The sequence below is a fragment of the uncultured Campylobacter sp. genome, assembly GCF_937997535.1.
Taxonomy (GTDB): domain Bacteria; phylum Campylobacterota; class Campylobacteria; order Campylobacterales; family Campylobacteraceae; genus Campylobacter_B.
In genome coordinates this window covers 1-57,671 of record NZ_CALKTT010000003.1, presented here as the reverse complement: position 1 = coordinate 57,671, position 57,671 = coordinate 1, and the positions used below count along the sequence as shown (strand labels likewise).

The 57,671-nt window shown below is 48.3% G+C and carries 49 protein-coding genes and 1 pseudogene (1 of these 50 running past the window's edge); 39 read left to right on the top strand and 11 right to left on the bottom strand.

The window, feature by feature from the left end; all coding sequences use genetic code 11:
- From Q0117_RS00430 to Q0117_RS00420, 3 genes are all read left to right on the top strand, one after another.
- Positions 1 to 4,796: the 3' portion of an LPD23 domain-containing protein gene (locus Q0117_RS00430; protein WP_297921030.1), read on the top strand. It extends 2,998 nt beyond the left edge of the window; the window shows 4,796 of its 7,794 coding nt (coding positions 2,999–7,794); its start codon lies beyond the left edge, outside the window; the stop codon is at positions 4,794 to 4,796.
- Between the two features lie 239 nt (positions 4,797 to 5,035).
- Entirely contained in the window at positions 5,036 to 6,076 is a 1,041-nt protein-coding gene (locus Q0117_RS00425) for a DNA cytosine methyltransferase (RefSeq protein WP_297921027.1), read from the top strand.
- The gene (locus tag Q0117_RS00420) at positions 6,069 to 8,102 is read left to right on the top strand and encodes an ATP-binding protein (protein ID WP_297921023.1); all 2,034 of its coding nucleotides are present in this window, start codon (positions 6,069 to 6,071) and stop codon (positions 8,100 to 8,102) included. The genes Q0117_RS00425 and Q0117_RS00420 overlap by 8 nt, the downstream gene beginning before the upstream one ends.
- A gap of 1,251 nt (positions 8,103 to 9,353) precedes the next feature.
- On the opposite strand, the gene Q0117_RS00415 is transcribed toward Q0117_RS00420, so the two are convergent.
- From Q0117_RS00415 to bioB, 3 genes are all read right to left on the bottom strand, one after another.
- Positions 9,354 to 10,910: a hypothetical protein gene (locus tag Q0117_RS00415; RefSeq protein WP_297921020.1), complete on the bottom strand. Its 1,557-nt coding sequence runs from the start codon at positions 10,908 to 10,910 to the stop codon at positions 9,354 to 9,356.
- Positions 10,911 to 11,283: 373 nt separating this feature from the next.
- Positions 11,284 to 11,691 (bottom strand): hypothetical protein, encoded by a 408-nt coding sequence (locus tag Q0117_RS00410; RefSeq protein WP_297921017.1) that lies wholly within the window; start codon positions 11,689 to 11,691, stop codon positions 11,284 to 11,286.
- A 39-nt stretch (positions 11,692 to 11,730) separates the two neighbouring features.
- A complete protein-coding gene (gene bioB, locus Q0117_RS00405; protein ID WP_297921015.1) occupies positions 11,731 to 12,723 on the bottom strand; it encodes a biotin synthase BioB in 993 nt (330 codons plus the stop codon).
- Positions 12,724 to 12,960: 237 nt separating this feature from the next.
- Here bioB and mnmG point away from each other — a divergent pair, with 237 nt between their 5' ends.
- The 16 genes from mnmG to Q0117_RS00325 all read left to right on the top strand — a co-directional run bounded on the left by mnmG (position 12,961) and on the right by Q0117_RS00325 (position 31,264).
- Positions 12,961 to 14,835 carry a tRNA uridine-5-carboxymethylaminomethyl(34) synthesis enzyme MnmG gene (gene mnmG, locus Q0117_RS00400; RefSeq protein WP_297921012.1) on the top strand — a complete coding sequence of 625 codons (1,875 nt, stop codon included), beginning with the start codon at positions 12,961 to 12,963 and terminating at the stop codon, positions 14,833 to 14,835.
- A 375-nt stretch (positions 14,836 to 15,210) separates the two neighbouring features.
- The gene (locus Q0117_RS00395) at positions 15,211 to 16,764 is read left to right on the top strand and encodes a cyclic peptide export ABC transporter (RefSeq protein WP_297921007.1); all 1,554 of its coding nucleotides are present in this window, start codon (positions 15,211 to 15,213) and stop codon (positions 16,762 to 16,764) included.
- A gap of 240 nt (positions 16,765 to 17,004) precedes the next feature.
- Positions 17,005 to 17,325 carry a c-type cytochrome gene (locus tag Q0117_RS00390; RefSeq protein ID WP_297921004.1) on the top strand — a complete coding sequence of 107 codons (321 nt, stop codon included), beginning with the start codon at positions 17,005 to 17,007 and terminating at the stop codon, positions 17,323 to 17,325.
- 102 nt (positions 17,326 to 17,427) lie between these two features.
- Positions 17,428 to 18,246 carry a riboflavin synthase gene (locus Q0117_RS00385; RefSeq protein WP_297921001.1) on the top strand — a complete coding sequence of 273 codons (819 nt, stop codon included), beginning with the start codon at positions 17,428 to 17,430 and terminating at the stop codon, positions 18,244 to 18,246.
- A gap of 10 nt (positions 18,247 to 18,256) precedes the next feature.
- On the top strand, positions 18,257 to 18,991 hold the full coding sequence (gene pgeF / locus Q0117_RS00380) for a peptidoglycan editing factor PgeF (protein ID WP_297920998.1): 735 nt from the start codon (positions 18,257 to 18,259) through the stop codon (positions 18,989 to 18,991).
- Positions 18,992 to 19,287: 296 nt separating this feature from the next.
- Complete coding sequence (iadA, locus tag Q0117_RS00375; RefSeq protein ID WP_297920995.1) at positions 19,288 to 20,427, top strand: beta-aspartyl-peptidase; 1,140 nt, start codon at positions 19,288 to 19,290, stop codon at positions 20,425 to 20,427.
- A 284-nt stretch (positions 20,428 to 20,711) separates the two neighbouring features.
- On the top strand, positions 20,712 to 21,509 hold the full coding sequence (rpsB, locus tag Q0117_RS00370; protein ID WP_297896475.1) for a 30S ribosomal protein S2: 798 nt from the start codon (positions 20,712 to 20,714) through the stop codon (positions 21,507 to 21,509).
- Positions 21,509 to 22,573, top strand: a complete 1,065-nt coding sequence (tsf, locus tag Q0117_RS00365; protein ID WP_297920991.1) for a translation elongation factor Ts — start codon at positions 21,509 to 21,511, stop codon at positions 22,571 to 22,573. Before rpsB ends, tsf begins: the two co-directional genes overlap by 1 nt.
- A gap of 2 nt (positions 22,574 to 22,575) precedes the next feature.
- Positions 22,576 to 23,217 (top strand): ABC transporter ATP-binding protein, encoded by a 642-nt coding sequence (locus Q0117_RS00360; RefSeq protein ID WP_297920988.1) that lies wholly within the window; start codon positions 22,576 to 22,578, stop codon positions 23,215 to 23,217.
- Positions 23,218 to 23,274: 57 nt separating this feature from the next.
- Complete coding sequence (locus Q0117_RS00355; protein ID WP_297920985.1) at positions 23,275 to 25,347, top strand: hypothetical protein; 2,073 nt, start codon at positions 23,275 to 23,277, stop codon at positions 25,345 to 25,347.
- Entirely contained in the window at positions 25,347 to 25,961 is a 615-nt protein-coding gene (gmk, locus tag Q0117_RS00350; protein ID WP_297920982.1) for a guanylate kinase, read from the top strand. Before Q0117_RS00355 ends, gmk begins: the two co-directional genes overlap by 1 nt.
- A gap of 10 nt (positions 25,962 to 25,971) precedes the next feature.
- A complete protein-coding gene (locus Q0117_RS00345) occupies positions 25,972 to 26,184 on the top strand; it encodes a twin-arginine translocase TatA/TatE family subunit (protein ID WP_295151567.1) in 213 nt (70 codons plus the stop codon).
- Between the two features lie 5 nt (positions 26,185 to 26,189).
- The gene (argS, locus tag Q0117_RS00340; RefSeq protein WP_297920978.1) at positions 26,190 to 27,986 is read left to right on the top strand and encodes an arginine--tRNA ligase; all 1,797 of its coding nucleotides are present in this window, start codon (positions 26,190 to 26,192) and stop codon (positions 27,984 to 27,986) included.
- A gap of 462 nt (positions 27,987 to 28,448) precedes the next feature.
- Entirely contained in the window at positions 28,449 to 29,231 is a 783-nt protein-coding gene (locus tag Q0117_RS00335; protein WP_297920975.1) for a tetratricopeptide repeat protein, read from the top strand.
- A 479-nt stretch (positions 29,232 to 29,710) separates the two neighbouring features.
- A complete protein-coding gene (locus Q0117_RS00330) occupies positions 29,711 to 30,139 on the top strand; it encodes a hypothetical protein (protein ID WP_297920972.1) in 429 nt (142 codons plus the stop codon).
- 144 nt (positions 30,140 to 30,283) lie between these two features.
- A complete protein-coding gene (locus tag Q0117_RS00325; RefSeq protein WP_297920969.1) occupies positions 30,284 to 31,264 on the top strand; it encodes a DUF3137 domain-containing protein in 981 nt (326 codons plus the stop codon).
- An 80-nt stretch (positions 31,265 to 31,344) separates the two neighbouring features.
- On the opposite strand, the gene Q0117_RS00320 is transcribed toward Q0117_RS00325, so the two are convergent.
- The 4 genes from Q0117_RS00320 to Q0117_RS00305 all read right to left on the bottom strand — a co-directional run bounded on the left by Q0117_RS00320 (position 31,345) and on the right by Q0117_RS00305 (position 34,715).
- Positions 31,345 to 31,614, bottom strand: coding sequence for a hypothetical protein (locus Q0117_RS00320; RefSeq protein ID WP_297920966.1), 270 nt, complete (start codon positions 31,612 to 31,614; stop codon positions 31,345 to 31,347).
- A gap of 180 nt (positions 31,615 to 31,794) precedes the next feature.
- Positions 31,795 to 32,559: a DUF4299 family protein gene (locus tag Q0117_RS00315; protein ID WP_297920963.1), complete on the bottom strand. Its 765-nt coding sequence runs from the start codon at positions 32,557 to 32,559 to the stop codon at positions 31,795 to 31,797.
- A gap of 298 nt (positions 32,560 to 32,857) precedes the next feature.
- Entirely contained in the window at positions 32,858 to 33,667 is an 810-nt protein-coding gene (locus Q0117_RS00310; RefSeq protein WP_297920960.1) for an SMI1/KNR4 family protein, read from the bottom strand.
- A gap of 328 nt (positions 33,668 to 33,995) precedes the next feature.
- Positions 33,996 to 34,715 carry a DUF1963 domain-containing protein gene (locus Q0117_RS00305; RefSeq protein ID WP_297920957.1) on the bottom strand — a complete coding sequence of 240 codons (720 nt, stop codon included), beginning with the start codon at positions 34,713 to 34,715 and terminating at the stop codon, positions 33,996 to 33,998.
- 174 nt (positions 34,716 to 34,889) lie between these two features.
- Here Q0117_RS00305 and Q0117_RS00300 point away from each other — a divergent pair, with 174 nt between their 5' ends.
- Positions 34,890 to 35,528, top strand: coding sequence for a hypothetical protein (locus Q0117_RS00300; protein WP_297920954.1), 639 nt, complete (start codon positions 34,890 to 34,892; stop codon positions 35,526 to 35,528).
- A gap of 695 nt (positions 35,529 to 36,223) precedes the next feature.
- Here Q0117_RS00300 and proC read toward each other — a convergent pair.
- Entirely contained in the window at positions 36,224 to 37,201 is a 978-nt protein-coding gene (proC, locus tag Q0117_RS00295; RefSeq protein WP_297920951.1) for a pyrroline-5-carboxylate reductase, read from the bottom strand.
- 138 nt (positions 37,202 to 37,339) lie between these two features.
- Here proC and ilvC point away from each other — a divergent pair, with 138 nt between their 5' ends.
- The 8 genes from ilvC (at position 37,340) to Q0117_RS00255 (ending at position 44,054) form a co-directional block, all read left to right on the top strand.
- Positions 37,340 to 38,362 (top strand): ketol-acid reductoisomerase, encoded by a 1,023-nt coding sequence (gene ilvC, locus Q0117_RS00290; RefSeq protein ID WP_297920948.1) that lies wholly within the window; start codon positions 37,340 to 37,342, stop codon positions 38,360 to 38,362.
- Between the two features lie 13 nt (positions 38,363 to 38,375).
- Positions 38,376 to 39,566 carry a divergent polysaccharide deacetylase family protein gene (locus Q0117_RS00285; protein WP_297920944.1) on the top strand — a complete coding sequence of 397 codons (1,191 nt, stop codon included), beginning with the start codon at positions 38,376 to 38,378 and terminating at the stop codon, positions 39,564 to 39,566.
- Positions 39,550 to 40,338, top strand: coding sequence for a DNA-processing protein DprA (locus Q0117_RS00280; protein ID WP_297920941.1), 789 nt, complete (start codon positions 39,550 to 39,552; stop codon positions 40,336 to 40,338). Before Q0117_RS00285 ends, Q0117_RS00280 begins: the two co-directional genes overlap by 17 nt.
- 580 nt (positions 40,339 to 40,918) lie before the next feature.
- The gene (locus Q0117_RS00275; RefSeq protein ID WP_297920936.1) at positions 40,919 to 41,059 is read left to right on the top strand and encodes a hypothetical protein; all 141 of its coding nucleotides are present in this window, start codon (positions 40,919 to 40,921) and stop codon (positions 41,057 to 41,059) included.
- 117 nt (positions 41,060 to 41,176) lie between these two features.
- A complete protein-coding gene (gene ruvX, locus Q0117_RS00270) occupies positions 41,177 to 41,569 on the top strand; it encodes a Holliday junction resolvase RuvX (protein WP_297920933.1) in 393 nt (130 codons plus the stop codon).
- Between the two features lie 446 nt (positions 41,570 to 42,015).
- Positions 42,016 to 42,384, top strand: coding sequence for an EthD domain-containing protein (locus Q0117_RS00265; RefSeq protein WP_297920930.1), 369 nt, complete (start codon positions 42,016 to 42,018; stop codon positions 42,382 to 42,384).
- Positions 42,385 to 43,178: 794 nt separating this feature from the next.
- Complete coding sequence (locus tag Q0117_RS00260) at positions 43,179 to 43,865, top strand: tetratricopeptide repeat protein (RefSeq protein WP_297920927.1); 687 nt, start codon at positions 43,179 to 43,181, stop codon at positions 43,863 to 43,865.
- Between the two features lie 66 nt (positions 43,866 to 43,931).
- Positions 43,932 to 44,054, top strand: a complete 123-nt coding sequence (locus Q0117_RS00255) for a hypothetical protein (RefSeq protein WP_297920924.1) — start codon at positions 43,932 to 43,934, stop codon at positions 44,052 to 44,054.
- A 445-nt stretch (positions 44,055 to 44,499) separates the two neighbouring features.
- Here Q0117_RS00255 and Q0117_RS00250 read toward each other — a convergent pair whose 3' ends face one another.
- Both Q0117_RS00250 and Q0117_RS00245 read right to left on the bottom strand, forming a co-directional pair.
- On the bottom strand, positions 44,500 to 45,888 hold the full coding sequence (locus tag Q0117_RS00250; RefSeq protein WP_297920921.1) for an FAD-linked oxidase C-terminal domain-containing protein: 1,389 nt from the start codon (positions 45,886 to 45,888) through the stop codon (positions 44,500 to 44,502).
- On the bottom strand, positions 45,875 to 46,603 hold the full coding sequence (locus tag Q0117_RS00245; protein WP_177386883.1) for a plasminogen-binding N-terminal domain-containing protein: 729 nt from the start codon (positions 46,601 to 46,603) through the stop codon (positions 45,875 to 45,877). The genes Q0117_RS00250 and Q0117_RS00245 overlap by 14 nt, the downstream gene beginning before the upstream one ends.
- A gap of 138 nt (positions 46,604 to 46,741) precedes the next feature.
- Here Q0117_RS00245 and Q0117_RS00240 point away from each other — a divergent pair, with 138 nt between their 5' ends.
- The 11 genes and pseudogenes from Q0117_RS00240 (at position 46,742) to Q0117_RS00195 (ending at position 56,851) form a co-directional block, all read left to right on the top strand.
- Positions 46,742 to 47,911: a peptidoglycan DD-metalloendopeptidase family protein gene (locus Q0117_RS00240; protein WP_297920916.1), complete on the top strand. Its 1,170-nt coding sequence runs from the start codon at positions 46,742 to 46,744 to the stop codon at positions 47,909 to 47,911.
- An 8-nt stretch (positions 47,912 to 47,919) separates the two neighbouring features.
- Positions 47,920 to 49,299 (top strand): magnesium transporter, encoded by a 1,380-nt coding sequence (gene mgtE / locus Q0117_RS00235; protein ID WP_297920913.1) that lies wholly within the window; start codon positions 47,920 to 47,922, stop codon positions 49,297 to 49,299.
- Positions 49,284 to 49,871, top strand: coding sequence for an NUDIX hydrolase (locus Q0117_RS00230; RefSeq protein WP_297920910.1), 588 nt, complete (start codon positions 49,284 to 49,286; stop codon positions 49,869 to 49,871). The genes mgtE and Q0117_RS00230 overlap by 16 nt, the downstream gene beginning before the upstream one ends.
- Positions 49,872 to 49,938: 67 nt before the next feature.
- Positions 49,939 to 50,838 (top strand): alpha/beta fold hydrolase, encoded by a 900-nt coding sequence (locus Q0117_RS00225; protein ID WP_297920908.1) that lies wholly within the window; start codon positions 49,939 to 49,941, stop codon positions 50,836 to 50,838.
- Between the two features lie 595 nt (positions 50,839 to 51,433).
- Complete coding sequence (locus Q0117_RS00220; RefSeq protein ID WP_297920905.1) at positions 51,434 to 52,051, top strand: TRIC cation channel family protein; 618 nt, start codon at positions 51,434 to 51,436, stop codon at positions 52,049 to 52,051.
- The gene (locus tag Q0117_RS00215; RefSeq protein WP_297920902.1) at positions 52,048 to 53,217 is read left to right on the top strand and encodes an aspartate aminotransferase family protein; all 1,170 of its coding nucleotides are present in this window, start codon (positions 52,048 to 52,050) and stop codon (positions 53,215 to 53,217) included. Before Q0117_RS00220 ends, Q0117_RS00215 begins: the two co-directional genes overlap by 4 nt.
- Complete coding sequence (locus Q0117_RS00210) at positions 53,214 to 54,305, top strand: SAM-dependent methyltransferase (protein ID WP_297920899.1); 1,092 nt, start codon at positions 53,214 to 53,216, stop codon at positions 54,303 to 54,305. The genes Q0117_RS00215 and Q0117_RS00210 overlap by 4 nt, the downstream gene beginning before the upstream one ends.
- Positions 54,305 to 54,631, top strand: coding sequence for a hypothetical protein (locus Q0117_RS00205; RefSeq protein WP_297920896.1), 327 nt, complete (start codon positions 54,305 to 54,307; stop codon positions 54,629 to 54,631). The genes Q0117_RS00210 and Q0117_RS00205 overlap by 1 nt, the downstream gene beginning before the upstream one ends.
- Positions 54,624 to 54,980, top strand: a pseudogene (locus Q0117_RS10590) (RsmD family RNA methyltransferase); the annotation flags it as partial. The gene Q0117_RS00205 and the pseudogene Q0117_RS10590, both read left to right, overlap by 8 nt.
- Before the next feature lie 15 nt (positions 54,981 to 54,995).
- On the top strand, positions 54,996 to 56,087 hold the full coding sequence (locus Q0117_RS00200; protein ID WP_366807605.1) for an RsmD family RNA methyltransferase: 1,092 nt from the start codon (positions 54,996 to 54,998) through the stop codon (positions 56,085 to 56,087).
- The gene (locus tag Q0117_RS00195; RefSeq protein ID WP_297920890.1) at positions 56,084 to 56,851 is read left to right on the top strand and encodes a TIGR02757 family protein; all 768 of its coding nucleotides are present in this window, start codon (positions 56,084 to 56,086) and stop codon (positions 56,849 to 56,851) included. Before Q0117_RS00200 ends, Q0117_RS00195 begins: the two co-directional genes overlap by 4 nt.
- Positions 56,852 to 56,859: 8 nt before the next feature.
- Here the strand turns inward: Q0117_RS00195 and Q0117_RS00190 are convergent, their stop codons facing one another.
- On the bottom strand, positions 56,860 to 57,480 hold the full coding sequence (locus tag Q0117_RS00190; RefSeq protein WP_297920886.1) for a hypothetical protein: 621 nt from the start codon (positions 57,478 to 57,480) through the stop codon (positions 56,860 to 56,862).
- Between the last annotated feature and the right edge of the window lie 191 nt (positions 57,481 to 57,671).

Sequence of the window (57,671 nt, the reverse complement as noted above, 5' to 3'; positions counted from 1 at the left end):
CGGTGATCCGCAAAGGCTTTCGCGCAAGTATGAAAGCCTACGCCGCAAAGCAGGCAAAGACCTATCCAACGCTCGCAAACGATCGTCCCGATCTTTTCGCGCAGGCTCTAAGCGACGAGATTAGATCTCGCGCCAAAACGACGCTATTTAACGCCGCCGAGTTTGCAAAAACAAAGGTCGCAAAAAAGACTGGGCTTGATTTCGAGCCTCAAATTTTTGCAGGAGAGAAAGCCTACGCCGAGCTAAAATACGCCCCCGTGAAAGCGGATAAGCTGAGCAAAGCGCAGGCTATGGCGAAAGAGGGAAAAAATGAGCTAGAAATTTGGCGAGATACGGGCTGGTTTCGGGACAAAGACGGCGCTTGGAAATTTGAGATCGGCGACGGCGACGCCAAGCTAAATCCTAAATTTCAAAGCGGCGGCAAGCTAGGCGATCTGCTAAAGCACGATGAGCTATTTAAGGCTTATCCCGAGTTAAAGGACGTAAAGGTTGTAAAGATGCAAAGCGACGCTCCGTCTGGTGCGATGCTTGCAAAAGATGCGGGGCAAAAAGAAAAGCGCGGCATCTACAACGTGACCTACAATAATAAAATAGCAACCTACGTAAGGCAAGACCTAGATCAAATAGAGGGAGCTTTAAGATATGCGAGGGGCGATAGAAGCGAGGGGGCAAAGCATATAAAAATAAGACACCTTAACAATGAGGGCAGCGAAGGATATGTAAGCCAAAAAGAGCTTTTAGATTTAGGCGAGAGCATGCGTAAATATTTAGCAAAGTATAAAGAGCCCTTTATAAATAAACGCAATGCTAGAGTTTATGAATGGCAAGACGACAAGGGGGTGAGATTTAGGCTCGTAGCAAGTAACAAGTCCGCAGGGACGCCTTACACGGCCGAATTACCTCGACCTGCGGACCTTGAGGATATTATAACCTTTTACTCTGACAGAAATCTTAAAAAGCCTATGGAATTTGAAAACCCAAAGGTCAGATATGACGCAAATTTGCAAAATTGGCACGAGCACAGCGCGCCTATCACCAAGAACGCGGACGGAAGCCCGAAAGTGTTTTATCACGGCAGCTCCGCAAAGGACATCACGGAGTTTAAAGGCGAGTTTGATAAGAGCGGATATGGGTTTTGGTTTTCGCAGGAAAAAGAGATTGCGAATGAATTTAGAGAACACGGCAAAATCTATAAAGTCTATCTAAAATCAAACAACCCTATCGATCTATCTTTTCCATATAGCGCAAAAGCGCAAAAGCTTCTGGACGAAGCCGAAGCCAAAGGGATAAATACCGAGCTCTACCCCGACAAACAAAGCGACGGCTTTAAAAAATTTTTGAAGTCGAAAGGGTATGACGGCATAGTTATGCAAGACATCGACGGAGTGGATGCGAAGCCGTATCTTATCGTCTTTGACAGCAATCAGATCAAGCACGTCAAAAATAGCGGTGATTTCAGCGCAAGTCCGAATATCTATCAAAGCGGCGAGGCGGGGTATTTCGACCCGCAAAGTGGCACGATCGCCCTTAAAAATTTAAACGACAGATCCACGCTGATGCACGAGATCCAACACTGGGTGCAGAGCAAAGAGGGCTTTGCAACGGGCGGCACTCGCGGCGATGCGAACTACGCGAAGCTGCACGGCGAAGCGGAGGCTAGAAACGTGCAGACGCGACTAGGCTTGGACGATGCCGCAAGAGCGAGCAAAGACCCGCTAAGCACCTTTGACGTTAGCCCGGACGATACGATCGTTTTGCGAGACGGCGGCGTGAACGCAAACGAGGAGCCGCTTAAATTTAGAGCAAGCGAGATTGAAAATATAGGAGGCGAGATCAAAAAGCGCCGCCCAAACATCGAGCAGGAGGTGGAGCAGAGCGTAGAGCAAATTTACAAAGACAGCTACAAAGATCACGACACCGCGGGCGAGGTGCTGGATGCCGTAAGGACGGGCAATTTCGACGCGCTCTCGCAAGGGGTGCAGACGAATCTAAGCGAGAGCCAACTCGCGCGGCTCAAAAAAGACATCGCAGGCGCCAAGCTAACTCACATCAGCCGCGACGGCTTCACATTCAAAAAGCGCGGCAAAAATGGCGACGAGCAGATGATATTCATCGATATGGATCAAAGCGGCAGAGCGCGCATCAACGCGTATTCTAAGGCTCATATCGACGAGAGCATTCGCGCAAATGAAACGATGTTCGATCGCCTCTTCGGCGGCGATGAGGCGCTGAAAAATTATAGCTTTGAGACCAAAGCTAAATTTCTGAACGAGCCCGATCCCATCAAGGCGGAGGAAATTTTAAAAAGAGCCGACAAGAGGGCTTTCAAAGCCAAAATCGCCCAAGAAAGCAAAGCAAAGCAGGAGAAATTACAAGCCGAATACGACCGCGCAGCGCGGCAGGCAGATCCTTTTAACCCCGATATGCCTACGATGAACGATCTGCTAGGCAAAACGGACGCGCTTTTGGGATCATACGGCGGCGCGGACGGCAAGTGGGCGCAGTTTGTCGATACCCTTTGGCGAAAAGGGATCAACAAGTATGAAAACGCGGTAGATCGCATCTTTGAGGGCGAAAATACCCCCGCTTTGGTGAAAAGGGGGATGAGCGTCCTTGATCTGCGAAACGCGGCAAAGCGGCAGATAGACGGCGCGATCGAGAGTTTTTTTCGCGAGAGCGCGGCGATCAACGCACAGGCTCGCACTGCGGCGAAATATCTCGATAAATTTAATACTGCGCAGAGCGAACAGCTATTTAACGCTCTGGATGGAAAGATAGCTAAAGCCGATCTCCCGCAGGAGCTGCAAGCGACCTATCAAAAACTACGCGATACGATCGATAACAACGCAAACGAGCTCATCAAAGCGGGCGCCCTCAAGCAGGAGAACAAGCTCACCGACTACATCGGACACTACTACGACGAGTATATGCAAAACGAGCGCGGCAAAATAAGCAGGACGCTAGGCAAATTTTACGCTCGTAAAGACCTGAGCGAGGCGCAAAAAAGAGCTCTTGGGCTTCGCACAGACATCAGCTTCGTAGTCGCAAACACCCTCGCAAAGCAGCGCACGCAGCTTCTCAAAGCCCGCGCGCTTGAGGGTATCGCAAACCGCTTCGGGCTCGACGAAATCCCCGCCGGCGCAAGGCAGGGACAATACGTGCGGATCAGCGACGAAACGGTCGGAGGCGGCATAAAGAAATTCGGCGCTCTGGGAGGCAAATACGTCCCAAAAGAGGTGGCGGAAGCTTTGAAAAGCACGCAGGCTCTGGGCGGACAGCTCGGCGCGCTTGAGAAATACTGGCAGCCTCTGATCGATCATATCAAGGTGAACGTGACGGTCAAAAACCCGTTCACGCACGTTTACAACGTCGCGAGCAATGCCGTGCTGGCGTTTTTGCACGGCGACGAAAAGGCTCTTGCGAGCTGGGCGCTTTTGGGTCGGCAGCAGCGGCAGGAGTATTGGAAGCTCGCGCGCCGCTTGGGACTAGATAGCGCTATGGACGATCTGGAGGGTGCGATCAAGGGGCTAAAGCCTAAAAATGATAGCGAGGCTTTCGGCGTGCTCGGCAAGGCTATGGACTTTCTAAGCACCGCAGGCAAAAATATCTACATGAGCGAGGGCTCGGCGCTTGGTAGGGCGGCTAGAAAGGCTTATGCGTGGGAGGATGAAATTTTCAAGATTGCGCGATTTAAAAAAAATCTCGACGCAATCGCCGCAAAGCGAGGATACGCCGCGGGCGATCTAAGCAAATTCAGCGAAAAGGAGCTTGCTGCGGCGATGAGTGACGCGCAGTATCACTACGTCGATTATAGCACCCATTTCAACGGTTTCTTGCGTAAGAGCGACAAGTGGGGATTGATGCCGTTTTTGCACTACTCCGTCAAATCGACGCCGATGGTGATCAAGGCGATCCTCAAAAACCCGCATCGTTTCGCGATGATGCAAGCCTCTTTTATCGCCGCGGACGCCGCGGGGCTATCGCTAAGCTCGATTATCGCAGATACTGAAAAAGAAAACCTAACCAAGCCAAAATGGGCGCAAAGCTCAAAATTCCCGAACGTTTTCGGACTCAAAACGTGGGCGAGGATAGGGGATAGCGATACCTATTTCAACGCGGGACGAGCCGCGCCCGGCTTCCGTTTCGACGATGTTTTCGAGGGCGGCTGGGGCTTCGTGGGCGGTCTAGTCAATATCGCAAGCGGCAAATCGACGCTGGGCTACAACATCACATCCGAGGACGATCCAAAGGCCGTGAAAGTCGCCAAGAGCGTCAAAGAAGCTGCGAAAAACTATCTACCTACGCTTACGATCGGCAGATACGGGCAGCAGCTCGGCGAGCAGGCTCTTTCAGACATCACGGGGGATAAAGATTTCGCGCCGAAAGACTACAACAAGGACGAGCTGGGATACGCGGGCATCCTGAAGCGAGGCGTGGGCGCGCGCCGCTTCAATCAGCAAAAGGAGCTCAACGCTGAACTCGGCAAGCTACGCAAGCAAAAGATGGAGCTCGAATACGTCAAGGTGCCCGATAGCAAAGACGCCGACAAGGTCGAAAAGGCGGTCAAGCACAATGAAAAACTTGAAAAGATGAGCGCTTCGGAGAAAGCCGAAAAGCAGAAGCAGATCGATCGGAAGCTTGAAATTTTCAAAGAGGTGGCGGACGCGGAGGGCTTCGAGTTTGATGTGCAGAGCCTCAAGCGGCTACGCGACGAGAAAAAGCAGCGCAAATTCGCGCCTAAGAAATTCGATCCCGCGCTAATCTCCCGCCCGCAGATCGGGAAGTTTTCGCAATAGTAGCCCGCCGCGGCGAGTTTATAAAATTTAGGACGTACCGACATATAATCACCGCGCTCAAGGGGTCCTCTCTCCTCCTTGGGCGCTATAAAGCGCAATCTAAAGATTGCTCCCTAAATGGCATGGAGGAGCAAATTCGTAAGGCGTGTTGTCTGGATGATTTTAGATACATTATGTTTAAATAATTATTTTAAAAGCTATTTCAAGTTATAATTAAACATTTAAACCGGTGGGTAAAAATGAAAATATCTGCAGTAGATCTATTTTGTGGTATAGGTGGATTAACCTATGGGCTCAGCCAGGCCGGCATTGAAGTTGTAGCTGGAATTGATTTTGACGAAAGCTGCAAATTTGCCTATGAACAAAATAATCATGGAAAATTTTTGCACAGAAGCATTCGTGAAGTGGGTGGCGAAGAAGTCAATAATTTATTTGGTGACGCAAATATCAAAATTTTAGTCGGTTGTGCTCCTTGCCAGCCTTTTTCAGCGCACCAGAAAAATAAAAAAGATCGATCGTTACATAAAGACTGGGGATTATTGTATGATTTTTTAAGACTTATTAAAGAAACTTCACCTCAAATAGTTTCAATGGAAAATGTTCCAGAGCTTAAAAAAGAAAAGGTTTTTGCTGATTTTGTAGACGATTTAAAAGCGCAAGGCTATAGCGTAAATTTTAAGATTCATGATGCTAGCGATTATGGCGTAGCACAAAGAAGAAAGAGGCTTTTACTTCTGGCATCTAAATTCGGGAATATTGATTTCTTAGAGTCCAAATTTAAAAAAGTAACCGTTAGGGATATGATATATAAAATTGATAAGATAGTTGCCGGAGCAGTTGATAATAAAAAAGATAGGCTACATATAAGCCCTACGCTAACAGATATAAATATTCAAAGAATCAAACAATCCAAACCTGGTGGATCATGGCATGACTGGGACGAGGCAATTCTACCTAATTGTTACAAAAAAGCAACTGGGCAAAGTTATAAGTCGGTATATGGTAGAATGAGCTGGGATGATGTTGCCCCCACCCTTACAACGCAGTTTATTAATTATGGTACAGGTAGATTTGGACATCCAGAGCAAGATAGGGCAATATCTTTACGAGAAGGAGCCTTATTGCAGTCGTTTCCAATGGGATATAAATTTATAGACAAAAATGAAAAAATATGCATGCGCAAAATTGCCAAACAAATAGGCAATGCCGTTCCGCCTAAGCTAGGAGAGCATATAGGTAAAAGCATCTTAAAACATTTAGAAGGATATATAAATGGCTAGTAACAATCAAATTAAATTTTCTATTGCTGGGCGAGTAGCTACCCATTTAGGAAGAAACTTGTATAGCAGTAATCCACCAGCTCTAGCCGAGTTAGTTGCAAATTCATATGATGCATATGCAACGAGAGTTGATATCAAACTAAGCAATAGAGAAATATATATTATTGATAATGGAAAAGGGATGTCTTTAGATGAGATAGAACATAAATATGCGATTATAGGTATAGAAAAACAAATAGAAGAATCGTTTAATAATCTAAGCGAAAGAGCTCCAATGGGGCAAAAAGGAATAGGAAAACTCGCTGCATTTAGTCTAGGTGGAAAATATAAAGTATACACAAAAACGTTATCCTCAAAACAATGGCTTACTTTTGAATTAGTATATGATGATTTTATAAAAGATGAAATAACCCACTCGGTAGATTATAATTTTGTTGATGATTTGCCCTGCGAGCTTAGGGATTACGCAAAATACAAATCAGGTTTTATAGTTAAGATTGATGATCTTATAAGAAATAGTAGAAATGCGTATGAAAATTTAAGTATACAGCTATCCAGAAGATTTTATATAGCTTCGCATATTGATAAATTTCAAGTGTTTTTAAATGGAGAGGAAGTTGACTTACTAACACACGAATACTATAAAAATATAGAATTCCTTGTTTATTTTGGATATAACGAAGAAGAAATCAACGATATGTTCCCAAATATAGATAAAACCAAAAAAGTAAAATATGATACGAATAGCAAAGATTTAAAAGACTATTTTGAGAAGAACAAAGGACTAAAAGGCTGGTTTGGCAGTGTTCTAACTCCCGGACAACTTCAAACAAAAGACTATAATTTCAATTCAACTGTCGTATATATAAACAAGAAAATAGCCGATGAAAATATTTTTAAAAATAGCGGTAGTGCAAGAATGGCAAATCAATACTTGGTTGGTGAAGTTCATGCGGATTTTTTGTTAGATATTTTGCAGGTTCCGATAACATCAAGCAGGGATGGACTAGATCAGTCAAATGAATATGTTGAAGAATTTATAGAGATACTAGGAAAAATAAGAAACAAATTTGCTGAACTTTGGACGAATTTCAGACAAAAAGAAGCCGTTTTAAAATTACCAGATTTTATAAGAGAAAACGAAAGCTATAAAAAATGGCTTGATGGGTTAAGTGACGATAAAAGAGAGATGAATGAAAAAATGCTTGCGTTGCTTATTAATAAGTCTTTTGCAGATCAAAGCGAGGGTATACAGAAGAATGAAATCCAAAATATCGTGTCTTCTATAGTTAGAACTGTGGATAATATAGAATTTTCAGAAATACAAAAAAGCCTATCCTCAATAGATATGATTGATAAAAATTATGTCAAACTTATAAATAAGCTTATGTCTAAAATAGGGCGCTCCGAAGAAATAAATATTTTTGAACTAGTCAAAGAGAGAATCGCTGCTATTAATGAATTAAAAAGAATGATGGAAGAAAACAATACATTAGAAAGTTTTTTTAATAACCATTTGCATAAACATCCTTGGCTTATAAACCCGCACTGGAATCAGGACTTAAATGCCAGTACAAGCTTTGAAATTACTAAAAATAGATATTTAAAGGCTATTGATAAGAACAATAAACTTAAGAAAAACTATATTGATCTATTAATAAAGGTCGCAGAAGAACCATATCCTATAATAGTAGAACTAAAAAAGAATACACCAACAGGACACGCCAATGTTACTACTGGAGTAATGATAGATCAAATACGAAAATATAAAGATGCTGTAATGCAAAGCGATAGCAGCTTAAAAATGATAGACTCCAGAGATATAAAAGTATACTTTATTATTTCAGAAGACGCTGGTGTTAATGGTGCTAATACCATTGAATTCAGAAAAGACGACATGGAGGTGTTTAAAAGTTATAATATAGAGGTTATAAAATATAATATGCTTATAGAAAGGGCTTATAGGTCTTATGCGGACTTTATTAATATAATTAATAAAGAAAAAAATATCCCTAATTTTACATAGCTATAAATTCAGGCAAGATAGTGATGAATACTATAACTCCATTTTTTTAAAAAAACTCAAGCGTGCGAGCTTTGTGAACCTTAATAGAGAATTATCTTCGCTGACAAGATCAAAGAGCTCATCAAAGATGAAATAGCCGCGGAGCTTTAGGTCTGCCGCGCCGATACGGCTCATCGTGCAGCGCCCAGGCGCGAATTGGCGCACCAATCGCCGCACACATTCGTAACGATCCCCCTGCCGCAAATAGCAAAAAATCCCAACGATCCAGTTCCGCCGATCCTACGCGCTCCCGCGAAGCTATCGCCGCAGATGGGCAACAGCCGACTTCTGCCCATTTTGCGACCGTGACGAGCATAGGCGATCTCTGCGCGGATTCACAAAGCTTTCGAGGCGGTCTCGGGCTGTGCTCGTGAGCGGCATATGGCGCTTGGCGCGCCGCTTTGATCGAGCCGAAGCCCTCTAAAGTCCACAAGTGCGCTCGCGCCGGGTAAGCGCCAACGCCGCCTGCTTACGTATGCACCTTGGCGCGAGAACCAGCGCGCGAAGCTTCGCAGAGCAGATAGTAGGAAATACCGACGGGGCTGGGGCGGACGACGGGTTTTTCGGGGGTGCACCGCTCCGTTTTTGGGACAGAGCGCGGATTTTTGGTGCTGAAGCTTGGACGAATTGAGGCGAATTCGGCTTAAGGTTCGGGGCGGGGTCTGGGGTCGAATTTCGTGAAAACACGCATTTTTGAAAAGAATTATTTTCAATAGTTAATTTTATAAAACGCCCTAAAATAGGCATTTGAAAGAGCCGTGAAAATTAAGTTTAAGTTTCAAGCGGCAAAAATGACGCGAATTTGTCCGTTTTCGCTTAAGGAAACTGTGAAAATTTAGACGCAAGCGCTTTAAGTTTCGCGCGCAATTTCGGCTCGGTCTTGATAATTATTTGCTTAAATCCTATGCGCCCGCCCTGTGATTATATCATAAACTATTGCAGACGCGCTGCTGTGGGGCTTTGATAGCGCCCGCTTATTCTCTTGACGGGGGGCTATGACCCCACTCGGAATTTTCCGCCCAATACTGACGGTGTAGAGAAAAATTTCAAAATTTAGGCTTTTTGTCTCGCGAAAGATACGAGCACATTTTATTATTTGCTTAAAATTTAAGCCTGCATTTTTTTGTCCCACGATCTGCGAAACGAGCGTAAGCATTAGGGCTTTGCGCCTGCGGGAGCGGTGTCCGCCTGCTTTGTCCTGCCAGCGCGAATTCACGCCCATGCCTCGGCGCCCTCGTAGTCCTCGTCCTCGTAGTCCGGCTCGTCAAATTCTCGCCCTACGATATATTGTTGTAAATACGCGAGCGCATCCATCAGATCATCCTCTTTGCTCTCGACTTCGCTATCGAAGCTAAGGAGTTGCGCCTCTAGCTCGGTGTTTGAATCGATGCCTGCGTTGTGATAAATTTGCCCGGTGCGGTAATATGGCTCTAAGTTTGATATGCGCGTATTTTTTGCCTTTCCTCCATGACTAAGTTGATCAATGGGTAGGCGCACTCCGGTCATTTTTTGTATGATGTCAATCGTATAGAAAAAATCGTTTTGCATTCCAGCTTTTTCGATTCCTATCCTGGTGCAGCCGAATATTTGAAAAATTCGTATAATCTCGACGCTTTTTTCAAACGGCGTCCAGTGCCCGGCGCTGATGTCTATAATGAATATGCGATTTTTATTATCGACGGCCGAGGTTATCATCGCTGTTTGGTCGCGGCCATTCGCGCTTGCTAGATCGATCGTTGTAAAAATTTGACATTTTGCAAGCTCCACCTTTTCGCCGCCTAGCGTTAAATTTGTGGCTTTTCTGATTTGCAGCGTTCGTATATTGACGCCGTCCGTAATGTTTAGCGTTTCCGGTTCTGCTCCGATGTCGTATTCTACATGCTCAAAATAGCGGAAATACTCGCGTTTGAAAATCGCTCTTTGTGGATCGATCGCCGCGCACATATATTCCTGGTAAAATTCATTTGCAAGCCCTTTTGAGACGAGTTGATTTTGAATCAATTTGATACGCGATAAAGGGAAGCGCGACGGCCATACGCTCGCGCCGTTTTCTATGATGGGAATTTTTATATATCGCCATCCCTGCTTATTGGTTTCTTCTACATTCTCATTGTTCACGATATTGTTTAGGATACTGTCCTCGTGCAAAATTGTGCCTAACACTACCACTTTGCCGCGAGCGGGGTGCACGGCGGGCAATAGATCCGCATAAAACCAACCTCTAAGCTTTTGGCGACTCGCCTTGTTTCCAACTGGGAATTGCCCGTCTTTGCTCTCCAAATCATCGATGATGATAAGAGTTGGGCGCATGTTGTCGATGTTGGCGCCGCGCGGATCTTGCCCGGAGCTGAGCGATACTACGTGACAGGTCCGCTCGATATCTTTTCCGTTCCCGTCTTTTTTGCCGCGATTAACGACGACCTCTATGCGGTCTTTGTTCCAAACTTTACCGCGCTCTATCGCGTAGCCTCTGGCGGCCGCTTTATCGATTGAATTTTTTATTGCTTCGACGAATAGCTTTGCTTTCGTATCGTTTGCGGAAGCTATCATAATGAAAGGCTCTGCATAAAAATACAGCCTGCTAACGACATAAATTTTGTTAAGCAGTGTAGTTTTTGCACTACCGCGAAATATGACTACGGCTTTGTATTGATCTTCGCCATCGATAAATTTCAGGACGTCCAGGTGAAATTTAGGCGTTTTGTTCTCAAAGATTTCCGGTTCTATATCTTTTGCAAATTTTAAATAGAGCTCTGGAGGAATTTTCACTAGCTACCCTTTCTTTTGATTTTGTGCATCTTTGGTATAATTGGTTTTTTCATAAAATTTATAAATCCCGCTAGATACTTGCTAAAATTTTTGTATAAAAAAGTGTATAACTAAAATTTACATATTGCCTATTTTAGGCGATATATATATTATAATCAAATCCCCTGTGGGTCACCATTTCATCACTTAAAATCAATTAAAATTTTCTATCATCCAGCTGCTTGCCCTTGAAATTTAAGACCCCATTTGATTTTGTAGTATGTTGATTAAAATTTCATCATATTTTTACCGAGGCTAATTGATCTAGAATTAAAGTCGCGCGAATTAAAATTTAGATCAAATTGTAAAATTCACGGCTAAATCCCGCCGCTACTTATATTTCCAGATTGCGCAGCCTGTTCCAGTTCTGCTCGTTTTGTAAATTTCGCATATTTTGTAGCTGCTGCATCTGCCCCAGCTGCTGCTGTGTTTGCTGTTGCATTAGGCTTCGCTGCGTGGCGATATACCTCTCCTGCGCTCTTTGCTGTGCTTGCGCGCTGTCCGCTCTGAATGAATTAAGCGTATCTTGCGATACCGCTTGCTCTTGCGCCTTTCGCGCGACTTCGGCGTCGATTTTTTGCCGCTTCGCGCAGCGGTTTGACTGCTCTTTGCTTAGCGGGCTTGCGACATCGCATCCGCTCGCGTCCACCAAGAATGAAGCCTCCTCGTCGCCCTGCGAGAGCAGCGAGCAACCGCAAAGCAACACGACTAAAATCAAGGCAGAGAAAAATTTTAACTTCACAGTCGCCTTTCAAATTTTATCTTTAATTCCCCGCAGCCGCTAATCCGCGCCCTTTGCGAGGTCGAACCCGCACTGCGCCACAAGCGCCTTATCGCTTGCGATGCTATCGCCGGTGGTGGTCAGGAAATTACCCGTAAGCGCCGAGTTGATGCCGCATCCAAGCGCCGTGCGCACATGCTCGCCTAAATTCCGTCTGCCGCCTGCGAAGCGCAGATACGCACGCGGCAAGATGAAGCGGTAGATCGCGATCGATTTTAAAATTTCATCGTGCGCTAGCGGCGCGGCGTTTTGCAGCGGAGTGCCCTTGATCGGGGTCAGGATATTGATCGGCACGGAGCTAACGCCCAGCTCTCGCAGCTGCAGCGCCATATCGATGCGATCCTCCATATTTTCGCCCAGTCCGAAAATCCCGCCGCTACATACGTCAAGCCCCACGGCGCGGCAGTTTTGTATCGTTTGGATGCGATCGTCGTAGCTGTGCGTCGTGCAGATCTGCGGATAAAATTTTCGCGAAGTCTCGAGATTGTGATGATAGGTCTGCACGCCGCTTGCTTTAAGCAGCGCCAGTGCGGGCTTTGAGGCGATCCCTAGCGAGGCGCACAGATGCAGCCGCGTCTTACTTCGCAGCCGCTCATAGATCGCGCAGTATGCTCTCAAATCGGAGCTTTTTTGAGAAATTCCGCGCCCGCTGGCGACGAGCGAAAAGCGGTGCGTCTGCTCGGCTTCGTTCGCAAGCGCGGCGCTTAGCACCTGCCGCTCGCCCAAAATTCCGTAAGTCTCGCAACCCGTGTTAAAATGCGCCGACTGCGCGCAGTATTTGCAGTCCTCGCTACAGCGCCCCGATTTTACGTTTATGATCGTGCAGAGATTAAATTTATCGCCGCAAAACTCACGTCTAATCTCATCCGCCGCCGTAAAAAGCGCGCCTAAATCCTCGCATTGCGCCAGATCTAGCGCCTCCTCCTTTGCAATCTCGCAGCCCGCCGTCACGCGATCTTTCAGCGCGCAAACATAAGCTTTATCTATCAGCATTCATCCTTTTTGAAAAAAATGCGTAATTATACAACGCTAAATTTAAAGCAAAGCTCGCGTGTGAAATTTAGGCGCAGGAATTTTGCGCTAAAAATTTTACGCGGAATTTTATGCCCTTCGCGCGCCGCTTTTGTGCCGTAGCTTTTACGGACGGCTCGTCCGCGACATCTGCGCGCGATTTATCGTTTTGAAATTTTATTTTGGCTAAAATTGCGGCTTTAAATTTAAAGGCAAAAAATGAAATACGACGTTATCGTTGTGGGCGGCGGGCACGCGGGCATCGAGGCAAGCTTGGCCGCCGCAAAAATGGGCGCAAAGACGCTGCTAATTACGATCTTGGCCGAACAGATCGGCGCTGCGAGCTGTAACCCCGCAATCGGCGGCCTTGCTAAGGGGCATCTGGTAAAGGAGATCGACGCGCTGGGCGGTCAGATGGGGCTTGCGGCGGATGCATGCGGGCTGCAGTTTAGAATACTAAACGAGAGCAAGGGCCCCGCCGTGCGCGGCTCGCGCGCTCAGATCGATATGGATGAATACCGCATCTATATGCGAAATTTGCTGCTAAACACGCAGGGGCTGGACATAAGCCAGGAGATCGCGAGCGAAATTTTAACCTGCAAGCGAGGTGGCGAGCAGCGTATTTGCGGCGTTAAGACCCATATTGGAAACGTTTATGAGACCGAGGATCTGATAATCACCGCCGGCACCTTTTTAAACGGGCTAATTCACGTGGGCGAGAACAAGCTGCAAGCGGGGCGCGTGGGCGAGCTAGCAAGCGTCGAGCTAGCCGAATCGCTGCGAAATCTGGGGCTGCAAATGGGGCGGCTAAAGACCGGTACCTGCCCGAGGATCGATGCTAAGACGATCGATTTTAGCGTGCTTGAGCGCCAAGACGGCGACGCCAATCCGCGCGCTTTCAGCTTTCGCAGCAAAAATTTTGCGCCGAAGCAGCTTGCTTGCTTCATCGCCTACACGAACGAGCGCACGCATGAGATCATCCGCGAAAATTTCGCCCGCGCGCCGATGTTTACGGGGCAAATTTCAAGCACCGGCCCGCGCTACTGCCCGAGCATCGAGACTAAAATTTATGAATTTCCAAATCGAGACCGCCATCACGTCTTCGTCGAGCCGCAGACGCGCGAGGCTACGGAGTATTACGTAAACGGCCTCTCTACGAGCCTTCCTTACGACGTGCAGATTGCGTTTTTGCGCACGATCAGAGGCTTTGAAAATGCTAAAATCGTCCGCCCAGGCTATGCGATCGAGTACGATTTCATCGATCCTACCGAGCTTAAACACAGCCTCGAGACCAAAAAGATCCACGGGCTGTTTTTGGCAGGCCAGATCAACGGCACCACTGGCTACGAGGAGGCCGCGGCGCAGGGGCTGATGGCGGGCATCAACGCCGTGCTTGATTTGCGCGGGCGGCAGCCTTTGGTTTTGCGCAGGGATGAGGCGTATATCGGCGTTTTGATCGACGATCTGGTTACCAAAGGCACGAATGAGCCCTACCGAATGTTTACTTCGCGCGCGGAATTTCGCCTGCTGCTGCGCGAGGGCAACGCCGTGCTGCGCCTAAGCGAATACGGCCGCGAGATCGGTCTTTTAGACGAGGCGAGCTACGAGAGGGCGCGTAAGCTTAAGCTCGATGTGGAAAGCGGAATGGAATTTTTACTAAAAACGCAGATTACCCCTTCGAAACAGACGCTTAGCCTGCTGCAAAGCATCGGCGCAGAGCCCATTTCGCAAAGCTGCAACTTGCAAAAAATCGCTTCTCAAAGCGGCTTTTCAAAGGCGGGCCTGCTTGCTCTGGCGCCGCATTTTGAGGGCTTTAGCGATGAGGTTTTGGATGAAATTTTAACGCAGTGCAAGTATCATTTCTACATCGCGATGCAGCGCGCCGAGGTCGAGAGGATGAAGGGGCTGCTTGGCGTCGCAATCCCGCCGCAGATCGATTTTAGCAAGATCGGAGGGCTTAGTAACGAGATCGTGCAGAAGCTAAGCCGCTTTGCGCCGCCGACGCTGTTTGCCGCTAGCGAGATCAGCGGCGTAACGCCCGCCGCAATCGATATTTTACATATCTACATCAAACAAAATTTTGGATTAAAATAAGCTGTGGTTTGGTGCAAGAAGGTAAAATTTAACGCGCTTGCGGTAAATTTTGTTTTTGCGCGGAATTACGTTATGTAAGCGACAGCTCGTATGCTAGATAAGTGGCGCGTGATCAAAACGAAATTTCGTATAGCCTTGCGATTAAATCTATAGGCAAATTTTTGGCTAAATTCCGTACGGACTTACAGCGAAATTTTAAGAACACCCGTAATAAAATTTAACGTAGGTTTACGGCGCAATCCTGCACAGATTAGCGGTGGAATTTTACGCAACCCGGGTAAAATTTTATTTGCGAAATGAGAACGGATTTAAAATTTAACCGTTTTTTCAAGCGAATTTTGCCACAATTGCGCTCAAATTTCATTGGGGCGAAAGATGAAAAAATATACCAAACAAATCCTCGCGATGCTCGCGTTAAACGCGATTTACAGCGGCTCGGGGATCTTGATTTTAAGCTTTATCAATAAATATCTACTTGACGGCGCCGAAAGAGGCGGCAGGATCATCGCGCTATTTTTCGCGCTCTTGGCGCTATTTTTGCTGCTTTCGGTGCTAAGCCGCATTATGCTTTGCAAGATGGAAAACGACTTCGTATTCGATCTGCGCACCAAGATCATCAAGCAGATCATCGATACGAAGTTCGAGCGCATCGAGGCTGCGTCGAAGGCGAACCTACTTGCGTCCCTTTCTAGCGATATTTCGCGCCTGACCGAGGGTTTTATGCGCATATCCGAGCTCATTCAAGGCGCGATGATAGTGCTATTTTGCGGCATCTACGTGCTGTACATCGCGCCTATGATGTTTGCGTTTTTATTCGTCTGGATCGGCGCGCTGATGATTTTTAATCGCTTTTTGATGAAAAAGGTCATGCAAAATTACGATCTGTACCGCCAAAACGAGGACGTTTTGTATAAAAACTACGCCGCGGCGATCGAGGGGCACAAGGAGCTGTCGCTAAGCCTAGCCAAAGCAAAAAGCCTATACGAAAACGACTTTTTGCCCAATGCGCAAAATTTACGCCAAAGCTCGCTGCGAGCCGAGGTTTACGGCGCGTTTGCGAGTAATTTTATGAACGTGATGATGCTAGGCGCCGTAGGATTCGTACTTTATTTCGGGCTCAGCGGCGGCAAAGCGGAGCTCGCAAACGCCGTAACGATCGCGCTTACGGTGCTTTTTTTGCGCGCGCCTTTGATGATGCTCATATTCTCGCTTCCTAGCGTGCTGCGCGCCAAGATCGCCTACGCAAAGATCAAAGAATTAAATTTAGACCCGTTCGTGCAGGGCTTCGAGCTTACGCAAATGCAGCCGTGGCACAGCCTGGAGCTTAAAGACGTGAGCTTTTCGTATCCCGACGGTAAATTTGGCATAAAAGGGGTAAACTTACAGCTAAATACAGGCGAGACGGTGTTTTTAATCGGCGAAAACGGCAGCGGAAAATCGACGCTTTTTATGATTTTAGCGGGCCTTTATACGCCGCAAGCGGGCGAAATTTTAGCCGATGGCGCGGCCCTTAAATCCTCTGATCTGCGCGTCTACAGCAACAACATAAGCGCGGTTTTCAGCGATTTTTATCTCTTCGACTACGCTACGGGCGATGCGGACATCGCGCACGAGTGGCTAGCGCTTACGCACTTGCAGGATAAGGTTGAGCTAAAGGGGGCTAAATTTAGCATCACTAGCCTATCTAGCGGGCAGCGCAAGCGTTTGGCGCTCGTAAGCGTGCTGATGGATGGGCGAAAATTTTTGATGCTCGATGAGTTTGCGGCCGATCTCGATCCGCAGTTTCGCACGGAGTTTTACGAGCGGATTTTGCCAGAGCTGAAATCGCGCGGATACACGATCTTTGCGATCTCGCACGATGATAAATACTTCGGCGCTGCAGATAAAATTTTTAAGATGCAAGGCGGCGAAATTTCGCAGATCAAATAAAATTCACCGCCGCGGATTTTACTGCTTAAAACACGGCGTCTTGCAGCTCGCGTAATGTTTTAAGCTGCGCTTGCCGATCCTGCTTTAAATTTGATCAATGCCCTTTAAATTCCGTCGCGCGCGGCTTGCGGAAAATGTTTTTTGCGTTCACGCTCGCGAGAAATTAATCCAAATTTTTAAACGCAAATTTAAGAATTTCAACTATAATGCGCGCTACAACTTAATCGTAAAGGATGAAAAATGAGAAAAGTTTTAATCGCATGCGCTGCGTTGGCGGCGTTTAGTTCGGCAGCGTTTGCCGCAGACGGCGCTACATTGTATAAAAAATGCGTGGCCTGTCACGGAGCCAACGCCGAGAAGCCTTATCTTGGCGGCAAAGTACCTGCGCTAAACACCCTAAGCAAGGAAGATATCATCGCTAGCCTGAAGGGCTACAAAGACGGCACCTTGGGCGACGGCAAGGGAAAATTCGGCATGATGGGCGTTATGAAGGGTCAAGCAGCTTCGCTCAACGACGAATCGATCGAAGCGCTAGCCGATTTCATCGTTTCTAAAAAATAATTTCAAAACTTCATTCGGCGGGCTTCGCGCTCGCCGAGCTTCGCTTAACTTTAAATTTTAAAATTCTACGCTAATATCACGTAAAAATTCCAAAGGCTCATAATGTTTAACGGACTGATCAGAGAGATCGCGCAGGTTGCGAGCTTTAGCGGCGATTCGTTGCGCCTGCGCGCGAGATACCGCCCAGCGCTCGGCGATAGCGTCGCGGTAAACGGCGCGTGCCTGAGCGTGACGCGGCTTTTTGCGGACGGATTTGCGGTGCAGCTTTCGAGCGAGACGGCACGCGTCATCGCCGCACAAAACCTGCGCGGCTCGGTGCATATCGAGCCAGCGATGCGGCTAGGCGAGCGCATAGACGGGCATTTGATCCAAGGGCATGTCGATGCCGTAGGCGAAATTTATAAAATTTCAAAGCTTGCAAGCGGCGTCGATTTTTTTATCCATGCGCCGCTGCATATAGCGCCGCTGCTAGCGCCGAAGGGCTCGGTAGCGATCGACGGCGTGAGCCTAACGATCAACGAAGTGCTTGCGGGCGGCGGAAATTTTATTCACAAAGACCGCAAAGAGTCGCGCTGTGCAAATTTTAACGGCGCAAGCTTGCACGGGCCAAATTCTAGCGGCTCGAATTCCGTTCGCGATCCAAACTCCTTGGATGCAAATTTAAAAAGCGGAGCGCAAAGCTGCGCCATTCGCCTTACGATCATCCCGCTCACGCTCAAAGATACGCTCTTTGGGAGCTACAAAATTGGGCGCCGCGTAAATATTGAAACCGATCTGCTTGCGCGATACGTCGCGGCGCAGCTACGCTTTGTCGGCGGACAGCCCGTCTGCGGTATGGACACGGCGCGCGATGAGAGCGCCGAGGGCGAAAAAGAGGGGCTTTCGTGGGATGCAGTAGATAAAATTTTGAGCCTGTATTAAGCGGCGCGTGATGGCTAAAATCGAAATTTGTAGAGAAAATCTTGAGTTTGTATTGTACGGACGCGGCGTATTGGCGGGCTTTAGCACGCGCGAAGGCGGCGTAAGCGGCGGAGCGTATGCGAGCCTAAATTTAGGGGATCACGTAGGCGACGATCCGCAAAACGTCGCGCAAAACCGCGAAATTTTAGCCGCCGCGCTCAGTATCGGGCCGCAAAATTTAAAATTTATGCGCCAGATCCACTCAAACAAAGTTGAAATTTTACGCGCAGGTAGCGATGAAATCTCGCCCTGCGACGGGCTTGTGACCGATCTGCGCGGCGTGGCGCTGTGCGTGCTGGTAGCGGACTGCTCGCCCGTGCTGATCGCGGACGAGCGGCGCGGCGTGGTTGCCGCGGTGCATGCGGGGCGCGCAGGCGTGATAGGGCGGATCTGCACGAATGCGATAAATTTGATGCGGAGCGAATTCGGCTGTGAGGCGGCAAATTTGCGGGTTTTCGTGGGCGCAAATATCAAGGCGCGAAACTATGAACTTGGCGGGCTTGATCTGGGCGAGTTTGAGCGCTACAAAACGCAGGGGCATTTCGATATGAACGCCGCGCTGCGCGATGAGCTCGCAGCTGCGGGGGTACGAAACGTTAAATTCGATCCACGCTGCACCTTCGAGAGCGAGCGACATTTTTCATACCGCAGAGATGGCACTACCGGGCGCTTCTGCGGCTTTGTGATGAATAAGCTCTGTGGATGAAAAGCAAAAATAGTATATAAAATTTCTCCGCAAAGCCCGCTAAAATTTCTCGAAACGCTATAAAATTTTGACGTAGAGGGCTAAATTTAATCCATCAATCCCAAAATATGCCGCCAAAATAAGCTTTTTAAAAACTCGCCGCTTTCATCGCAACGACTTAAAAATCCGCCTCGCCGCCCAAAACCGAAATATCCGATTTTTATCAAATTTGATGTAAAATGACAATGCGACATCGCAGTCAAAAAAGCCAAAAAACGTAAAATTTACAATCAAAAATCCAAAGCAAAGGAGAAAATATGCTGTTACTTAAAAATGCCGATCTATACGCGCCAGAGCATGTCGGCAGGAGCGACGTTTTGCTCGGCGGAGGTAAAATTTTAGCCGTTTCTAAGGGGCTTGATTTTCGTATCGAGGGACTTGAAATTTACGATCTAGAGGGCAAAATTTTAGCGCCCGGACTCATCGATCAGCACGTGCACATCACGGGCGGCGGAGGCGAGGCGGGCTATCACTCTCGAACGCCCGAAATAACGCTATCTGGGATCATCCGCTACGGCACGACGACAGTCGTAGGCACGCTGGGTACCGACGGGTGCACGAGGAGCTTAGAGAATCTCTACTCAAAGGCCAAGGCGCTTGAATACGAGGGCATTTCGACCTTCATCCACACGGGCTCTTACGCGCTGCCTAGCGTTACATTTACGGGCTCCGTCACGCGCGATCTGGTACTCATCGACAAGGTCATCGGCTGTAAGATCGCGATGAGCGACAACCGCGGCAGCTACCCGACCGCGCAGGAGCTCATCAAGACCCTGACGCAGATCCGCATCGGCGGTATGATCTCGAAAAAAGGCGGCGTGCTGCATATGCATATGGGCGGGCTCGCGGATAAATTTGACCTGATTTTTAGCGTGATCAAGGACTATTCGTTCCCGGTTAATTACTTTTCGCCGACGCACTGCGCGCGGACGAAGGAGCTCTTTGACGAGGCGATCAAATTTCAAAAAATAGGCGGCTACATCGACATCACGAGCGGCGGAAGTAAATTTGACCCGCTTCACGAAGTTATAGCGTACGGGCTTGCTAACGGGCTAAATTTAGAGCGCCTAACGATGAGCTCGGACGGCAACGGCAGTGTGCCTAGATTTGACGAGAACGGTGCGCTAGTGGGCTACGGCTGCGCTTCGTGCGAGACGAATTTAGAGGTCATTCGGGCCTGCGTCAAAAATAAAATCCTAACCATCCCGCAAGCGCTAAGCATGATGGGCAAAAACGTCGCAAAATACCTAAATCTAAGCGGCAAGGGTGAGATAAAAGTAGGCTTTGACGCTGATTTTGCGGTATTTGACGAAGCTCTAAACCTAGATAGCGTGATCGCAAAAGGGGAGTTTTGCGTGAAAGAGGGCAAGCTCGTGAAAAAGGGATTTTTTGAGTAAAATTTAGAGCGAATTTGCCGTTTTATTAAAATTTGGCGAGTTTAAATTTGACGTATAATCTTGCTCGCGACCTTTGCGGTCATCTCATTTTTGCGGCGCAAAATTTAACCGCGCCTACGCTTGGATTATATTAAATTTAGCTTTAATTTAGCTATTTTTAAATATAATCCCAGCTTCAATTCACACACACCAATCCTAAAATTTGGTTGCGTTTGTCAAAAACAAATGTTAACGGGTGTGGAGGAGAAACCTAAATTTCGGGGCAACCCACAAGGAGAAAACTCATGGTAACAATGAGAGATTTGCTAGAGTGCGGCGTTCATTTCGGACACCAAACACGCAGATGGAATCCGAAGATGAAAAAATTCATTTTCGGCGAGAGAAAAGGTATCTACATCATAGATCTACAAAAAACTATCCGCTACTTCCGCTACACTTATAATATCGTGCGCGACGCGGCTGCAGAGGGCAAGACGATACTTTTCGTGGGCACCAAAAAACAAGCCGGCGCGACGCTAAAAGAGTACGCAGAAAAATGCGGCATGCCTTATGTAAGCCACAGATGGCTAGGCGGCATGCTGACGAATTTTTCCACTATCAAGCAATCGATCCGCAAGCTCGAAGTAATCGAGACTATGGAAGAGGACGGCTCGATAAATTTATTAACCAAAAAAGAGGCGCTAATGCTTCGCCGCAAAAAAGAGAAGCTCGAGCTTTATCTAGGTGGCATTCGCAATATGAAGGGCCTTCCTGATATGATTTTCGTCATCGACGTAGTTAAAGAAAAGATCGCTGTAGCGGAAGCTAACCGCCTAAAAATGCCGGTTATCGCGCCTTTGGATACGAACTGCGATCCGGACGTAGTCGATTTCCCGATACCCGGCAACGACGATGCGATCCGCTCGGTTCAGCTTTTCTGCCAAGAGATGGCTGAGGCGATCAACGAAGGTAAGGCGCTTCGCGATCAAGACGCAAGCGAGGATGGCGAGCAGAGCGAAGCCGTCAGCGACGAGGAGAAAGAGGAAGTCGTAGCTGAGGCGATGAGTGAAGAGGATTTTGACGTAAGCGAGGACGAAGAGTAATGGAAATCAGCGCGCAAATGGTAAAAGAGCTCCGCGAAAGCACCGGAGCGGGGATGATGGACTGCAAAAAGGCTTTGGTTGAAACAGACGGCGATATGGATAAGGCCGTCGATCTACTTCGCGAAAAAGGTCTCGGAAAGGCCGCTAAAAAAGCCGACCGCTTAGCTAGCGAAGGTCTAGTGAGCGTCGAAGTGGGCGCGGATCACAAGATCGCAACCATAAGCGAGATAAATTCTGAAACCGACTTCGTGGCTAAAAATCAAAATTTTATAAATTTAGTAAAAAATACCACTCTACATATCCAAAGCAAGGGCATTAGCAGCATTGATGAGCTAAATTCCAGCGTCATTAACGGCGTTAAATTTGATGAGCATCTAAAAAGCCAGATCGCTACGATCGGCGAAAATTTGGTCGTTAGAAGATTTGAGACGATTAAAGCGGGCGCAAACGGCGTGCTAAATGGCTACCTGCACTCAAACGGCCGAGTAGGTGTAATCATCGCAGCAGCTTGTGACAGCGAGAGAACTGCGGAGGGTGCGAAGGAACTTATAAAAAATCTCTGCATGCATGCAGCCGCGATGAAACCTCAGGTCATCAGCTATAAAGAGCTTGACCCCGATTTTATCGAGAAGGAATTTTTGGCTCTTAAAGGCGAGTTTGAGAAGGAAAATGAGGAGTTTGTGCGCTTGGGCAAACCGCTTCATAAGATCCCGCAATTTGGCTCGCGTGCGCATCTAACGGACGAAATTTTAGCCAAAGAGATCGAAGTTCTAAAAGATGAACTTCGCAAGCAAAATAAACCTGAAAAAATTTGGGATAAAATTTTGCCGGGTCAGATCGATCGCTTCATCGCCGATAATACTCAAATCGATCAGCGCCTCACGCTGCTAGGGCAATTTTATGTAATGGACGATAAGAAAACCGTTGAGCAGGTGATCGACGAAGAGGCTAAAAAACTAGGTGGCAAGATCGAGATCGTAAAATACGTCCGCTTCGAAGTGGGCGAGGGTCTAGAGAAAAAGAGCGAAGACTTCGCAGCCGAAGTAGCGGCTCAAATCGGCTAAATATGGAACTTCTAAAGGGCGTAAATCTTACTCATGCGTATGATTATACGCTCTTTGAAAATGTAAACTTAAGCGTCAAAGAGAGCGAGAGCATCGCTATTTTGGGCGTTAGTGGCTGCGGCAAATCGACCCTGCTTCATATTTTATGCACGCTTTTAAAACCAAACTCGGGCGAAGTGATCTACGGCGGGCGCAGTATTTACGAGCTAAGCTCCGATGAGAGACTTAAAATCCGCCGCAACGACTTCGGTATAATATTTCAATCCCACTACCTTTTTAAGGGCTTTTCTTCCGGCGAAAATATTGAACTCGCCGCCAAACTTACGAATAACGCGATAGATGATGAAATTTTAAAAAAGCTTCAGATCAAACATACTTTAAAGCAAGGCGTGGGCGAGCTTAGCGGCGGACAGCAGCAGCGCGTGAGCATCGCTCGCATACTTTGCAAAAAGCCGCGCATAATCTTTGCCGACGAGCCTACTGGAAATTTAGACAAGGATACCGCAAACGAGGTCATGGACGTGATCTTTGATTACGTAAAATCCAGCCGTGGCGCACTCGTGCTCGTGACTCACGATGAGAATTTAGCGCAAAAATGCTGCAAAGTTTATCGCCTAAATAACCGAAATTTAGCGCAAATATAAGCAATTAATAACCAAAAATATCTTACAATAGCCCAAATTCTTTCTAAAAGGTCATAAATGAAAATTCTACTTGACAATCACAATGAGCAGGTTGCAAGTGTCGTAAATATTTGCTGCGAGCGCATCGGTGCGGACCTGGTAGCATATAGTGCAGACGAGAGTGAATATGATTTGACGATAAAAAATTATGAAGATGGCGATGATATTTCAAAATTTGATCTTAATAAGACGCTGTTTCTGACGCCTAAAAATGTCTCAGTACCAGGAGCGCGATACACCCTTACTAAGCCTTTTTCGCCGCTTGAGCTCATCACGTTTATCAGCGAGTTTTCGGTTCAAAATATGAGTGTGCAGGCGAAAGAAAAAATGGCGAAAGAATTTGCCGACGCAAGCTCCGTTATGAAAGAGATCGATGCGATTGATCAGGCAAATTCCGCTTCGGGTAGTAATTTTGAAGAGCTTGTGGATAGCTTTTATGACTCGGGCAAGGATATACCGCTTTCTCAGCTGGCAAGCGACATAGCGCCCGAGATTGCGGATGATGTGCCGCTTTCGCAGTTGGTAGGTGATATGCCGCGCACGGACGAGATCGCAGATGATATTCCGCTCTCACAGCTTGCAGATGAAGCAGCTCTTGCGGACACCATCGCCGATGATACGCCGCTTAACGCCGTCGCAGAAAAGATTGCGGATAATATCGCAGACGATATGCCTCTAAACTTAGCTGCTAGCGATATCCCTGAGGATGTGCCGCTAAATAGTATCAGCACAAGCGAGCCTGCTGAAAATAATCACACGCTCCAGGGCGAGATTCCACTCGCAAAGGATGACGCTCCGATAGCTTTAGCAGCGCTAGACGATGAAAATCCTAAGAATTTCAAAACAGATAAATCGCAGACAGAAGATGAAAATACCGCCACACGGGCAAGCGAAACTTTACCGCTTGCTCAGCAAGACGAGCCGCAAAGAGCTGATAGCTCTAATGAAACTGCTGTTGAAAAAAAGGCAGACGCTGCGTCTAATCTAGAGGAAGCGAAAGACTCTGCGGACGTTACGCTTAAACAGCATGAATCAGACGGCTTATTTGCCTATAAAACAGATGAAAAAAATTCTGCCTCGAAAGTAGTGCAAGATGCAGCTGGCGCGCCTGTTAACAGTGGATTTGATATGGATTTTTCCAGGCTTTTCGATAGCGCTGGCATGCCCGTGGAGGAGTTTGGCGGATATGATAATTTTGCCGCGGCTGCGTTTGCTTCCGATGAAAAAGAGGAGAAAAGATCTGCGCATGATAAAAATAAAACGGCTACGGATTTTCAAAAAACGCAAATTTCGTCTCAATACGAGGTCGCTTCAGATACGCCGATTGCGCTAGCGGGCGCGGGCGATATACCTCGTGAAAATCTTTATAACGCCGTTCCGTTTCAAAGCATGGAATTTACCGGTGGACTTGCACAGAATACGCCTATGTCTGCTCATAATGAAGCATGGAATTCAATTGGCGCAAATTTCGCAGCTTCTGCAAATTCTAGCAATACCGGGACTACAAATTCCACTCCTGCGCCAAATTTTTCGGAGCTAAACTTGCCGCACATATTAGATGCCTCAGATTTACCGAAGCAAAGCGAGCAAGCCAATAGCGTTGCCGGCGGGTTTGCGGACGGATTTTTGCGCGCTATGGAGGGTGATTTCGCAAACTCGTTTGCCGCAAGCTCCGCTGATAGCGAGCAATTTAAATCCGGCAAGCCCGCAAAGAGCGCCGCGCAGCAGATAAAATTTAATGCTTCAAAGCCTTCGGAGCGCACCGAATTTAAAGCGCATAAATTTGGTACGTCCGAGCAGGTAAATGAGATGAAATTTGGTGCACAAGCTATGCCGAATGAGCTTGCCGCTTCGGCTGCGGCGGAGTTTGCCAGCCTTATGGCAAGCGAGTTGGAGCCCAGCGCCAAAAGCGAGCCGCTGCGTAACGAGCACGGTAAAAAACCGAGCGCTGAGGAGCTGAAAACCAAATTGCGCGATGATCTAGAAGCGGGCATCGCAAACACGATCGAGAAATTTGCGGGCAGTAAGGATGCTAAGGACGCACTGAAGGATTTTAAGATCAATATCGACATATCGTTTGGAGATAGATAGTGAAAGGCAAAATTTTGCTCGTCTCCGGTCCTAGCGGCAGCGGCAAAAGCACGCTCATAAAGCGTCTTATCGCAGAATTTGGCGAGCAGATATACTTCTCGATCTCCTCTACGACGCGCGAGATGAGAGCCGGCGAAATGGACGGCGTAAATTATCATTTCATAAGCGAGAGCGAGTTTCGCGCAGGCATCGATCGCGGAGAGTTTTTAGAGTGGGCGTTAGTTCATGGCAAATACTACGGTACTTCGCTAAAGGCCGCTACGAGCGAGCTTGAGCGGGGTAAGATTGTGATTTTTGACATCGATGTGCAAGGATATGAGATCGTGCGTAGCAAAGTGCCTAAAAGCGAGCTTATTAGCGTATTTATTACTACGCCGAGCTTGTCGGAGCTTAGGGATAGGTTGCGCGCTCGCGGCGATAATGATCCCGCCGATATTGCTTTACGCCTGCAAAACGCGCAAGAGGAGATGGAGCGCCTAGGCGAGTATGATTATTTCATAATAAACGACCGCCTGGAAGCGGCGTATGAGAATTTAAGATCAATCTACAAAACTATCAAACTAGAAACGGCGAGCCGCGACATAGGCAAGCTAATCGAAATTTGGAAAATTTAAAGGAGAAAAAATGGGCGTAAGCGTTCAACAACTGCTAATTATCTTAGCGATTATCGTGTTACTTTTTGGAGCTAAAAAAATCCCCGAGCTTGCAAAGGGCGTGGGCAAGGGTATAAAGACTTTCAAAAAAGAGATGGAAGAGGACGACGAACCGCAAAAGGTCGAGAAAAAGATGGAGCAAGAGGTTAAAGACGCCGAAATCAGCGATACTAAAAAGGCGTAAAGGATTTGAAAAATTTAGTCTTAAATGAAATTTTTAAAATTTTATCTCGCAAAGTCGTTTTAGAAAAACCCAAAGATAAAAGTTTGGCTCATTACGCCTCGCCCGAGGCTTTTGCGTTGGCTAAGGAGCTGCGAAAGACGCCTAAGCTCATCGCTGAGGAGCTTGCGGTTAAATTTAAAGATAGCGAAATTCTAAGTGCTACGGCGGTGAACGGCTATCTAAATTTTCACCTAAAGCCCGCTGTGTTGGGCGCACTTGCTGAAAACGCCCTTAGACTGGGCGGCGATTTTGCGAAAAACGACGCCGAGCTTGGACGCGGAATTTTACCGGCTTCAAAGAAGCTTTGCGCGAGCGAGCCTGCTAGTAAAGGCTACGCTGCAAATCTAGCCGCGAGAGGCAACGACACCGCTAAATCGCAGAATTCCGCCGCTAGCCAAAATTTTATTTCGCAGAATTCCGAAGAGGCGACAAATTCCCTCGCAGCATCAAATTGCGATGAGGCGCGGAATTCCGCCGCTATGCCGCAAAAAATTCTGCTTGAATACATCAGCGCCAATCCGACCGGCCCGCTTCATATCGGGCACGTGCGCGGCGCCGTTTACGGCGATACATTCGCGCGCATCGGGCGCTATCTGGGGCACCGCGTCGATACCGAGTACTACATCAACGACGCGGGCAATCAGATCGAGCTTTTGGGTACTTCGATCGCGCTTCGTGCGCGCGAGCTTGCGGGCGAGGATGTGAACTACCCCGAGAAATACTATCGCGGCGAGTATATCGACGAGATTATCTCTCTTGCGCGCGCCCAATTCGGCGATGAAATTTTCCGCGATGAATCGCGGATCTTGATCCTTGCGGAGTTTGCTAAAGACGAAGTGCTAAAGATCATCCAAAAAGATCTCGCAGACGCCGGCATTCATATCCAAAACTGGGCTAGCGAAAAGAGCCTCTACGGCGAGCTTGAGCCAACGATTAGGAAGCTTGAGCGCAGCGGCAAGATGTATGAGCAGGACGGCAAAATTTGGATCCGCTCATCGCAGCTCGGAGATGAAAAGGATCGCGTCGTCATCCGCGAGGATGCGCGCCCGACCTATCTTGCGGGCGACATCGTCTATCACAACAATAAATTTGAGCGCGGATATGAGCGCTGCATCAACATCTGGGGAGCCGATCACCACGGCTACATCGCGCGCCTAAAGGCTGCCGTGCATTTTCTAGGCTATGACGAAAGCAGGCTTGAGATCATCCTAATGCAGATGGTAAATTTGCTCAAAGACGGGCAGACCTACAAGATGAGCAAGCGCGCGGGCAACGCAATTTTGATGAGCGACGTGCTTGCCGCGATCGGCAGGGACGCGATGCGATTTATCTTCATCAGCAAAAAGGGCGAGACGCCGCTTGAGTTCGACGTGGACGAGCTCGCGCGCGAGGACAGCAGCAATCCGATCTTTTACATCAACTACGCCCACGCGCGGGTCAATCAAATTTTTACCAAAGCGGGCAAGCGCGAGGCGGACGTCCTAGGCGCGGACTTTGGCGCGCTAGATGAAGCGGGGCTCGGCCTAGCTTTTGCGGCGCTTAGCTTGAATGAAATTTTAAACGACGCATTTAATTCGCGCGGCTTGCAGAAGCTGCCCGATTTCCTAAAGGCGCTCGCGGCGGACTTTCACAAATACTACAACGAAAACCGCGTCGTAGGCAGCGAGAACGAGGACGCGAAACTCAAGCTGTTCGCGCTCGTAGCGCTTAGTATCCGCACGGCGTTTGCCCTGATGGGCCTAAGCGCGAAAGAGAAAATGTAGCCATATAGGCTACATTCGCGCCGATAGCCTAAATCTCACGAACGAAATTTATGATTTAAAATACAAAGCGAAATTTTGCGGCGGAATTTGGGATGAAATTTTATCGCGAAATTTGATTTAAAATTCTATCGCTATGTAAATTTAAAACTAGTTTTAAATTTACAGCTCGTAGAATTTCAATTTTAGAATTTTACGGGCTGTTTCGCGGTATTGCTGCAGCGCCTGGCGCGGTTTGTAAATTTAAAATTGGCCGTAAATTTACCGCTTGTGGAATTTTGAAATTTTAAAATTTTACGGCGCGAAAGCTTTAAGTAAAATTTTAAAACAAGGCTTGAGGTACTAAAATTTTGCGCAGATCAAATTTCATGTGAGGGAATTTCATCCGCAAAATTTACTCGGACGGGATTTGTCTGCAAGACCGCTCCTTAAGCCCCGCGGCGCATCGTCGCAAAAAGGATAGATATGAGAAAGATCATCGACATAACGGCGCTTTCTATCGCCGTTTGCGTCTTGGTTATGGTGCTTTTTTTGCCGTCGCCCGTTTTATCGTTTAAATGCTACCGCGGCGATGGCGTAAGCTGCGCGCAGCTGGGGCACGACAAGCTCTCCCGCGGAGATTACGACGGCGCCAAGCCCGCTTTTGTCAAGGCTTGCGAGGCGGGCGAGAAAGATAGCTGCTTTGATTTGGGAGCCCTATACGACGGCGAGGGCAATGCGACGCAGGCAGGAGTATTTTATGACGCAGCCTGCGATAAAAACGTCGCCGTAGCCTGCCACAAGCTAGGCAACCTATATCAGCGAGGGCACCTGAGTAGGGACTTCGTTGCCGCCGCGCAGCGCTACGCCAAGGCCTGCGATTTAGGCTATGCCAAGAGCTGTCACAATGCGGGCGTAGTCTATTTCACGGGCGGTTTCGGGCTTGCGGCGGATCAGGCAAAGGCGGTGAGCTTTTTCGAGCGAGGCTGTGACGGCGGGCTAGTGGATAGCTGTTATAACGCCGGCGTTGCGTATGATAAGGGTCTCGGCGCGCCGCAGGATCGCGACAAGGCAGAGAAGCTTTACACCAAATCCTGCGAGCTGGGCTACGGCGATGCCTGCAATAATTTAGGCTATTTGTATGCGAGCAAGGGGGATCTGCGCGGATTTTCCAAGGGGCTTGGATGCGTCAAAAAGGGCTGCGACGCGGGCAATAAAAAATCCTGCCAGCTCTACGAATTCATGAAAGAGCAAATTTTAAAGAAGTAGGTGCTTGGTAGCCCGGTGCATGTTTCGGTTTATACTGCCTGCCGTGCACGCCGCCTGTTTTGTATTGCTCGCCGTGCGTCGCTGTCGTATGGTGTCTATTGTGCTATCCGCCTAGCGCTGCCTATTTGCGCTGCTCGTCGCGCGGTATCGGTTTTTGCGATGGGCTTGTCTGCGATATTGCCGCGACGGGTTTGTGAGCTTTTGTAGCGCGCGCAATTTCGCCGCGATTTTGCGACGTGCGAAATTCGGCAAGGTCCAGATAGCCCTCACATATGGCTTGCTAAATTTAGCGGCGAGCTTTATTTGGAATTCTATTGCTATAAAATTTTTAAGGCTTAGTTCTAAATTTAGTGCTTGTAGAGGTTCAACTTTAAAATTTCATGGACGGCGCTGCGAGCAAGGCATAAATTTTGATTTTAAAATTTTACGGCGCGGAATTTAGCGCGGAAGCAAAGCGCGGAGCTGTTTGAGGAGGCAAATTGGAATATGAGATCACGGGCGAGGTTCGAAATCTCCGCGTCCACGCTGCAAGAGGAAATAGCAAAATTTGGGTATTTTTCGAGATAGACGGCGTGAAGCTGCGCGGCGAGTTTAACAATGTCCCCGTGGAGGAGGGCGAGCTTGCGCGCGCGTATTTCATCCGCGGAGGATATGCGGGCAGCTACGTGATTACGCGGGTTCAGGTAGCGCGCAAACCAAGCCCTTTGCGCCGCAAGCTGGGGATCGCGACCGCCGTGTGCATGCTTGGCTTCGGCGCGGCGCTGTGGATTGTAGGCTTTGGGATTTTAAACGTCGGCGGGAGGGGCTCGCTAATTAATTTTGTCTGTATTGTCGCGGCAGGATTTGGGGTGCTAAAAGAGGGCGCGGGCAATCTTAAAATGTGGCTAAATCAGCGCACGTCCGAATAGATCGCCGCCGTGACGCAAATTTCATAGATTTACAAATCCGCCGAATAAAATTTACTCACGCCCGCCGTATCTTTGCGGCGTAAATTTTGCTAAAATTCGCTCCGAGCGCGAAATCCGCCGCGCAAATTTAGAAAAAGGTAAATTTTGAATATAAACGAAGCGATAGTTGCCGCCGCGAAAAAGCAAAAAGAGTGCAGGCGCGCGTTTGCAAAGTATCTGTTTTTGGGGATTTTATTTATAATTATACTGCCCGTGGGCGGCGGATTTGCCGTAGGGCATCTTTTTGAAAATCGCCTTGCACCGCTATTTTTCATCATTATCTATATTCCGTTTTTTCTCGCTGCACTAATGGCTAACGCAAGCCGAGTGACCAGCGAGCTGGGGGATTACAAAGCGTTTTATAAAGACGTTTTCGTCCGTGCCGCCATCTGCGAGGTTGATTCAAGTTTTAGCTATGATCCGTTTGCCGGCATCAGCCGTAAAGAATTTCGCAAAATCGGCATCTATTCGCCCGATGAGTTTCGCGCTGAAGATCAAATCGGAGGCATTTATAACGGCGTCAAATTTAGCCTCAGCGAAGCGATCGACATCCCAAACGGCGCGACGCTGGAAATTGGCGACTCGGCGGCGCTAAATTTGCTATCCGCGATAGTTTTTGCTTGGTCGACGATGAAGGATATGCAGGCATTTAGCGGCTCGGTCTTGGTCTGCGAGTTTTACAAGAAATTTAGCGGGCAAACGATAGTCGCGAGTCGCACGCTAAACACCAGATTTTTAGGCGAAAAAGAGCAGATGGACGACGTGTTTTTTAGCAAAGAATTTAGGGTCTTTGCGGATGATGAAGTAGAGGCGAGGTATCTTTTGACGCCTGCATTTATGGAGCGTTTGCGAGAGCTAAAGGAAAAATTCGCGGGGAAAATGGGAGTTAGCGCGGCGTTTATGGACGATAAGCTTTATCTATTTTTAAACGGAGCGAAAAATAAGTTTGAAACAACGCTCTTTTCGCCGCCGCCGAGCTTAGAGGACGCCGCTGAAATCAAAAATGAAATTTCAGAGCTTTTATCTATCATAGACGAGTTAAATTTAAACCCAGATTTAAGCGAAGCGGCGATTTTGGCTGATTAACGCGCGACGCTATTTATCGGCTAAAATTTACTTGCGCTGCGCCAGGATCGCCGTTATTCTCTGCCGCCGACCAAGATCCGCTACGGCTTGGATCGCTCATTTTCGCTACCGACCGGGGCGCGCTTAAGTAGCTCCTGTTCGCGAGCGAATAATCTGCAAAATCTCTCCCAGTCGTGCAGATAGACGAGCCTATGCTCTTTGCCGCTTTCGTCTATGTATATGCCCTGCGTCGAGCCAAGACTCATCTTTTGCCAGTAGCCGAAAAACGGCAATGCCTCAATGTCCTCTTGCAGCACGCCGAGCATCATGCCGTTATCGTAAATTTTTAGATCGTAGTAGGTCCTTTTCATTTTAACCTTTCTAAATTTTACCGCGACGAAATTTTATCGTAGTGGAATTCTTAAATTTGCATCACGATAAATTCTGTCTTTTAGAATTTTGTGCGCCGCGAAATTTACCGCGAATTCCACCCCTTTAAATTTTGTAGAGCAACCCTCGATAAAATCCCGCAATTTCACCGCAAGTAAAATTTAGCCCGCCAGCGCCTTTAGCTGCTCGGCGCTTAGCCCGTCAACCAAAATATAGCTCGCATCGATGAAGTGGTAGTTTTGCTTCGGCAGCCGCGCGATAAACTCGCCATATTCCAGCTCGGCGATCGCGCGGTAGTTACCTGGGTCGTTTTCGTCGCCCTCTATGCCTATGAGCGCGATCTGCCAGCGCGCTACGTCGCTATTTTTCAGCATCTCCGCGTTTTGCCACTCCACAAGCGGCTTGTAGGGCAGGATAGTGGGCAGGTTCTGCGTGAGCGCGTATGAGCCCATTATTGTGCCGTCATCTCCATTTCGGTAAAACCTCTGGTGCGCGCTGTAAGCGTCGAGATATTGCACCTCGGTCAGCCGCTTGCTAAACTCGGCGGCGGGGTTGTATGAGGCTAAAATTTCATCCATCATCGCGCGGTTTATCGCAAAAGGCCTCTCTACTCCGTAGCAAAAATTTACCTCCATATCGCCGCTTAAATGCTGATCTATCGAATGTAGCCCCGCCGATATATCGCGCTCGTAGTCGAATTGTTCTATACTGTCGTGGGTGTAAATTTCGCCGTTTTCATCCATGATCTCGCCCCCCATCTGCTTAGATAGCGCCTGCAGATACGAGATCGCCAAAACCCAATCAAATACCGTCGCTGGCGTATTTACGCGCACGGCGTAGCTTTGCCGCTCCTCATCATATCTTAGCTCCATTCCGCGCCCGCTCTTGCCCCGCACGCCCAAAATCAAGCACTCCTGCTCGCTCAAAGGCGATTTTAAAAAGGCTCTTTCGTCAAAGCCCTCGGCGCTCTCGTCTATGTCAAATATAGATCCGGCAGGAGCTCCAATGCCTTGCCTACGCTCATGGCGTCCGAATAGCCCATAAATAGCGGGCGCTTTTTATTTTTGACGCGGAATTCTACGCTCATCGTTTTCTCCTTATTGAAACGGCAAAATTGTAGCGAAATTTTACCCGCCGCAGCGAGCTAAATTTGCGCTCGCAAGCCCGCATCGCTGGTTGCACAAGCGTGTGCCGACACAGAACTACGCTAATAATCGCGAAAGCTTACGCGCCGATCGCGTCTTTTAGGCTCTGTGCGCACAAGCCCGCATCCTTAAGCTCGCGCAAAATTTCACCCATCAACTCCTCTTTGAAAACGTCCAGTATCATCGCGCCCGCGTCCAGCTCAGCATAGCGAAGGGCGGGCTCGCTGAAGTTTTTAAGCTCCTTAAACCGCCGCTCGCCCCGCCTGGCAAATCCGAGCCGAACCTCGTTCGGGCTAAGGCTCAGCATGCCGCTATCGCGAGCGAAATTATACACGCTAAAGCCGTAAAGCTGCGGATCGGCGGCTCTAGCTCGCACGCTCAAAATTTCCTCCAGCCGCGCCTTCGTGCCGTCTAGATCAAGCCCCGTTTGCAGCGCGATCTTGCCGCTCGTGTCGAGCCGCAAAAGCGCCAAAAACGAAGCGAAATCCTGCGCGATGATGCTTTGCTCATCGCATTCGACGTCGATATAGGCGACCGCAGGCTGTTCGCTCGCGCGGTAGTCCAGGCACAGGTACCAGTGTCCGTCGCCGCTGAATGGCACCAGCCCGTCCAGCTCGAAGCTCACGCACTCGCGCTCCTCGCCCCAGCTAAATCGCGTAAGCGACGGATGCGCCTCGCCGATGCCGCTGACGGCGTCCAGCGGGTAGCCCTCTAGCTCGTAGCGCAGGTAGCCGCCGTTTTGCACGCTCAGCATCATGACTAGCTCGCGCGGCAGGGCGTGTCCTAGCTCCTCTTCTGCGACCCTCAGCGCCTCGGGCGTGAGCGGATCTTGCAGATAGGGCAGGTAGATAGGCTTGCGCCAGATGTTTGCAAGCTCGTTTGCGTTCATTTTTGCTCCTTTAAATTTGCGGGTTAAAATTTCAAGCGCGCCTTAAATTTCAAGCTCGAAGCCAAAATTTCAGGCTACAAAATTTTAAAATTTTGCGGCGCCGAATTTTTCACAGCCCGCTTGCCGTATTCGGCGCGTCTGCAACTATACGGCTCGTCTTTCGGCAGTTTAAATTTAATCTAGATCGGGACGCGCCGCCGTTTAAATTTAATTCGCGCCGAGCGAGTTCAAAGCCGAGCGCAGATAAAATTTCATCGTAAATTTATGCGGCCTGAGCATCTATTTAAAGCGGCGGAATTTTACGAGCAAGCTAAAGCCTTTCGCGCGCCTAATCGAAATCATAATACAGGCTCCACGCGCCGCTTTGCGGGTTTTTAGCAAACATCAAGCTGCCGCCGTCAATGACGTTAAAGCCCGCCTTCTCGTCTGAAGAGACCTGAAAAACGAACTGATAGCCCTCGCCGAAGCTCACTCCCGACTGGCAAAAGGAGGGATAGCCGCCGAATTTCGTGCAGTTATAAAACTCCAAGGCGATGTCGTCGTAATACTCGAGCCCCTCCGTCTCCTCAAGACGCAAAATTTCATCTATGGCGTCCGCATCCAGCCCGCCGCCGTCCCAAACGGGCGTATCGTCCGCGGCAAATTTGGGCTGCAAAGGAAAGGGCCTTATCTGCGAGCGCGGATTTGCAAGCTCTTTTATGACGAGCTCCTCCTCGTTTTTATACTCGCGGACCTTCCACAGGCCGTCCATATCCTCGCAGGATTTGCCGATGAGATCCTGCGAGATAAAGACCGCAAGCAGCTTGACGCCGTCCAAGACCTGCGGCACGTAGGGCAGCGCGGGCAGGTAAAACTGCGCTAGAGGGAGCATCGACGCGCCGTTTTTATCTATGGGCAGCTTCTCATCCGCCGCGCAAGCGAGCACGCGACCGATCCAGCACTCATCGATCGCGCCTCGCGGCCTCACGCCGCCCGTCTGAAAATAGGTGATCTTGCGCGCGATCTTGCGTTGCAGCTCCTTAATCTTTTCTTGCAGATCCGTTTGCATTCGCGTCCTTTTCGGTTGGAATTTTAGCGCTTTTGTGAAATTATAGCGTAAATTTTACCCGCCGCGGCGAGCTAAATTTGCGGCGCAAGGAGTTGCGAAAAGTAAGCTTAAAGCTTTTTGGGATAAAATTTAAACAGACCGACGTAGGCGGAAATTTAATCAAAAGGAGCGAAAATGACGAAAGATCAGTGCTGCGTTTTAAAGCATTTGATGGCGGGCGAAACGGAGGGTTTTGAAAAGATAGGAGAGCTTGGTGACGGCGAGTTTTTGGACGCGCTTATCGCAAAAGGGCTCGTGCGGGTGCTTGACTGGGCGGGCGAGGATAGCACGGGCGATGTGGGTAAATTTATCCGCTCTAGGCTTGATGCGCTGCAAAGCGGCGTGGCTCTAGAGTGCGATAAAATTTACGCAGGGCTCGAAAAAGAGGCGCAAAAAGAGGATTTTAAGCGTGGCGACGCGAGCCTATTTTTGATGAACGAGTTTCAAAAGGCGCTGAAAAAGAGCGATTTTAGGCTCTTTACTTTGGGTCTTCATAGCGACGCTTATTATCTGCTCGTCGCGCACAAGGACGCCGAGAAAGATTTTAAAAAGCTAGGCAAGCGTGAAGAGCTGTTTTGGGATATCGCGCCATGGGGCAAGCGCCGCAAAAGGCAGATCCTTTACGTCATAAACTGCGAGTGCGGCGAGATGTCAGCGTGGCAGCTGGACGCGGACGAGCCCTCTCCTAGAGATGAGGTTTGCGAGGTCTGCGGGCGGGTGCTTTTTGACGTAGACGGCAACGCGATGCAGCCTTTGGAGAAAGAATTTATCTGATCTTACTTGCTTGTCGCGGTTTTGCGTGCGAAGTTCTGACCGGATGAAAAGTCAAATTTTATTGCGCAACTCGGCAGAGTTTGGCGCACAGGTTTGGTTTGCAGCTCGGCGGCGAAGCGTAGTTTAAATTTAAGGCTCGCACGGGCGGCGGAATATGTTTTGATGCGGCTCGCTCTGGTAATCAAATACGTTTCGGCGCGGCTTGTTTGGTTTTCTATTCACGCGAGCGATGAAATTTTGCAGTTTGCGTTTGTGTCTTAATAAGACTGCGGCGCAAGACGCACTATTTTAGCTTTTACGTTCTTGCTTCTCAAGTTCGCAGTCGTGAGTGCATCTACCTATGCTGCGCTAAATTTTGATTTTAATGGTCACAGACATCAAGCCTATTTAGTTAAAATCAAAATTTAGCTCTGTTGCGATCACTAAATTTATAATCCTGTAAATTTAAAATTTTAAGCGTAAATTTTGATCTAAAATTTCTAAAGTCGCTAAATTTTAAAATTCTAAATGCGATACGAGCTTGCCGGCTTGTTTACCATAAGGCTAGTAAACTCCCCCGCTACAGAAACAGCGAACTCATTCGATTTAAAGATAAGGCAAAATTTTTGCTAGAGAGTGCCCGCACAAAATCCCAATGTTAGCGCGCCCAAAAACGCGCCGTATTTGAAATCCGAAACCGACGAGGTGTGACGAGGCTAGTCGCGAGCTTTGGCGATGCACGCCTCGATCGCCGCCATCACCGCTGCGCGAAACCCCGCCGCCTCGAGCGCTGCGAGTCCCTCTATCGTCGTGCCCGCAGGCGAGCAGACCGCGTCTTTAAGCTCCGATGGACGCTTGCCGCTTTGCACCAGGCGCGCCGTGCCCTCTACCGCCGCCGCTACCGCGTCGTAGCACAGCGCCCGCGGTAATCCGCCCCGCACGCCCGCATCCGCCGCAGCCTCGATAAAGGTGCACACATACGCGGGCAGACTCCCTGCAATCCCCGTGAATGCGGCAAAGCTGACCTCGTCTATCTCATAAAATTTGCCGATTTTGGCGGCTAGCGCTCGTACGATCTCCCGACTGGCCTCATCAAAATACTCGCCGTAGCACAGCGCCGTAGCCGACGCGCCGATACTCGCAGCGACGTTTGGCATCGCGCGAGCCACGAAAACGTCCGCACCTACGATATTTTGGGCGCATTCCAGCTTGAAATTCGGCGCCAAAATAAGCAGGATTTTGCCCGCGAGCTCGGGCGCGATCAAGCGCAAAATCCCCTCGTAACTAGCGGGCTTGGTCGCGAGCACGATAACATCCGCCGCGTGCGCCAGCTGCACCTCGCCCTCTAAAATTTGCACGCCGTAGCGCTTACGCAAGGCTTCGTTTTTGCTTCTAGCATAAGCTAGGACTTGAAGCTTCGTATCGGAGGCGGGCTGCGCGCAGGCGGAATCACGCTCGCGGCTCGCAAAATCCTGCTCTAAATTTGCGGAATTCCGCCCGCAAGCCGCAAAGCTTTGAGTATCTGGCATAAAATTTTGCCCGTCGTGCGCGCAATTTTCTCCGCTCGCCGTGCAATTTTCTTTATCCTCTGTAAAATTTTCTCCGCTCGCCGCGCAATCTCGTCCGCCGGCTTTGCAAAGTGCGGCGATCATCACCTCGCCCATATTTCCGCCGCCGATAAATCCCACTTTCATTTTCGCTCCTTTTAAAGCTAAATTATGCCTAAATGATAGCTCAAAATTTCTTTATCCGCCCTTGCGGCGCGCGGTTTATCTACGTAAAAGCAAATTTTAGCTACAATCTCGCCTAAATTTTTTAAAAAAGGATGCGTTATGGCAATAAATGTTTTTTACGACAAAGATTGCGATTTGGGCTTGATTAAGGCTAAAAAGGTCGCTATGATCGGCTTCGGCTCGCAAGGGCACGCTCACGCCGAAAATTTGCGCGATAGCGGCGTAGAGGTTATCGTGGGCCTTAAAAAGGGCGGCGCGAGCTGGAGCAAGGCCGAGGCGAAGGGCTTTAAAGTAATGAGCGTCGGCGAGGCTACGAAGGCAGCTGATCTTGTGATGATCCTAACGCCGGACGAGTTTCAAAGCGATATTTTCAAAGCGGAGATCGAGCCGAGCTTAAGCGAGGGCAACGCGATTGCGTTCGCGCACGGCTTTAATATCCACTTCGGACAGATCGTCCCTCCAAAGGGCGTCGACTGCATTATGATCGCTCCGAAAGCCCCGGGCCACACCGTCCGCAACGAGTTCGTAAGCGGCGGCGGCGTACCGATGCTGATCGCCGTTTCGCAAAACGAAAGCGGCAGAGCCAAAGAGCTTGCTCTAAGCTACGCAAGCGCGATCGGCGGTGGTCGCACCGGCATCATCGAAACGACCTTCAAAGCAGAGACCGAGACCGATCTTTTCGGCGAGCAGGCTGTGCTTTGCGGCGGACTTTGCGCGCTCATCAACGCGGGCTTTGAGACCCTCGTAGAGGCTGGATACGAGCCTGAGATGGCGTATTTCGAGTGTCAGCACGAGATGAAGCTGATCGTGGATCTCATCTATCAAGGCGGCATGGCAGATATGCGCTACTCAATCTCAAACACCGCAGAATACGGCGATTACGTAAGCGGTAACCGCGTCGTAAACGAAAGCAGCAAAGCGGCGATGAAAGAGGTGCTAAAGGAGATCCAAAACGGTAAGTTTGCAAAAGACTTCATCCTCGAGCGCAAAGCTGGCTACGTGCGAATGAACGCCGAGCGCAATATCACGGCAAATAGCTTGCTTAGCAAAACCGGCGAGAAGCTTCGCGCGATGATGCCATGGATCGCTAAGGGTAAGCTCGTAAATAAAGATAAAAACTGATTTCGGCTAAGCTTTGGCTAATACAAATCCACGCGGGCGTCGCAAAAAGCGCCCGATCAATTATATAGCGATCGCCTTTGTCGTAATCTTGTGCTTTTTAAGCGGTGCGGTTACCTACGCGGTTTTGGATCTCGTATTTTCGAGCAATAAAGCCGCGTTGCAACAAAGCTCGCGCAAACAAGCTTCCGAAGCCTCTTCGCAGTCACAGGGTAAGCGACCGCGTTTAAGCGCTGCGGAGAAGGAAGCTCTGATTCAAAAGGAGCTCGATAAGATCGCCGAGCAAAATGTAACCGCACCTAAGATGAGCATCGAGCCCGCACGGCAGAATTCCGCAGGACAAAATTTAGCGAGGCAAAATTCAGCAAACGACAACTCGCAAAATTCTGTAAATTCTATCACTTCCGCAAATTCCGCAGGTGACGGATCGGACGTAAATTTTACCGCGGCAAATTCCGCTTCAGAAAATTCCATAAATTCTACCGCGCAAAGTCCTGCTTCTAGCGGCGCGGACGATCTTTCTAAATCGCCGCGCAAGGCTTTGCCCGCAGGTTCTCGCGCAAAGCTAGCGATCATCATCGACGACGTAGGGACCGACGAGCAGGCGCAAAAGCTCATTGCTCTGCCCGTGCGCGTGACGCCGTCCATCTTCCCGCCCGAGTATCAGCGCAAGGATACGCGCTCTCTCGCTCGCGGCTTTGAGCATTACGCGATCCACCTGCCGATGGAAGCAAGCTCTGCCAAAAATAATTCCGCGACGCTGCGAACTTCGGATAATTACGAGAAGCTAAACGGCGTTATAGCCAAGCTGCGCGCGGACTTTCCGAACGCTAAATTTATAAACAACCACACCGGTTCTAAATTTACCGCCGACGAGCGCGCGATGCAAAATCTGCTGCGCGCGATGAACGAGCATGGATTTTTATTTATCGACTCGCGCACTAGCCCCGCTACCAAGGCTAAGGCAGCGATGAACGGGCTTGGCATGCGATACGTGCATCGCGATGTGTTTTTAGATAATCAAAACAGCGTCGCCGCGGTGCGCAAAAAGCTGCGCGAAGCCGTGATGCTTGCTAAAAAACAGGGTTACGCCATCGCTATTGGCCATCCCAAAAGCTCCACTCTGCGCGCACTCGCAAATAGCGCCGACATCCTAGGCGAGGTCGATTTAGTGTATTTGGACGAAATTTATGAGTACTACGAGTGAGCTTAGTTTTAAAATTCCAAGCTTAAAAAGGCTCGGTGCGAGCGAGCCCGCGCGGCTGTATTTTAGGGGCGAGCCGGCGATGTTACAAAAGCGCCGCATCTCGATCGTGGGCTCGCGCAAGATGAGCGTTTATAGCAAAAATTTGATCCTGCGTCTCGCGCGCACTTTGAGCGATGCGGACTTTTGCGTCGTAAGCGGCGCGGCGATCGGCTGCGACATAGTCGCGCACGAAGGGGCGTTTCCAAATACGATCGCGGTTTTTGGAAACGGCCTTGATCAAATTTATCCCGCGCAAAACGCCGCCATGATCGGCAAAATTTATGAGCGTAGTCTCGCGCTTAGCGAGTATGAGGACGGCGTGAGCGCGCGCGGATTTCAGTTTTTGCAGCGCAACCGCATCGTCGTGGCGCTGTCCGAAGCGCTGATCGTCGCTCAAGCAGAGCCCCGCAGCGGCTCGCTGCAAAGCGCGCGCCTGGCCCGCGAAATGGGCATACCCGTGTATGTGCTGCCGCACCGCATGGACGAGAGCGCGGGCACGAACGATCTGCTCGCAAAATCTCAGGCGCGGCTGATCGCGGACTTTGGCGAGTTTGTGGCCTCTTTGGCTCCGCAGACGCCGCAAAACACTGAGCGCGCGCAGGATGAGGTGTTGAAATTTTTAGCGCTAAATTCCGATTTGCAAGCGGCGATCGAACGCTTCGGCGATAAAATTTACGAATACGAGCTTGAAGGCAAGATCGAAATTTTAGGCGCAAAGATCGTAGCAAAGTAGCTGGCGGCGGGCGCTTACTTGCCGCGGTTTAATCGGTGCCGCCCGCCGGTGCGGCTTGTTTGCACGGCGCGTAGTCTGCGCGGTCGGAGTTTAAATTTAGAAAAAGGCGGCTCGGTAAAATTTTGCTTTCCGCAAGTAGCACTTGAGCTTAAAACAAATCAGCGCAGTTTGTTGTGCAGCGCCGCTCGTCCCCGCTTGCGGTAATGAGTCGGTTTGTGAATGCTTCTCGCGATTTATAAATACTTTGCGGTGCGGAATTTAAGCGTTAAAATACATGAAATTTTCTGAAATAGCGTTTAAATGTTTGTTTGCCTATCGTGCTAAATTTTTGCGGGTAAATTTGGCTGCGGATTTCAGCGCGAGTGTGGTAGGCTGAATTTGTCGCAAGAGAAAATTTTGGTCACGGCGGCAAAATTTTACGAGTTATAAAGCGTAGGGGGCTTGTATCTGCTCCGTCGCGTGAGTGCGGGTTTGCTTTAAAATTTTGATTTTGCGTGGGGTGGGTTGGTTGCACGTCCGGCACCTGCACGGCAGGATTTATGCCCGCCGTGAATTTGGGTGTCGCTTACGTGCAGCTCGCGTGGACTCAGTGCGGATGTACCTGCCAGGTGCGGCGATCGAAATTTTAAAATTTGAAGCTTGTGGCACGCTAAATTTAATAGCTCGCAAGCGGCGCGAGCGAGTGAAATTTATTATGCCTATTTTGTATGAAATTTCATAAAATTCCACGGTGGAATTCTGCGATAAAATTTAGCTATGAAATTCCGATCGCGGAATTTCAGCGATAGAATTTTTATAGCGAAATTCCGCAAAATTTGATGTTAGCAAAGGATGAAATTTGATAGTTGCGATTGATCTTGGGCTTAAGCGTATCGGCGTGGCGGCGGCACCGGATGATAAGACGCCGCTTCCGTGCGAGCCGATCCTGCGCAAAAACCGCATCCAAGCCGCGCGCGAGCTAAGCGAGCTGCTGCGCGAAAAAGGCGCCAGCGTGCTCGTGCTGGGCGTGCCGCGCGGCGGGGCGAGCGAGGAGGAGATGAGCAGGCGCATACGACACTTCGCCTCGCTGCTGGATTTTGACGGCGAGATAAAATTCCAAGACGAGAGCTTTTCGAGCGCCGAAGCGGCGGAGTTTGCTAGCAAAGGCGCTAAGGGCGGCGGCAAGGACGCGCGCTTTGATAGCATTGCCGCGACAATAATTTTGCAGAGGTTTTTGGCAAGCAGGGGCTAGGCGCATGCGTAGCAACGTAATTTGCACGCGGCGACGCAAGAGAGAATTGCCACTCGTCTGTTTTGCCGACCACTTAATGCTCGCAAAATTTTATCTTGCCCGCCTAAACGGACGGAATTTATGCGCGTCAAAAGTCGGTAAAATTTCATCGTCTGCTAAAGCTCGGCAGAATTTTGATTTGCCCGCAAAGAGCCTGCGGAATTTATTTTGATTGTAGCCGTAAATGGCGCTTTAGGTAGTTAAACTAAGTGAGATTGACAGCGATTTAAGTTGTAAACGGCGAGGTTTATGCATTTTTGGCGATTTGTGCTCGCGCGCACGGCTGCTATTTAAGTTTTTTCAAGGTCTATTTAGACGCAAAGAACACTAAGCAAAATTGCAAAAACGCGGATGCATCATAGAATAGGGTGTAAATTTTGCGATAAATTTCATTTTAGGGAGCGGTTATGTTTAAGATCACGATGTTAGTAAAAAGGGCGCCGAACATCACGCAGCAAGAGTTTGTGACGCACTGGGCGGCGCATTCGCAAAAGGTTTTAGCTAATCAAAAGGCGCTAAATATTGTCCGCTATTCGAAAACCATGCCCGTTTTCCCCGAGGGACAAAGCACCAGACGCGAGACGGCGGCGTTTAACTACGACGCAATGGGCGAGATATGGTATGAAAGCGTGCAGGCGTTTGTGGACGCGCGAAATAGCGAGGTAGGGCGAGCGGTGCTAGCGGAGCTGATGGCGGATGAGGCGAAGTTTTGCGATATGAAAAACTCCGTGATGTGGTTCGGCGAGGAGGAGGCTGTGATAGAGTTTGAGCGCTAGGGAGCGCGGCTTGCGCTTTGCAGCGAATAAAATTTTGAAGTAAAGCTCTTTAAATAGATAGAATTCTATGTGGCATTTGGGTTTTAAAATTAGCAGAATTCTACAGGCTGGGCTTGCGCGGCTGAAATCGTAATCGCAGTCTACATAGATGAAATTTACATGCGCGATACAGATACTGCGCGGCCTTAATTATTTTAAGACTCACATATTTAAGTGGTGCGATCTAATCTAATAAGCCTGGGTATCGGAGCAAAAAAATGCCTAAAGGTGCATTATGCTTGCGATTTTGGCATAGAAAAGCCTATTTCTAAGATAAAACTTAAAGGTTGGCAGCGTAAAATTTTTTAAAATTTCTAAGCAGCAATGCGAAATTTTCAAAAGTTTTCTAGGGCGTGGCAAGATGCTAATCGCGGGCTTCGTATGCAACAAAAATATTTTACGCGTGAAATCCGCTTTAATAAATCGCCATTGCAGAGGCTGCAGGTGCTTAAGACCTCAAGGATTAAATACGTTTTAGTCCTATTATAAATACTATAGCCGTGGGCAGTCATATAGACGTGCGAGTAAAAATTGAGGCAAGCCAGCCATAAAAATAATCTTGCAAGTAAAATTTTAATTTGTCTTTTTAAAATTCCGCTCAAAGTTCCGTTTAAAATTTTATTTAAAATTTTGCTTGGGATTTTGATAGAAATTTTGCAGGAATTTCGCCGCAAATTTCACAGCTATTATCAAAAATTAAAATTTTACCCCTCGCTTTTTGCTATAATTATTTTTAAAATTTAAAAGGAGCAAAAATGAAAATTTTAGCGTCGATTACCGCACTAATCGTAGCAGCCTACTTGCTCGCGCAGATATTTTTCCCGCAGGCGATCTCGTTTGTCGGATGCGGCATCGGTAGGGCTAATTCGTGCGAAGACTACGGAGCGTATTTGCTTGAGGAGCGTGATTATGAAGCAGCAAAAAAGCCGTTTGAAAAAGCTTGTGAAGCAGGGCTAGAAAATAGCTGTGCTATCGCGGGGGATTTATATTACGACGAGCAAAATTTATATAAAACTACAAAAGATAAGGGCAAGTCCGCGCGGTTTTATTCCAAAGCGTGCGAGCTTGGAGCTGCCAAAGCTTGCTACAACGCCGCGATAATCTCTTATAAAAATGCTGATAAGAAAAATACGTTCGCATTTTTTGCCAAATCATGCGATTTGGGATTAGGCGAGGGCTGCTTAAACGCTGCGGTCGCTAGCTACGAAGAGAAAGACTATCAGGGCGCTCTTAAGTTTTTCCTCAAATCTTGCGATGCTGCTTTGGCGGAGGGATGCCAAAGGGTCGGGCTAGCGTATTCAAAAAAGGAATTTGGCGAGCCGGATCTGGATAAGGCGATGATCTACTACGACAAAGCCTGCAAGCTGGGAGCTGAGTTTAGCTGCAATGTAGTAGCCGCGATGAATAAAATAAATGCAAGCGAGGCTAATGCGACTAAATAGATAGCAGGGCTAGCTAGATGATAATACGGCGAGATCGAAATTAGCGTAGAAATTTTGCGGAGCTTTATGAATTTTATGAAATTTCGCGGAATTTTATTTCTAAATTTTATTGCTGAAATTCCGTATATTGCGATAATGGCGATGGATAGCGATTTTAAAATTTCAGTATCTTGGAAGTTTAGAATTTAATCTATACTGTGGATTTTATTGACAGAATTTTGACTTGTCATAGACTTATCCATCGCGATATAGGGGTTTCATCATAATCTTAGTGCATCCCTGAAAGAGAAAAAATTGTGCAAACTAGCGAGTAGCTATGTAATCACAGCTGATATGGCAAAAATATCCGAAGAAGATCGCACGAGGTAATCAATCTGCGAAGTAAGTAAAATCAATTATCAAGTGGATGAAATCTATCAATAAACAAGTAAAATTATTCATTGCAAAGCAAGCAAAATCGATCTGTAAATGGGTAGATCAAGCTTAAAACTAACTCGAAGTAGCCTGCAAATAAGCTAAATTGCAAGCAAGATAAATTTTAAGCAGGCATATTGTAAGAAAGTAAAATTTTAGATGAGATAAGTGGGATAAATCGATTTCAAATCACCGTAGAAGTTGGATGAGGATTTTAATTTTAAAGCCCCATTTTTCCAGGATTTAAGATGCCTTTTGGATCGAAAGCCCTTTTGATTGCGCGAAATAGCTCCATCTCTGCTGCGCTAAAAGCTAGTGGCATAAATTCTGCTTTGCTTAGCCCGATGCCGTGCTCGCCGCTGAGCGTACCGCCAAGATCAACTGCAGCTTTGAAAATTTCGGTGATTGCGTCATGTCCGCGTCGCACCTGAGCTTCATCTTTTTTGTCGGCGACCATGACGTTGGTGTGGACATTGCCATCGCCCGTGTGCCCGAAGCAGGGCACGCGCACGCCGTATTTATCGCCGATGCGCGCGATACGGCGCAGTAGCTCGGGCAGCTGCGAGCGCGGCACGGTGATGTCCTCATTTAGCTTAAGCGTGCCGTAGATATTGATCGCCTGCGAGCAGTTGCGTCTCGCAAACCAAATGCCCGCACGCTCCTCTTCGCTTTCTGCGATGCGGAAGTCGCTCGCGCCGTTTTGAACAAAAATTTCTTTTATGAGCGCGAGCTCCTCCAAAAGCACTGCTTCTAAATTGCCGTCTGTTTCGCAGATCAAAATCGCGCCTGCACCCTTCGGCAAGCCTTTATGAAATTTCTCCTCGACCGCGGCTATGCACAGCGCGTCTAAAAATTCCATCGCCACGGGCGTGATACCGGCTGCCATTGTCTTATACACGGCATTCATTGCTGCATCTACGCTAGGAAAGACGCCCATCGCGGTCTTTTTAAGCTTTGGCATCGGGATTAGTTTGAGCGTGATTTCGGTGATGACGGCAAGCGCGCCTTCGCTTGCGATTAAAATTCCTACCACGTTGAAGCCTGCGACATCTTTTATAGTGCGTTTTCCCGCTCGGATCACCTCACCGTTAGGCAGTACCGCACGCAGTGCCATTACGTAGTCTTTGGTGATGCCGTATTTTGCGGCGCGCATGCCACCGGAGTTTTCGGCGACGTTGCCTCCTAGCGTGGAATAATCCTGGCTTGCGGGATCGGGCGGATAAAAAAGCCCGCGCGCTGCGGCTGCTTTTTGCAGATCGATATTTATGCAGCCGGGTTGGACTACGGCGAGTAGATTTTGCATGTCGATTTCTAGAATTTTATTCATATGTTTTTCAAATGCCAAAATCACTCCGCCGTTTGCGGCTAAAGATCCACCAGTAAAACCGCTACCTGCGCCTCTTGGAACTATGGGGATTAAATTTTCGTTGCAGAATTTTAAAATTTGACTGACATCGTCTTCACTTCGCGGGAAAAGCACGCCGTCCGGCAGACAGCGCCTTTTCGTCGCGTCGTAGCAGTATGCCGTGCGATGAGCCTCGTCAAAATAGGCATTATCCGCGCCTAATAGATTTGTAAAAAACGCTCGCGCAGCGCTATTCGTCGCCATCTAAGCCCAGCAAATAGCGGTAGTGTTTGTCGTAATCGCTGATCGGGCCATTAGTAAAATCCCAAATGACGGTCTTTATCTCGCCCACGCGCGAGTAAAATGGTAGCTGATAATAAGCTACGCTGCCGCTAGCAAACGTACGCAAAGGCTTAAAACTACCGCAGTCGGCAAATACGCCTTGTTTATCCATCGCGATAAAAATCAGTCCGGCGCTGTTTTGCGCGCAAATTTTACGAAAATCGTCACGGCTGGGATTTGGCTTGTGGTTGTAGCTAAGATAGGCGCCGCCAAGATCTGGGTGGATAAAATTTATATTCGGAAAAGCCTTGATAACCTGCTCGTAAATTTCAGCGTTAGGCGCGACGATTATGGCGCGGTCATAGAGGAAATTTAAGATCACTTTATCGCCGCTTGAAGGTAAAATTTTAGGCAGTGGCAGCGCCTCTTGAGCTAACATATCAAAAACCTCAAATCGTACCTTTGCCTTGCCTGCGCTTTTTTGCGTAACGACGGCACGCGCGATGATGGAGCTCGCGCCACTGCCGAAATTATGCATCACCACTCCGCTGCTACCTACGGCAATCGTAGGGCTATCTGTGATCTCGCCCGAACCATCCTTTACACTAAGTAGGGCGGTTTCGTATCGCGGCATGTTAAATTCCGCCCCTATCGCCGCACTTAAAAATAGACCTAAAATAAGTAAAGCTTTTTTCAAAATTCTGCTCCTGAATAAAATTTCGGCTAATTATACATAAAACTTTGAAATTAGCGATAAAATTCCACGGTATTTACGAAATATAAGCGTTTTTTCGTTACAATCCCGCCTTAAAATAATATTTCAAAGCGGTTTTATATGACTAGAATTTTTATATTGCTTTTTCTGTGGATAGGCGTAGTTTTTGCGAACAACCCCAGCGTAGAGAAGTTTGCCTGGCCCGATGGCGTGAGTCTTCTGCAATTTATGGAAACTGCGGGCATTCCCGCGTCTGTATATTATGACCTGGATAAAGAGGATCAGGAGCTTGCCGCCGAGGTACGAGCTGGCGTGGAGTGTCAAATTTTGCGTGATCCAGCAGGTCGCGTATCTCAGCTGTTAATCCCTGTCAGCGAGGAGCTTCAGATCCACATATACCGCGATAAATTCGGCACTTTTAGATTCGTTTATACTCCGATAGTTTATGAGGAAAACAGCTACTCTTTAGGAATTCAGATCGAAAGCTCGCCCTATCAAGATATCATCAAAGCTACGGGCAATGCAGCTTTAGCTAATGAGTTTATGCTTGTTTTTAAAAACGAGGTAAATTTTAAAAAGCTGCAAAAGGGCGATCGGCTCGTGATCCTGTATGAGCAAAAGACGCGCCTTGGCAAACCTTTTGGCGGAGTAAATATCACCGCAGGAATGATCGAGGAAAATAAAAAGCCCAAATCGCTATATTTTTTCGATGATAAATACTACGACCGAAGCGGTAAAAAGGTCGAATCTTTTCTGCTAATCACGCCGCTTGTTTATACTAGAATTTCATCGTATTTTACCCCTAAAAGATTTCATCCGATTTTAAAGCGATATCGCGCGCACTTAGGCGTAGATTATGCAGCTCCTAAAGGTACTAGAGTAAATGCCGCAGGGGCGGGCAAGATTAGCTTCGTAGGGCGTAAAAACGGCTACGGCAACACCGTAGAGATCAACCACGGCGGCGGTATCAGTACGCTTTATGCGCATCTTAGCGGCTTTGCTAGCGGCACAAAAGCAGGCGTTAGTGTCAAGCAAGGCCAACTAATCGCTTATGTGGGCTCGACCGGGCTTAGTTCGGGACCGCATCTGCACTTCGGACTTTATAAAAATAAGCAGGCGATAGATCCTCTTAAAGTAGTCAAGATTGAAAAAACTAACGTTATAAGCGCTGAGGAGCTTAAATTTAAAGCTCTCGTCAAAGATATGGACGCCAGAATGGCTGCGGCTAAAGACGGCTCGAAAAACCCTGCTAAATTTGAAAACTACGAGCCGCTTATTACGATAAATTAAGGCTAGTTATGGAAAATAAAGAGCAGCTGGACGACGTCGAGGAAGCTAAGGCACTTCTTGATGCGCATCTAGGCGATACGCTTGAGCATGAGCTGAGCGCCGCCGATCTTACGGAGCATTTAAAAACTCTAAAGAAGCATGACGAAGAAAAATACGTAGAATTCTTAAAAAAGCTAGATCCTGAGGATCTTGCCGATGCTGCGCTTGAGATGCCCGAGCATATGCTCGAAGATGTCATCGAAACTCTGCCTCACGAAAAGATCGTCGAAGCGATCGAGGAGCTCGAAAGCGACGATCAGGCGGAGCTTTTGCAAAACATCGGCGAAATCGACGAGGACAAGGCCGAGCAGATTTTCTACGGGCTTGACGAGGACGATCGCCACGATATTCTTACTATCTCCAAATATAGCGAAGATGAGGCAGGCGCGTATATGCAGACTGAGGTTTTTAGCGCCAGGCAGGATCAGACTCTGGGGCAGGCGGTCGAGATGCTGCGCGTTATGCGCGAAAAGGACGAGATCGAGAACGTCTTTCAGCTCTTTGTGCTCGATAAAAAAGGGCATTTGCTTACGAGCTTTTCGACATCCGATCTGATTTTATACGATTTTTCGCTCACGCTGGAGCAAATTTCACAAAAATTCGGCGCCGAAAACAAAATCCACTTCGCTACCGATACCGATAAGATCGACGACGTGATCAAGGATTTTGAAGAATTTGACCTTAACGTCATCCCTGTTGTCGATGCTAACGGCATACTCATCGGGCGTATCACCGCCGACGATATCCACGATCTCATCCAAGAGCGCGCCACCGAGCAAATTTACAACCTCGCGGGCGTCGATGACGAAGCGGAGGATGATGAGACGACGATCTTTAAGGCGGGTCGCGCGCGCGCCTTGTGGCTAGCAGTAAATTTATGCACGGCGATCGTAAGCTCTACGATCATCGGGCTTTTTGACGCCACTATCGAAAAGCTGGTCGCGCTCGCCGTACTTATGCCAATAGTTGCTTCCATGGGCGGCAACACCGGCACGCAGGCGCTTACCGTAACCGTGCGCCGCCTAGCCTTGGGCGAGATAGCGTTTAAAGACAAAAAGCAGGTTCTCTTTCGCGAGATCACGATCGCTTTCATAAATGGACTCATTTTTGCCACGCTGATGGGGTTTGTGGCGTATTTTTGGTTCGGCATTAAGCTTTTGGGGCTGGTGATTGCGATGTCGATGGTGCTAAATTTAACGCTTGCGGGGCTTTTTGGTGCCGTCATTCCGATCACGCTTAAAAAATTAAATATCGACCCCGCCGTCGGCAGCTCCGTGCTGCTTACCACGGTAACGGATATCGTGGGATTTTTTAGCTTTTTAGGACTTGCGACGTGGATACTACTATAAAAAATTTTAAAATTTCCGAGCTTAAAAGCTCCAATTTTGTTAAACCCTTTCGCCTAAATTTCGAAATGGACGGCATAGCGCGCGCATGGGACTGCGTCAAGGTGCACGATAGCGTCTCGATTTTGCTTTATCATACGCAGCGCGACGCGCTTTTGCTCGTCAAGCAGTTTCGCCCCAGCGTGTGGTTTTATCAAGAGGAGGGCTTAATCAACTCGCCTGAGAAGGGCTACACCTATGAGCTTTGCGCTGGCATTTTAGACAAGGGCATCAGCGAGGAGCAAACGGCGATCGAAGAGGTGCTCGAAGAAACGGGCTATGCCGTGAAGGATCTGAAATTTATCACGAGCTACTACAGCGCCCTTGGCTTTGCAGCGAACCGTCAAATTTTATACTTCGCGTGCATCGACGAATCAATGAAGCTAGGTCACGGCGGCGGCGTGGACGGCGAGAAGATCGAGCTTTTCTACCTGCCTGCGGCCAAGGCGCGAGAGTTTATGTTTGACGAAAAGATCGTGCGCGCGCCGGGGCTGATCTTGGCGTTTCAGTGGTTTTTGAGCGAGTTTAAAGCTTAGCTGCGAGATGGAATTTCGTGTGCCATCGCGCGTTTTTGCGTCTCGGCTTTAAATTTAAAGGACGGCGATGAGGGTTTTACTTAGGCTGTGCGTTATCGCGGCGTGTGTTTATGTCTGCGTGCTAGCGGGACTTTATATCTTTCAGGAGCGGCTGATATTTTTGGGCGAGCCACTGGATAAAAACTTCAAATTTAGCTTTGAAAATTCCGAATTTGCAGGAGTTGTGAATGTGCCCGAGAACGACGAGCATTTAGATACGCCGTCGTCCGCTACGCAAAATAGTGCGGCGGCAAACGGCACTGCTGCGATAAAATTTCAAGAGATCAATATCCCGTTTGAGGGCGGGGCGATAAACGGGCTGAAATTTAGCGCAGCAGAGCCCAAAGGCGCGATTTTGTTCTTTCATGGCAACTTCGGCGACGTGAGCGGCTGGGGCGCATACGGCGCGGGTTTTGCGGCTTTGGGATACGATTTTTATATTTTCGACTACCCTGGCTACGGCAAATCGGACGGCAAAATTTCATCGCAGCAGCAGCTTTTTGCGAGCGCCGATGCGATGAGCCGCTACGTTTTGGCGCAGCATTCGCCCAAGAAGCTCGCGATGATCGGCTACTCGATCGGAAGCGGCATCGCCGCGCAGCAGGCCGCGAAGTGGGATGCGGCGCGGCTGATTTTGCTCGCGCCATATTTTAGCTTCGAGCGGCTTGCGCACGAAAAAATCCCCTTTGTGCCGAAATTTTTGATCCGATACAAGATTCCGACCGCGGAATTTTTGCAAGCGGCGCGCGGCACGCAGATCACGCTCATCCACGGCGCCGCCGACGAGCTGATACCGGTGCACCACTCGTATGATCTTGCGGGATCTCTTAAGGCGGGCGATCTATTTTATGAAATACCAGACGCGCCGCATAACGGACTGCTGGCAATGCCTGGTATTTGGGAAATTTTAAAAGAGAGACTGCAATAATCTAGCGGGAGCTCGGCGTAAAATTCCACGCAGAATTCGACCGCTAAATTTTAAAATTTTACGTAGAATTCCGCGCGGGCTCGCTCTCCGTAAAATCGCATGAAATTTTATAGCGGCAAAACACGGCGCCAAAACAAGGGCGCAATTTCAAATCAAAATTTACGCACCGTTAGCGTAAGCATATAGCCGACTTTGTAGCGTTAAATTCTTTCTAGCGCGCAGGTGCTGCAAATTTCAAACTAAAATTTGCGCCCGATTACGACGCTATGTATTTTAGCCGCGATAAAATTCTGTGAAATTTTATCCCGCGGGCATTTATAAATTTCAAGAAATTTCAAGTCTAAATTTTATATTTACGCGGAAGCGACGCCGTATTTTATCCGCGTAGAATTCTGCCGCGTAAAATTTTACCTAGCGAAATTCTGTTTCGTAAAATTCTATCTCGTAGAATTTTAATTCACCGCGCTCAAATTTTATCCGCCGCTCTGAAATTTATCTCACCGCGTCTAAATTTCTCCAACCCGTTGCGCTTTACCGAAATTTATATTTAGTTGTTGTAAAATGCGTTTTTAAAAGGATTTTAGCGGTTTGTGATATGAGTATTTTAGAGCTTACTGAGTGCATAGGCATCGCTTCGGCGGCGCTTAGCGGGTTTTTATTCGGCGTAAAAAAGGGCTGCGATTGGCTTGGGATCTTTATCGCGGCGTTTTTGACGGCGCTTGGCGGCGGGATCATGCGCGACACCTTGGTAAGCCGCGAAATCTACTCGTTTACGCACTATGCGCCCGTAACGATCGTGCTTGCGGTAAGCGCCGTAGCCATTTTTGCCAAACTTTACGAGAATCGCGATTTGGAGGGTAAATTTTTATTTATTCTAACCGATGCGATCGACGTCGTAAGCTTTTCGATAGTCGGGGCAATGGTTGCGCTAAGCTATAATCATAACGTTTTCGGCGTGGTGCTGATCGCGTTTTGCAACGGCGTGGGCGGCGGCATCTTGCGCGACGTGTTGCTGAACGAAGTGCCGTGGTTTTTGCATACGGGGCTTTATGGCACGATAAGCATGGGCGTGGGCTTGATATATTTCGTGCTTGATGGATTGGGACTTAGCGGTGTAGTCTCGGTGCTTATTTTGCTGGTTTTAGGGGTTGCGTTTCGCATGGTGGCTTATTACAAATCTTGGCATCTGCCTAAAGTGGAGTACAAACAATGAACTATTTGATGGATAATTTCGCGCGCGTAAACGTGGCGCTGGTAAGAGGCGAGGGCTCGATAGTCTATGACGAAGCGGGCAAGGACTACGTGGATTTCGGCGCAGGCATCGGCGTAAACTGCCTGGGGCACGCAAACGAGATCGTGCTTGAAGCGATCGGCACGCAAGCCGCGCAGATCATCCACGGCTCAAATATCTATAGAATTCTGCCCCAAGAAGCCCTGGCTCAAAAGATTAGCGAGCTTTTGGGGTATCGCAGCTACGCGGTGTTTTGTAACTCTGGCGCGGAGGCGAACGAAGCGGCGATCAAAATGGCGCGTAAATACGGCACTGTAAACTTCCCTAATAAGAAATTTGAAATTCTAACTCTGCGAAATTCATTCCACGGCCGTACATTAGCGACGCTACAAGCTACCGGGCAGGAGAAATTTCATCCGGAAATTTTTGCGCCCTATATGCCCGGGTTTAAATTTTTCGACGATATTGATGAGATCATCGCGCACATCGATGAAAACAGCGTCGCCGTGATGATCGAGCTAGTCCAGGGCGAGGGCGGTATCAAGCCTCTGGATAAGGCGAGCGTGCAAAGGCTGGCGGCGGTTTTGAAAGAGAAAAAGCTGCTTTTGATCACCGATGAGGTGCAGTGCGGCGTATATCGCACGGGCGAGTTTGCGACGTCGCAAATTTACGGCATCCGCCCCGACATCATCACCTTTGCTAAAGGTCTTGCGGGCGGCGTGCCGATCGGCGCGTGCGTGGCGCAGCAAAACATTTTCGCTCCGGGCGAGCACGGCAGCACTTTCGGCGGTAACTTTTTGGCGACCTCTACGGCGCTTGCGGTGCTTTCGCAGCTAGAGTTTTTAAAAACGAGCGGCAAGCTTGATAAGACTATAAAAAGATTTATCAAAAAACTGGACGCCATCGCCGCAGACTATCCTAGCCTTATCGAAAAGCGCGTGGGGCTCGGTCTGATGCAAGGCCTCGTGCTGCGCGATGAAAAAAATCTGGGCGAGATCTTTAACAAAGCCCTGCAAAACGGACTTTTGATCCTAAAATCCGGCAAGCGCACCCTTAGATTTTTGCCTGCATTAAATATCAAAAAACCGGAGATCAAAGAGGGCTTTGCACGCCTACGCAAGAGCCTGGACGAGATAGTACGGGCGTGAAATTTAGCGATTTTTTTGAGAGCTGGCTAAACGAGAGCTACTACGCAAATACCGCTAAAATCGGCAAGAGCGGTGATTTTTACACTGCCGTAAGCGTAGGGAGCTTTTTTGGGATCTGCATCGCGCGTGAAATTTTACGCCTAAGCGCGGATTTTTGCGCGGCGCAAGAGTTAAGCTTAGACGCGGCGGCGAGCCTAGATAGGTCGCGGCAAAACCTTGCGGCGAGCGAGCTAAATTTAGACGCTGTGCCTGCAAAAAAGCTGCAAAAAGCCGCTAAAATCGCTATCGTAGAGATCGGCTCGCACGACGGGCGGCTGCTTTGCGATATAGCGCAGGCGATTTTTACATTAGGCGGTGCGGCGGCGCTTGATAAATTTAGCTTTGCGATTATCGAGCCGCATGAGCGTCTGCGCGAGCTACAGCGGGCGAGCTTTGCAGAGAGCTTCGGCGGCGAAATCGCGCTAAAGCACTTCGCAAGCGCGCGCGAAGCAAAATTTAAAGATGCGATCTTTGTGGCAAACGAGCTTTTTGACGCCTTTAAATGCGAGGCGGTGGACGGCGAAAATATGCTTTTTATTGAAAGCGGTGCGGTAAAATTTGCCTCCATAAAAGAACGCGAAATTTTGACCCTCGCGCGCAGATTCGGCATCTCGCGCGGCGAAATCCCGGTCGGATACTTTCGCTTCGCGCGCGAAATTTGCGCCAGCGCGCAGAGGTTTTATTTCATCGCCTTTGATTACGGGCAGATGGGCTCTATCGGCGATTTTAGCCTGCGGATTTACCGAAACCACGAGGTTTTTAGCTTCTTTGAAGTGCAAAACTTGAGCGATTTTTACGGCAAAAGCGATCTTACCTACGACGTAAATTTTGAAATTTTACGCGCGGCGTTTGAGGACGCGGGCGCGGTGGCGACGGATTTTAAAAGACAGATTGCGGCTTTGATGGACTTCGGCGCGGTCCAGCTTTTAGAGCTTTTTATGCAAAAAAGCGGCGAGAAGGGCTATCACAACGCGCTTTTGCAGTTCAATCACCTGCGCGCTGAGTTTGGCGAAAAGTTTAAGATGATAAAATTTAAAAAGGGGCTTTGATGAAAGCTTTTATCGATTGCGACTGCGAAATTTTGAAAAAGACACTGGAGCTGTTTTTGAAGGACCATGCTGCAAGTGCGCAGGATTGTGACTTCGTGATAAGCGATGGGCCGCAAAGCTCGGCAAAACCGCTATTTTTGATCGGCGAGGGCGGAGATTTGACGCTGCCGTTTTCCAAGAATACCCTGCTATCGAAGCTGAAGGATTTTCAAGGCTCGCTAAAACGGGATTTTAGCGAATACGACGCGGCGGAAGAGGAAATTTGCGCGCTGTTTGATGAGTTTAAGGCAAAAATCATCGAAATTTTAAGAAGGCAAAATGGCTAAATTGTCTAAGCTCGGCGGCACGCTCTTTACGCAAATTTCAAGCGGCATTTATAGGGGCAAAAAGCTTACTCTGCCCGCGCTTTCGAGTACGCGCAGCACGAAAAGCATCGTAAAAGGCTCGTTTTTCGATACGTGGCGAGCGCAGTTGCGCGGCGCGGCGTTTATCGAGTGTTTCGGCGGCAGCGGTGCGATGGCACTTGAAGCGCTAAGTAACGGCGCAAAAAACGTTTATGCGATTGAAAAGGATGTCGCCGCGCATAAGATAATGCGGAAAAATTTCGAGCTTTTCGAGCTCGGCGCAAATGCGATTTTGGGCGATTGCTTCGAGCGACTACCCGAAATTTTGCACGAGCTGCAAGCGAATATGAACGGACGCTCGAGCGCGAATTCGCCAAATTTAAGCGGCAAAAATTTCAAAAACCATGCCGACGACGACGCCTGCTGTGAAAATTTAAGCAGCGAAAAAGAGGGCTGCCGCAAAAGCTTTAGTAGCGTAGAGCAGGGCGAGAACGGATACCGCGCCGCACAGAGCATCGAAGCGGAAAGCGACACGCAAAGCGGCGTGAAAAATTTGGCTAAATGCGGCATGCGAAGCGGTATATCGGACAGTACTCAAAATGGCGCGCAGAGCGGCGCAAATGGCGATTACGCAGGCGTGGAGGGCTTTGGCGATTGTGCCCAGATTGTCGATTGCACGGGCGCTACTAGCATAAAATACTGCATGAATTCGCTAGCTGCGGACGCTGTGAGCTTTAGCGAAAAAGTTGACGATAACTGCGTTTCTCAATACGATGCAAGCGACGCCGAGACCGCTAATCGTAGCGTAAATTTAAGCTCAAAATGCGGCAAGAGCTCTAATTTTGACACAAATCGCGGCGCGGGCTTAGGCGCGAGTTGCGAAGAGAAAGAAATTTTAAATTTAGGCGAAAATTTTAACGCTAGCTACGGAGAAAGTTTATATTCAAGCGCAAATTTCATCTATGATTCAAGAAAAAATTCCACTGCAAATTCTAGTGGTAATTTTGGCGTTAGCTGCGGAGAGAATTTGTATTCAAGCGTAAATTTAATGCATGATTTAAGAAAAAATTTCGCTGTTAGCTCCCGCGAAAATTTCGCCTGCGGTTTAGGTGAAAACTCTACCGCAAACGGTTTAGGAGAATGTTCTGCCGTAAATTCAAGCGAAAGTCATACCACAAATTCCAGAGAAAATTCCATATCTGATCCCACGCGCAGAGTGTTTGTATATCTGGATCCGCCGTTTGCGATCAGGCAGGGCTTTGGCGGGATTTATGAGCGGGTGTTGGCGCTGATAGCGCGCCTGAGCTGCGCGCAGTGTGAGCTGCTAATCGCGATCGAGCATATGAGCGAGCTTGAGCTGCCGCCTAAAATCGGCGATTTCGCGCTGCTTAAATCGCGCAAATTCGGCGCTACGACGATGAGTTACTACGCAAGATGAAAAGCTTAAAGCAAATTTTAGATTATTACGCCGATTTGAAAAATTGCGACGCGGATCTTTTCGGCGCGCCCGATCCGCTGCAGGTCGCAAAGGGACATCGAAACGACGTCGCAGCGCTCATCTGTGCGCTGTTTGCTTACGGCAACGCGGCTCAAATTTTAAAATTTCTTCGTTCGCTTGATTTTTCGCTTTTAGACGGGAGCGATGAGCGCATTAGAGTGGAGCTTGCGAGCAAAAAATATAGATTTCAAAGCTCGCGCGATGTCGCTGAAATTTTTATAACTTTAAAGCGGCTTAAAAACAGCCTTAGCATCGAGGAGAGCGTGCTTTGCGGCATGCAAAAAAACGGACGGATCGAGGATGGGATAAATTTTTTAATCAGCGAAATTTACAAATTAAATCCCTACCGCAGCCTGGGATATGAGTTTTTTTTCGGGCGTGGCTTCGCGCAAAAGCCCACGTCGCCATATAAGCGCTACAATCTTTTCCTGCGCTGGGCGGTGCGCGACAGCGACATCGATCTGGGGCTGTATAAAAAGATCGAAAAATCGCGCCTCCTCATCCCGCTCGATACCCATACGCATAAAGTTTCACTTAAGCTTGGATTGATCGATCGCAAGAGTTACGATTTCGAGGCGGTTTTGCAGCTTACGCAAAGCTTAAGACGCTTTGATCCGAGCGACCCAATCAAATACGACTTCGCGCTGTACCGCCTCGGACAGAGCGGCGAGATAGATAAAATTTTACCTTCACTGCTTGATTAATTCTAGCTTTAATTGCACATACCGAATGGACCAAAACACTCAGAGAATAATCTATTCTTTTGAATTATATTTTCTCCTGGATAGATAATAATTTCGTGTCCTTGCTTTTGCCAGATTTGTCCATTTTTTGCGCTTATGGTAGATACATCTAAGTGAGCTGTTGAGCCATAGACTAAATATATTTTATCAAATATATCACTATAGCCTAGATAATGAAAAAACGGCGCCGCAAACGTGATTTTTTTGAATTCCGTTAGATTGCTATCTTGAGCGACACAATTGGATTTATTGGAGGGTTTGTAGCCGTTTTCAATGAGTTTCTTTTCTGCTATGCCGTTAGTAGAATTTAACTTTACGTAATGAACATAGCAGATTTCATCTAGACTATCTGCGGCATTTGGTTGAATTTTTCTACGATACAAAAGTAATCCATCCATATCTGCATTGTCTGTTAAAATATTCAATTCTTCAAAATTATTGCTCTTTACGTTCCAAAAATCATTATATGGTTTTAAATAAATTGATGCAATAATAAATGCTATTATTAATATGATGATTGCCCCTAAAATAGATACGCTTATGATGAAAATTTTTAAAATCAGATCTATGATTTTTTTGAAACTATTCATTTTTATCCTTATTTTTTACTATTATAGCATACGATTTGCTATTGCGATGTACGGCGGTTAAAATTTAAGTTCACCTTTTGTAAAATATTGGAAATTAAAAAGGGACAAAAATGGAGCTTGAACTTTGGCAGTTTGTGGTGCTTTTTGCAGCGGCGTTTTTCGGCGGATTTATCGACTCGATCGCGGGCGGC

Bases quoted from the DNA above. Each gene is read 5' to 3' on its own strand.
- Q0117_RS00425 (WP_297921027.1), top strand. From the start codon at position 5,036: ATGAAAATATCTGCAGTAGATCTATTTTGTGGTATAGGTGGATTAACC.
- Q0117_RS00420 (WP_297921023.1), top strand. From the start codon at position 6,069: ATGGCTAGTAACAATCAAATTAAATTTTCTATTGCTGGGCGAGTAGCT.
- bioB (WP_297921015.1), bottom strand. From the start codon at position 12,723: ATGCTGATAGATAAAGCTTATGTTTGCGCGCTGAAAGATCGCGTGACG.
- mnmG (WP_297921012.1), top strand. From the start codon at position 12,961: ATGAAATACGACGTTATCGTTGTGGGCGGCGGGCACGCGGGCATCGAG.
- Q0117_RS00395 (WP_297921007.1), top strand. From the start codon at position 15,211: ATGAAAAAATATACCAAACAAATCCTCGCGATGCTCGCGTTAAACGCG.
- Q0117_RS00390 (WP_297921004.1), top strand. From the start codon at position 17,005: ATGAGAAAAGTTTTAATCGCATGCGCTGCGTTGGCGGCGTTTAGTTCG.
- Q0117_RS00385 (WP_297921001.1), top strand. From the start codon at position 17,428: ATGTTTAACGGACTGATCAGAGAGATCGCGCAGGTTGCGAGCTTTAGC.
- pgeF (WP_297920998.1), top strand. From the start codon at position 18,257: ATGGCTAAAATCGAAATTTGTAGAGAAAATCTTGAGTTTGTATTGTAC.
- iadA (WP_297920995.1), top strand. From the start codon at position 19,288: ATGCTGTTACTTAAAAATGCCGATCTATACGCGCCAGAGCATGTCGGC.
- rpsB (WP_297896475.1), top strand. From the start codon at position 20,712: ATGGTAACAATGAGAGATTTGCTAGAGTGCGGCGTTCATTTCGGACAC.
- tsf (WP_297920991.1), top strand. From the start codon at position 21,509: ATGGAAATCAGCGCGCAAATGGTAAAAGAGCTCCGCGAAAGCACCGGA.
- Q0117_RS00360 (WP_297920988.1), top strand. From the start codon at position 22,576: ATGGAACTTCTAAAGGGCGTAAATCTTACTCATGCGTATGATTATACG.
- Q0117_RS00355 (WP_297920985.1), top strand. From the start codon at position 23,275: ATGAAAATTCTACTTGACAATCACAATGAGCAGGTTGCAAGTGTCGTA.
- Q0117_RS00345 (WP_295151567.1), top strand. From the start codon at position 25,972: ATGGGCGTAAGCGTTCAACAACTGCTAATTATCTTAGCGATTATCGTG.
- Q0117_RS00335 (WP_297920975.1), top strand. From the start codon at position 28,449: ATGAGAAAGATCATCGACATAACGGCGCTTTCTATCGCCGTTTGCGTC.
- Q0117_RS00320 (WP_297920966.1), bottom strand. From the start codon at position 31,614: ATGAAAAGGACCTACTACGATCTAAAAATTTACGATAACGGCATGATG.
- Q0117_RS00310 (WP_297920960.1), bottom strand. From the start codon at position 33,667: ATGAACGCAAACGAGCTTGCAAACATCTGGCGCAAGCCTATCTACCTG.
- Q0117_RS00305 (WP_297920957.1), bottom strand. From the start codon at position 34,715: ATGCAAACGGATCTGCAAGAAAAGATTAAGGAGCTGCAACGCAAGATC.
- Q0117_RS00300 (WP_297920954.1), top strand. From the start codon at position 34,890: ATGACGAAAGATCAGTGCTGCGTTTTAAAGCATTTGATGGCGGGCGAA.
- proC (WP_297920951.1), bottom strand. From the start codon at position 37,201: ATGAAAGTGGGATTTATCGGCGGCGGAAATATGGGCGAGGTGATGATC.
- ilvC (WP_297920948.1), top strand. From the start codon at position 37,340: ATGGCAATAAATGTTTTTTACGACAAAGATTGCGATTTGGGCTTGATT.
- Q0117_RS00280 (WP_297920941.1), top strand. From the start codon at position 39,550: ATGAGTACTACGAGTGAGCTTAGTTTTAAAATTCCAAGCTTAAAAAGG.
- Q0117_RS00265 (WP_297920930.1), top strand. From the start codon at position 42,016: ATGTTTAAGATCACGATGTTAGTAAAAAGGGCGCCGAACATCACGCAG.
- Q0117_RS00260 (WP_297920927.1), top strand. From the start codon at position 43,179: ATGAAAATTTTAGCGTCGATTACCGCACTAATCGTAGCAGCCTACTTG.
- Q0117_RS00255 (WP_297920924.1), top strand. From the start codon at position 43,932: ATGAATTTTATGAAATTTCGCGGAATTTTATTTCTAAATTTTATTGCT.
- Q0117_RS00250 (WP_297920921.1), bottom strand. From the start codon at position 45,888: ATGGCGACGAATAGCGCTGCGCGAGCGTTTTTTACAAATCTATTAGGC.
- Q0117_RS00240 (WP_297920916.1), top strand. From the start codon at position 46,742: ATGACTAGAATTTTTATATTGCTTTTTCTGTGGATAGGCGTAGTTTTT.
- mgtE (WP_297920913.1), top strand. From the start codon at position 47,920: ATGGAAAATAAAGAGCAGCTGGACGACGTCGAGGAAGCTAAGGCACTT.
- Q0117_RS00225 (WP_297920908.1), top strand. From the start codon at position 49,939: ATGAGGGTTTTACTTAGGCTGTGCGTTATCGCGGCGTGTGTTTATGTC.
- Q0117_RS00220 (WP_297920905.1), top strand. From the start codon at position 51,434: ATGAGTATTTTAGAGCTTACTGAGTGCATAGGCATCGCTTCGGCGGCG.
- Q0117_RS00215 (WP_297920902.1), top strand. From the start codon at position 52,048: ATGAACTATTTGATGGATAATTTCGCGCGCGTAAACGTGGCGCTGGTA.
- Q0117_RS00205 (WP_297920896.1), top strand. From the start codon at position 54,305: ATGAAAGCTTTTATCGATTGCGACTGCGAAATTTTGAAAAAGACACTG.
- Q0117_RS00200 (WP_366807605.1), top strand. From the start codon at position 54,996: ATGAACGGACGCTCGAGCGCGAATTCGCCAAATTTAAGCGGCAAAAAT.
- Q0117_RS00195 (WP_297920890.1), top strand. From the start codon at position 56,084: ATGAAAAGCTTAAAGCAAATTTTAGATTATTACGCCGATTTGAAAAAT.
- Q0117_RS00190 (WP_297920886.1), bottom strand. From the start codon at position 57,480: ATGAATAGTTTCAAAAAAATCATAGATCTGATTTTAAAAATTTTCATC.